The organism is Ruegeria sp. BHSA123, from assembly GCF_059613425.1.
The window spans coordinates 55590-112269 of record NZ_JBXWSL010000009.1 but is presented as its reverse complement, the minus strand read 5'-3'; the positions used below and the strand labels follow the sequence as shown (position 1 = coordinate 112269).

Annotated in this window: 55 protein-coding genes (1 of these 55 running past the window's edge); 22 read left to right on the top strand and 33 right to left on the bottom strand. The window is 58.1% G+C overall.

All coding sequences use genetic code 11. The annotated features are described in order from the left end of the window. Positions 1–946 carry the 5' portion of an ABC transporter substrate-binding protein gene (locus tag AC2FNC_RS07495; RefSeq protein ID WP_209504562.1) on the bottom strand. It extends 5 nt beyond the left edge of the window, so 946 of the gene's 951 nt are visible here — the first part of the coding sequence; it begins with the start codon at positions 944–946; its stop codon lies beyond the left edge, outside the window. Positions 947–1364: 418 nt separating this feature from the next. Here AC2FNC_RS07495 and AC2FNC_RS07490 point away from each other — a divergent pair, with 418 nt between their 5' ends. Both AC2FNC_RS07490 and AC2FNC_RS07485 read left to right on the top strand, forming a co-directional pair. Continuing rightward, complete coding sequence (locus AC2FNC_RS07490; protein WP_480622233.1) at positions 1365–2027, top strand: DNA-3-methyladenine glycosylase I; 663 nt, start codon at positions 1365–1367, stop codon at positions 2025–2027. A 42-nt stretch (positions 2028–2069) separates the two neighbouring features. Continuing rightward, positions 2070–2756 carry a hypothetical protein gene (locus tag AC2FNC_RS07485; RefSeq protein WP_480554060.1) on the top strand — a complete coding sequence of 229 codons (687 nt, stop codon included), beginning with the start codon at positions 2070–2072 and terminating at the stop codon, positions 2754–2756. On the opposite strand, the gene AC2FNC_RS07480 is transcribed toward AC2FNC_RS07485, so the two are convergent. Further along, the gene (locus tag AC2FNC_RS07480; protein WP_480475867.1) at positions 2753–3166 is read right to left on the bottom strand and encodes a c-type cytochrome; all 414 of its coding nucleotides are present in this window, start codon (positions 3164–3166) and stop codon (positions 2753–2755) included. The two genes, AC2FNC_RS07485 and AC2FNC_RS07480, sit on opposite strands and share 4 nt — an antisense overlap. Before the next feature lie 97 nt (positions 3167–3263). On the opposite strand from AC2FNC_RS07480, the gene AC2FNC_RS07475 reads away from it, so the two are divergent. Then, positions 3264–3701, top strand: a complete 438-nt coding sequence (locus tag AC2FNC_RS07475; protein ID WP_267366019.1) for a DMT family transporter — start codon at positions 3264–3266, stop codon at positions 3699–3701. Here the strand turns inward: AC2FNC_RS07475 and AC2FNC_RS07470 are convergent. After that, a complete protein-coding gene (locus tag AC2FNC_RS07470) occupies positions 3685–4371 on the bottom strand; it encodes an ABC transporter ATP-binding protein (RefSeq protein WP_480516242.1) in 687 nt (228 codons plus the stop codon). The two genes, AC2FNC_RS07475 and AC2FNC_RS07470, sit on opposite strands and share 17 nt — an antisense overlap. Then, positions 4364–5659, bottom strand: coding sequence for a lipoprotein-releasing ABC transporter permease subunit (locus AC2FNC_RS07465; RefSeq protein WP_480475863.1), 1296 nt, complete (start codon positions 5657–5659; stop codon positions 4364–4366). The genes AC2FNC_RS07470 and AC2FNC_RS07465 overlap by 8 nt, the downstream gene beginning before the upstream one ends. A gap of 355 nt (positions 5660–6014) precedes the next feature. Here AC2FNC_RS07465 and AC2FNC_RS07460 point away from each other — a divergent pair, with 355 nt between their 5' ends. Then, on the top strand, positions 6015–6374 hold the full coding sequence (locus AC2FNC_RS07460) for a hypothetical protein (RefSeq protein WP_480475861.1): 360 nt from the start codon (positions 6015–6017) through the stop codon (positions 6372–6374). A 128-nt stretch (positions 6375–6502) separates the two neighbouring features. Here the strand turns inward: AC2FNC_RS07460 and proS are convergent, their stop codons facing one another. Beyond that, positions 6503–7843: a proline--tRNA ligase gene (gene proS, locus AC2FNC_RS07455; RefSeq protein ID WP_496714901.1), complete on the bottom strand. Its 1341-nt coding sequence runs from the start codon at positions 7841–7843 to the stop codon at positions 6503–6505. A gap of 167 nt (positions 7844–8010) precedes the next feature. Here proS and AC2FNC_RS07450 point away from each other — a divergent pair, with 167 nt between their 5' ends. The 5 genes from AC2FNC_RS07450 to AC2FNC_RS07430 all read left to right on the top strand — a co-directional run bounded on the left by AC2FNC_RS07450 (position 8011) and on the right by AC2FNC_RS07430 (position 13796). Beyond that, positions 8011–9375, top strand: coding sequence for an FAD-dependent oxidoreductase (locus tag AC2FNC_RS07450; protein ID WP_480516236.1), 1365 nt, complete (start codon positions 8011–8013; stop codon positions 9373–9375). Then, positions 9375–10349, top strand: coding sequence for an isopenicillin N synthase family dioxygenase (locus AC2FNC_RS07445; RefSeq protein ID WP_496714900.1), 975 nt, complete (start codon positions 9375–9377; stop codon positions 10347–10349). The genes AC2FNC_RS07450 and AC2FNC_RS07445 overlap by 1 nt, the downstream gene beginning before the upstream one ends. A gap of 89 nt (positions 10350–10438) precedes the next feature. Beyond that, the gene (locus AC2FNC_RS07440) at positions 10439–11512 is read left to right on the top strand and encodes an AI-2E family transporter (protein WP_480554055.1); all 1074 of its coding nucleotides are present in this window, start codon (positions 10439–10441) and stop codon (positions 11510–11512) included. Then, on the top strand, positions 11513–12202 hold the full coding sequence (locus AC2FNC_RS07435; RefSeq protein ID WP_496714898.1) for an HdaA/DnaA family protein: 690 nt from the start codon (positions 11513–11515) through the stop codon (positions 12200–12202). Between the two features lie 49 nt (positions 12203–12251). After that, positions 12252–13796 (top strand): Ppx/GppA family phosphatase, encoded by a 1545-nt coding sequence (locus AC2FNC_RS07430; RefSeq protein ID WP_480475851.1) that lies wholly within the window; start codon positions 12252–12254, stop codon positions 13794–13796. Positions 13797–13808: 12 nt separating this feature from the next. On the opposite strand, the gene AC2FNC_RS07425 is transcribed toward AC2FNC_RS07430, so the two are convergent. From AC2FNC_RS07425 to scpA, 6 genes are all read right to left on the bottom strand, one after another. Further along, the gene (locus AC2FNC_RS07425) at positions 13809–14183 is read right to left on the bottom strand and encodes a hypothetical protein (RefSeq protein ID WP_480554053.1); all 375 of its coding nucleotides are present in this window, start codon (positions 14181–14183) and stop codon (positions 13809–13811) included. Between the two features lie 37 nt (positions 14184–14220). Beyond that, positions 14221–15222 (bottom strand): endonuclease/exonuclease/phosphatase family protein, encoded by a 1002-nt coding sequence (locus tag AC2FNC_RS07420; protein WP_496714897.1) that lies wholly within the window; start codon positions 15220–15222, stop codon positions 14221–14223. Between the two features lie 4 nt (positions 15223–15226). Continuing rightward, positions 15227–15907: a TerB family tellurite resistance protein gene (locus tag AC2FNC_RS07415; protein WP_496714896.1), complete on the bottom strand. Its 681-nt coding sequence runs from the start codon at positions 15905–15907 to the stop codon at positions 15227–15229. 45 nt (positions 15908–15952) lie between these two features. Next, complete coding sequence (locus AC2FNC_RS07410) at positions 15953–16441, bottom strand: GNAT family N-acetyltransferase (protein WP_480516224.1); 489 nt, start codon at positions 16439–16441, stop codon at positions 15953–15955. After that, complete coding sequence (locus tag AC2FNC_RS07405; protein ID WP_480493769.1) at positions 16438–17040, bottom strand: VOC family protein; 603 nt, start codon at positions 17038–17040, stop codon at positions 16438–16440. The genes AC2FNC_RS07410 and AC2FNC_RS07405 overlap by 4 nt, the downstream gene beginning before the upstream one ends. Positions 17041–17144: 104 nt before the next feature. Beyond that, entirely contained in the window at positions 17145–19271 is a 2127-nt protein-coding gene (scpA, locus tag AC2FNC_RS07400) for a methylmalonyl-CoA mutase (protein ID WP_496714895.1), read from the bottom strand. A gap of 168 nt (positions 19272–19439) precedes the next feature. Here scpA and AC2FNC_RS07395 point away from each other — a divergent pair, with 168 nt between their 5' ends. Continuing rightward, entirely contained in the window at positions 19440–19886 is a 447-nt protein-coding gene (locus AC2FNC_RS07395; protein ID WP_496714893.1) for a DUF4174 domain-containing protein, read from the top strand. Between the two features lie 76 nt (positions 19887–19962). On the opposite strand, the gene AC2FNC_RS07390 is transcribed toward AC2FNC_RS07395, so the two are convergent. Together AC2FNC_RS07390 and AC2FNC_RS07385 are read right to left on the bottom strand one after the other, a co-directional pair. Beyond that, a complete protein-coding gene (locus AC2FNC_RS07390) occupies positions 19963–22008 on the bottom strand; it encodes an ATP-binding protein (protein ID WP_480516220.1) in 2046 nt (681 codons plus the stop codon). Positions 22009–22124: 116 nt separating this feature from the next. Next, positions 22125–22328, bottom strand: coding sequence for a hypothetical protein (locus AC2FNC_RS07385; RefSeq protein ID WP_480475837.1), 204 nt, complete (start codon positions 22326–22328; stop codon positions 22125–22127). 650 nt (positions 22329–22978) lie between these two features. Here AC2FNC_RS07385 and AC2FNC_RS07380 point away from each other — a divergent pair. Continuing rightward, on the top strand, positions 22979–24130 hold the full coding sequence (locus tag AC2FNC_RS07380; RefSeq protein ID WP_480493766.1) for a DcaP family trimeric outer membrane transporter: 1152 nt from the start codon (positions 22979–22981) through the stop codon (positions 24128–24130). 86 nt (positions 24131–24216) lie between these two features. Here the strand turns inward: AC2FNC_RS07380 and AC2FNC_RS07375 are convergent, their stop codons facing one another. The 3 genes from AC2FNC_RS07375 to AC2FNC_RS07365 form a co-directional block, all read right to left on the bottom strand. Continuing rightward, positions 24217–24570: a hypothetical protein gene (locus AC2FNC_RS07375; protein WP_480475833.1), complete on the bottom strand. Its 354-nt coding sequence runs from the start codon at positions 24568–24570 to the stop codon at positions 24217–24219. A 133-nt stretch (positions 24571–24703) separates the two neighbouring features. Beyond that, positions 24704–25189 carry a DUF6497 family protein gene (locus AC2FNC_RS07370; protein ID WP_480554048.1) on the bottom strand — a complete coding sequence of 162 codons (486 nt, stop codon included), beginning with the start codon at positions 25187–25189 and terminating at the stop codon, positions 24704–24706. Positions 25190–25302: 113 nt separating this feature from the next. Continuing rightward, complete coding sequence (locus tag AC2FNC_RS07365) at positions 25303–26835, bottom strand: acyl-CoA carboxylase subunit beta (RefSeq protein WP_480554047.1); 1533 nt, start codon at positions 26833–26835, stop codon at positions 25303–25305. A 183-nt stretch (positions 26836–27018) separates the two neighbouring features. Here AC2FNC_RS07365 and AC2FNC_RS07360 point away from each other — a divergent pair, with 183 nt between their 5' ends. Together AC2FNC_RS07360 and AC2FNC_RS07355 are read left to right on the top strand one after the other, a co-directional pair. Next, entirely contained in the window at positions 27019–28224 is a 1206-nt protein-coding gene (locus tag AC2FNC_RS07360) for a multidrug effflux MFS transporter (protein WP_480516214.1), read from the top strand. A 63-nt stretch (positions 28225–28287) separates the two neighbouring features. After that, entirely contained in the window at positions 28288–29688 is a 1401-nt protein-coding gene (locus AC2FNC_RS07355) for a helix-turn-helix domain-containing protein (protein ID WP_480554045.1), read from the top strand. Between the two features lie 73 nt (positions 29689–29761). On the opposite strand, the gene AC2FNC_RS07350 is transcribed toward AC2FNC_RS07355, so the two are convergent. The 6 genes from AC2FNC_RS07350 to AC2FNC_RS07325 form a co-directional block, all read right to left on the bottom strand. Continuing rightward, positions 29762–30001: an HP1242/YdcH family protein gene (locus AC2FNC_RS07350; protein ID WP_480475823.1), complete on the bottom strand. Its 240-nt coding sequence runs from the start codon at positions 29999–30001 to the stop codon at positions 29762–29764. A 255-nt stretch (positions 30002–30256) separates the two neighbouring features. Beyond that, a complete protein-coding gene (gene betA, locus AC2FNC_RS07345; RefSeq protein WP_480554044.1) occupies positions 30257–31915 on the bottom strand; it encodes a choline dehydrogenase in 1659 nt (552 codons plus the stop codon). A gap of 66 nt (positions 31916–31981) precedes the next feature. Further along, on the bottom strand, positions 31982–33490 hold the full coding sequence (gene betC / locus AC2FNC_RS07340) for a choline-sulfatase (RefSeq protein ID WP_480516210.1): 1509 nt from the start codon (positions 33488–33490) through the stop codon (positions 31982–31984). Further along, on the bottom strand, positions 33487–34059 hold the full coding sequence (gene betI / locus AC2FNC_RS07335; RefSeq protein ID WP_480554043.1) for a choline-binding transcriptional repressor BetI: 573 nt from the start codon (positions 34057–34059) through the stop codon (positions 33487–33489). The genes betC and betI overlap by 4 nt, the downstream gene beginning before the upstream one ends. A gap of 83 nt (positions 34060–34142) precedes the next feature. Next, on the bottom strand, positions 34143–35051 hold the full coding sequence (locus tag AC2FNC_RS07330) for a DMT family transporter (RefSeq protein ID WP_480516206.1): 909 nt from the start codon (positions 35049–35051) through the stop codon (positions 34143–34145). A 40-nt stretch (positions 35052–35091) separates the two neighbouring features. Further along, positions 35092–35691, bottom strand: a complete 600-nt coding sequence (locus AC2FNC_RS07325) for a LysE/ArgO family amino acid transporter (protein WP_480554041.1) — start codon at positions 35689–35691, stop codon at positions 35092–35094. A gap of 87 nt (positions 35692–35778) precedes the next feature. On the opposite strand from AC2FNC_RS07325, the gene AC2FNC_RS07320 reads away from it, so the two are divergent. Both AC2FNC_RS07320 and AC2FNC_RS07315 read left to right on the top strand, forming a co-directional pair. Beyond that, positions 35779–36672, top strand: a complete 894-nt coding sequence (locus tag AC2FNC_RS07320) for a LysR family transcriptional regulator ArgP (protein ID WP_480624566.1) — start codon at positions 35779–35781, stop codon at positions 36670–36672. A 27-nt stretch (positions 36673–36699) separates the two neighbouring features. After that, positions 36700–37389, top strand: a complete 690-nt coding sequence (locus AC2FNC_RS07315; RefSeq protein ID WP_480475809.1) for a nitroreductase family protein — start codon at positions 36700–36702, stop codon at positions 37387–37389. A 25-nt stretch (positions 37390–37414) separates the two neighbouring features. Here the strand turns inward: AC2FNC_RS07315 and AC2FNC_RS07310 are convergent, their stop codons facing one another. Together AC2FNC_RS07310 and AC2FNC_RS07305 are read right to left on the bottom strand one after the other, a co-directional pair. Beyond that, positions 37415–38695, bottom strand: a complete 1281-nt coding sequence (locus AC2FNC_RS07310) for an MFS transporter (protein WP_496714890.1) — start codon at positions 38693–38695, stop codon at positions 37415–37417. A 146-nt stretch (positions 38696–38841) separates the two neighbouring features. Then, a complete protein-coding gene (locus tag AC2FNC_RS07305; protein ID WP_480475805.1) occupies positions 38842–39582 on the bottom strand; it encodes a YebC/PmpR family DNA-binding transcriptional regulator in 741 nt (246 codons plus the stop codon). A gap of 110 nt (positions 39583–39692) precedes the next feature. Here AC2FNC_RS07305 and AC2FNC_RS07300 point away from each other — a divergent pair, with 110 nt between their 5' ends. From AC2FNC_RS07300 to AC2FNC_RS07290, 3 genes are all read left to right on the top strand, one after another. Further along, positions 39693–41465, top strand: coding sequence for an SLC13 family permease (locus AC2FNC_RS07300; RefSeq protein ID WP_480516194.1), 1773 nt, complete (start codon positions 39693–39695; stop codon positions 41463–41465). 16 nt (positions 41466–41481) lie between these two features. After that, on the top strand, positions 41482–42216 hold the full coding sequence (locus AC2FNC_RS07295; RefSeq protein WP_480475801.1) for a glutamine amidotransferase: 735 nt from the start codon (positions 41482–41484) through the stop codon (positions 42214–42216). A 204-nt stretch (positions 42217–42420) separates the two neighbouring features. Then, complete coding sequence (locus tag AC2FNC_RS07290; RefSeq protein WP_480475799.1) at positions 42421–44082, top strand: FAD-binding dehydrogenase; 1662 nt, start codon at positions 42421–42423, stop codon at positions 44080–44082. A 13-nt stretch (positions 44083–44095) separates the two neighbouring features. On the opposite strand, the gene AC2FNC_RS07285 is transcribed toward AC2FNC_RS07290, so the two are convergent. The 3 genes from AC2FNC_RS07285 to AC2FNC_RS07275 form a co-directional block, all read right to left on the bottom strand. Continuing rightward, positions 44096–44833: an META domain-containing protein gene (locus AC2FNC_RS07285; protein WP_480554036.1), complete on the bottom strand. Its 738-nt coding sequence runs from the start codon at positions 44831–44833 to the stop codon at positions 44096–44098. Positions 44834–44929: 96 nt separating this feature from the next. Continuing rightward, positions 44930–46708 carry an SLC13 family permease gene (locus tag AC2FNC_RS07280; RefSeq protein WP_480493752.1) on the bottom strand — a complete coding sequence of 593 codons (1779 nt, stop codon included), beginning with the start codon at positions 46706–46708 and terminating at the stop codon, positions 44930–44932. Between the two features lie 87 nt (positions 46709–46795). Then, complete coding sequence (locus tag AC2FNC_RS07275; protein ID WP_480554035.1) at positions 46796–47611, bottom strand: TIGR00282 family metallophosphoesterase; 816 nt, start codon at positions 47609–47611, stop codon at positions 46796–46798. Between the two features lie 129 nt (positions 47612–47740). Here AC2FNC_RS07275 and AC2FNC_RS07270 point away from each other — a divergent pair, with 129 nt between their 5' ends. Then, positions 47741–47968: a putative hemolysin gene (locus tag AC2FNC_RS07270; RefSeq protein WP_480475791.1), complete on the top strand. Its 228-nt coding sequence runs from the start codon at positions 47741–47743 to the stop codon at positions 47966–47968. Positions 47969–47971: 3 nt separating this feature from the next. Here the strand turns inward: AC2FNC_RS07270 and AC2FNC_RS07265 are convergent, their stop codons facing one another. Beyond that, positions 47972–48529, bottom strand: coding sequence for a 5-formyltetrahydrofolate cyclo-ligase (locus tag AC2FNC_RS07265; protein ID WP_480604533.1), 558 nt, complete (start codon positions 48527–48529; stop codon positions 47972–47974). Then, a complete protein-coding gene (gene mgtE / locus AC2FNC_RS07260; RefSeq protein WP_496714889.1) occupies positions 48526–49920 on the bottom strand; it encodes a magnesium transporter in 1395 nt (464 codons plus the stop codon). Before mgtE ends, AC2FNC_RS07265 begins: the two co-directional genes overlap by 4 nt. 139 nt (positions 49921–50059) lie before the next feature. Here mgtE and guaD point away from each other — a divergent pair, with 139 nt between their 5' ends. After that, positions 50060–51346 (top strand): guanine deaminase, encoded by a 1287-nt coding sequence (guaD, locus tag AC2FNC_RS07255; RefSeq protein WP_496714888.1) that lies wholly within the window; start codon positions 50060–50062, stop codon positions 51344–51346. Here the strand turns inward: guaD and AC2FNC_RS07250 are convergent. The 3 genes from AC2FNC_RS07250 to AC2FNC_RS07240 all read right to left on the bottom strand — a co-directional run bounded on the left by AC2FNC_RS07250 (position 51343) and on the right by AC2FNC_RS07240 (position 54000). After that, positions 51343–52677, bottom strand: coding sequence for an 8-oxoguanine deaminase (locus tag AC2FNC_RS07250; RefSeq protein WP_496714886.1), 1335 nt, complete (start codon positions 52675–52677; stop codon positions 51343–51345). The genes guaD and AC2FNC_RS07250 overlap by 4 nt on opposite strands. A 114-nt stretch (positions 52678–52791) precedes the next feature. Further along, complete coding sequence (hisN, locus tag AC2FNC_RS07245) at positions 52792–53583, bottom strand: histidinol-phosphatase (RefSeq protein ID WP_480554032.1); 792 nt, start codon at positions 53581–53583, stop codon at positions 52792–52794. 45 nt (positions 53584–53628) lie between these two features. Further along, complete coding sequence (locus AC2FNC_RS07240) at positions 53629–54000, bottom strand: helix-turn-helix domain-containing protein (protein ID WP_480475779.1); 372 nt, start codon at positions 53998–54000, stop codon at positions 53629–53631. A 340-nt stretch (positions 54001–54340) separates the two neighbouring features. Here AC2FNC_RS07240 and AC2FNC_RS07235 point away from each other — a divergent pair, with 340 nt between their 5' ends. After that, entirely contained in the window at positions 54341–55297 is a 957-nt protein-coding gene (locus tag AC2FNC_RS07235) for an NADPH:quinone oxidoreductase family protein (protein WP_496714885.1), read from the top strand. Between the two features lie 6 nt (positions 55298–55303). Here the strand turns inward: AC2FNC_RS07235 and AC2FNC_RS07230 are convergent, their stop codons facing one another. Beyond that, the gene (locus tag AC2FNC_RS07230) at positions 55304–56185 is read right to left on the bottom strand and encodes a LysR family transcriptional regulator (RefSeq protein WP_496714884.1); all 882 of its coding nucleotides are present in this window, start codon (positions 56183–56185) and stop codon (positions 55304–55306) included. A 127-nt stretch (positions 56186–56312) separates the two neighbouring features. Here AC2FNC_RS07230 and AC2FNC_RS07225 point away from each other — a divergent pair, with 127 nt between their 5' ends. Then, positions 56313–56522: a YjiS-like domain-containing protein gene (locus AC2FNC_RS07225; protein WP_480493744.1), complete on the top strand. Its 210-nt coding sequence runs from the start codon at positions 56313–56315 to the stop codon at positions 56520–56522. The last annotated feature ends 158 nt before the right edge of the window (positions 56523–56680 follow it).

Below are 56680 nucleotides of genomic sequence, written 5' to 3'. Positions count from 1 at the left end.
GGGTTGCCGCGTCAACAACCGGACGCCACTTGCCTTCGTTTTCGGCCATCCATGCGGCGACAACTTCTTCGACCTTTCCACCGTCAACGTCGATCGCGCCCATCATCGGTTGCTGGTCTTCAACCGCCAGCTGATAGTTGGTCAGGATTTCAAAGGCTGCTGGCCATTTCTCCTCCATACCGCTCCAGCCGGCCTTGAAGATGCGCGAGGGCGAGAAGTCGCAGTCATTGACAGCATTCGGGTTCGGGCCCCAGGCCGGATCACTGAAGCACGCCTCTTCACCGGCGGGCAGTTCGACGAACTGAACGTCATAGGCCGACATCGCCCAATGCGGCTGCCAGAAAGTGATCAGCAGCGGCGATTTGCGTTCGGTCGAGGCGCGCAATTCCGCGATCAGCGCCCCTTCGGACCCTGCTGGTACGGCTTTGAACGGCAATTCCAGACCGGTCATGCGATCGGCGCCCGGAGTACCCCAATCGGCCGGGTAGTCGACCAGACGACCACCGGGCAGAGTTTCCGCCGTCGCAAAGACCTGAGCGCAATCTTTCAGCGCTTCCCATGCGGGCAGGCCCGGGCACAGATCGGCCACATGCGCCGGGTATGCGATGCCTTCCTTGGCATCCAGACCCAGATCACCGATTTCAACCACAGTGCCTTCACCGATTTTCTTGGCGTATTCATCGGAAACGTTGGAAGACCAGATTTCCAGTGTCGCGTCGATGTCGCCATCGGCCAGCGCCTGGAACTGGTTCATCATGCCCGCGGTCACATATTCGACGTTGTACCCGGCAGCCTTGAGCATCTCTCCCGCCACATGCGTGGTGACATGCTGGCCGGTCCATTCGTTGATCGCCAATTTGATCGGTTCATCCACGGCACCCATATCCGCCGCCTGCGCTGCGCCTGCAACGCTCAGAGCCATTAGGCTTACACTTAGTTTTTTCATGGACTTAACTCCCTGTCATATTTGTTTTGCCCATCCCGGCAAGGATTTTCCCGCCGGTCTTTCTGTCTGATGACAATGCCATGCCGCAGCATGCACAAATTTGGCTGGAAAAGAACAGTGATCCGTTTCCAAATTGTGGAAAAGATCTTTCTGCCAGATTGTTCCCCCCTCCCGGCTCCCTTTACGCATCCAACCCGGCTTACCCTTGTTCCATTTCGCTAAGACGGGACGTTGACTGACGAGTCAATCAGAAAACATTTTGCCACCTTTTGTCGAGAACTTCTTTCGAAAATCCGCATTTTTCTGCGAATCCGGTTATTCGTTGGGCTGCCTCAAATCTGGACACGGTCAGATTTTTCATTGCCAAACAAGAACAAAAGATAAACATTTATAGTCGGGCAACATCAAGGTTAGACAGATGCGAACGTTTGACGAAATCTTTGAAATCGCAGCCGCGCGCCACGGCGGTCCAGAAGCACTGGGCGCAAAACTGAGCAAACCGAAAACCCCTGCGGAACTGGCAGCGATGCCCGAGGATCGCTGGCTGTCGGTCATCACGAAATGCATCTTTCAGGCTGGCTTCAACTGGAAAGTCATCGAAAACAAATGGGACGGGTTCGAATCAGCCTTTAACGGGTTCGACGTGGGGCGATGCGCGTTCATGGATGATGAGAAGTTTGACACCCTTTTGCAGGATACGCGCATCGTAAGGAATGGAACCAAGATCGCGGCTGTACGGGATAACGCTGCATTCTTGCTTGAACTGCGTGAGGAAGGCGGCGCGGGTAAAGTGTTAGGCGGCTGGCCATCTGATGACTACGTCAACCTTCTGGCAATGCTGGCAAAACGCGGGGCCCGACTGGGCGGCGCTTCGGCGCAGTACGCAATGCGGTTTGCCGGGCGGGACAGTTTCATTCTGTCTCAGGATGTCACCGCCCGGCTGATTGCTGAAGGTGTGATCGACAAGCCTGCCACCTCGAAGAAAGCGATGGAGGCGGTTCAGAACGCCTTTAATACATGGATGGGTCAGTCCGGGCGATCACTTACGGAAATCAGCCGGGTTCTGGCCATGAGTCTGTGAAAACGGTTTGCGGAATACCCGCAGCGGAATAAGATTCAACTTATGGTTCTGCGTGTATTCATTGCTTCACTTTTGTTGCTGGCCGCCTGCGGTCGTGAGTTGACTGAGCAGGAGCGCGATTTTGCGGAAACCATTCAAGGGGAAACCCTGGAACTGGATCACATCCGTCTGGTCGAAGGTGCCCCGGTTACCAACGTGACGTATTTCCGCGAAGAACGCCCGCGACTGGCCTGCCGCGAGCGCATTCTGCCCCCGGTGGACCCCGGGCCGGTGACGGGCAAACCTGCCGCCGTGGCCCTGTTCAACAAAGTCTACTTTGCCCGCGACTGGTATCTGGAGGACTATATGTCGGAATTTCCGGATCAGATGAACCTGCTGGCCGCGATGCTTTTGGCCCATGAGCTGACGCATGTCTGGCAATGGCAGAATCGCCGGACCACGGGTTACCACCCCCTGCGCGCTGCGGCGGAACATGGAGGCCGGAGGGATCCGTATCTGTTCGACCTCGAAACCTCTCCGGATTTTCTGACCTACGGGTTCGAACAGCAGGGCGCGATCGTCGAGGAATACGTGTGCTGTCGCGCATTGGCCCCCCAGGCCAAGCGTACCAAAAGACTGCACGACATGCTGGGCACCCATTTTGATCTGTCGCCCCTGCCGGAACAAGGGCGCGAGCGCCCGGTCCTGATCCCATGGAGCGAAGCCAGGATCGAAGGGATTTGCAGTTAGTTCCGTGCGCGCTGCACGGTTTCCAGATATGCCACCAGATCAACGATCGGCTGGCTGGTCAGGATCGGCTGACCTTCCGGTGTTTTCATGGATGTGTCCTGCCCGTCGAAATAAGGGCCATAGACCGGCATCGGGCTGCCATGGCTGACCAGCGGGTCCCTACCGTCGATGCGGGCGACAACGCGGGCGGTCGGGAACACCCCGCTTTCGCCGGACAATGCGGTCAGATCGGACGGCTGAACAACCAGCACGCTGGCCATCGGCCCCTGCCCGGTTGCGTCAATCCCGTGACAGGTCGCGCAGTAATGCAAATAGAGTTCCTCTCCGGTCGCGGCATCCTGCGCCCAGGCAGCTTGTGCGGCAGCAGCCGAAACCCCGAGAACCAGCATACCGATCGTTGCCTTGAACATCGTATCCTCCTGTCACGATTGACATTTGCAGGGTTGCCCGACAGGCATATGGACGCAATGATCCAGATCAACGAAATAGGTGCAGAGGGTTCGGGCAATGACACAATACGCAGCCATCATGCTGGCCGCCGGATTTGGAATTCCGATACTGGCCGCTCTTAACGCGGCCCTTGGCAAGGTCATCGGATCACCGACAACGGCAGCTGTGGTGCTGTTTGCAATTGCCCTGGCCGCCTCGGTGCTGACCATGCTGTTGTTTCCCGGTTTTGCAGCCTTGTCCAAGGTTGCGCAGGCCCCGAAACACCTGTTGTTCGCTGGCATCCTGATTGCATTCTATGTGTTGTCGATCACCCATGTCGCCCCACATTTCGGCGTTGGAAACGCCGTGTTCTTTGTTCTGTTGGGGCAATTGATCAGTGCGGCGGCAATCGATCACTTCGGCCTGTTCGGCGCGCAGGTGGCACCCCTCACCCTGATGCGGGCGGGTGGTATCGCCGTCATGGCCATCGGTGTTGCGATCACTCAACTGGCCTGAGCACGCCGCCCTCAAGCCGGACCATGCGGTCCATGCGCGCCGCCAGTTCGAGGTTGTGGGTTGCGATCAACGCCGACAATCCCTCGTCCCGCACCAGTGTCATCAGGGCATCGAACACCTGATCCGAAGTATCAGGGTCCAGATTGCCTGTCGGTTCGTCCGCCAGCAAAACACGCGGCGCGTTGGCAAGCGCCCGGCAAAAGGCCACGCGTTGCTGTTCCCCGCCCGACAGCGCCGCAGGGCGGTGACTGGCGCGCGGGGCGACGCCCACACGGTCCAGCAAATCCAACGCCCGTGCCTGAGCAGCTTTTTCGGACGCGCCATTGGCCAGTTGCGGCAATGTGATGTTTTCCAGTGCCGTAAACTCGGGCAGCAGGTGATGGAATTGGTATACGAACCCGATATCCTGCCGACGCAACGCCGTTCTGGTTCGGTCGCCCTTGCCATTCACATTCTGCCCCCCAATTTCCACGGTTCCGTCGTCAGGCCGATCCAGCAGACCGGCGATGTGCAGAAGCGTTGATTTACCCGCACCGGACGGCGCAACCATGGCCACGGCCTCACCCGCGCGCAGCTCCAGATCGACCCCACGCAGAACCTGCACCTCGCCCGGTGTACCTTTGAGGTAGGTCTTGGTCAGACCGTTCAGACGCAAGGTGACTTCATTCATAGCGCAGCGCCTCGACCGGGTTTAGCCGCGCCGCGCGGCGGGCTGGGAAATAGGTGACGATGAAAGACAGGCCAAGCGACAGGCACGTCGCCTTGAGCACATCGCTCAGATGCAGTTCGGCCGGCAGAGCGTAGATGCCGCGGATCGACGGATCCCACACGCCACCGCCCATCACGTAGTTCACGAATGAGAAGATCGGATCAATGTAGATTGCAAAGAGGCATCCCAGGATGACCCCCATTGCAGTGCCGATCAGGCCGGTGAACGCACCGCAGATGAAAAAGACACGCAGAACCGATCCTTCGCTCAGGCCGATCGTGCGCAAGATACCGATATCGCGCCCCTTGTTCTTGACCAGCATGATCAGGCCCGAAACGATGTTCATCGCAGCAATCAGAACGAGGATCGACAGGATGATGAACATCACATTATCCTCAACCTCGAGCGCGCGCAGGAAGCCGCCGGATGCGTCCTGCCATGTCCAGATCTGACTGCGCTCGCCCGACGCCTCAAGAATGGGAATCAGGATCGGGCCAAGATCTTCGGGCTTGTCCACCATCACTTCGATCTCATCCGCCACCCCTTCACGGTTGAAAAAGCCCTGCGCCTGCGAAAACGGCATGTAGACGCGGGTGCGGTCAATGTCATAGCGACCGGCCGAAAACACATAGACAACGCGATAGGCATTCACGCGCGGCGACGTGCCAAAGGCGGTTTTGACCCCGTTGGGCGAGGTCAGTTTGACCACATCCCCGACAGTGACCCCAATACTGCGGGCCACACCCGATCCAATGGCGATGACATCCTCACCTGTCTGGAAGTCCGACAGGTCCCCCGCCGCCTGGTCCGCCTGCGCGATACCCGGCAGGTCGAACAGATCGTCTGGTCGGATGCCAAACACCTCGACCCCGCTGCTGCTGTCGCGGTTGGTGATCAGCACCTGCCCCTTCACCAGCGGTGCGGCACGTTCAACACCGGGCACCAGCGCAATGCGGTCAGTGCGTTCGTTGTAGTCGGCAATTGTCCGATCCACCCGGCCCTGCGCGTCAAATTCACCCGAGGAATAGACTGTCACATGCGCATTGGCGCCCAGAATGGTGCCGACGAATTCAGACCGAAAACCCGAACGGACGGCCAGCGTTGCAATCAGCGCGAACACGGCAAGCGTGATCCCGATCAGTGAGATCCATGTCATCACGCTGACGCCGCCTTCGGCCCTGCGCGCGCGCAGATATCGCCAGGCGATTTTCCATTCAAAAGGGGCAAAGGGCGGGGGTGTCTTGGCCATGCCTGCTCCGGGTTTTCTTGTTTGCGGCGACCCTTTCGGCATTTCGCCCAATGGTCAAGCCGGTTGTCACCCTGAACCGGTTCCTCAGCCTGAATGAGCCGAATCGTTTCGGGACATGACCAAAATACATGTGCAAAACAGGTGTCTTTCAATTCGGGCGCTACACCATGAGTTGTGAAGCGCATCACAGACAGAAGGTGATTGTTTCAGGTATGACGTTAATCATCGCGCATCGTGAGCCACTGAATCGTAAAGGCAACAATAAGTGCGAAATTTTATTACTCTTTTTGATTATTTTCAGAAACTTTGCCACCCTGACCATGGGGGAACACATTTAAAGAGCGGGGGTCGCTCAATGAATTTACAAATTTCAACCAATGGTGCGGGTGCAATTTCGACCCGTCAGGCTTCAACAGAATTAGATTGTGAAACCGCAGCCTTGCTGCGCGCGGCCATTCGGCCAATCTTTGTCACCGCGGCAAGCTGGGGCAATTTGGCAGACATCCTGAAAGACAAAGGATATCGTCTGGTTTTCCGGCAAGGCCGTTTGTGTATCACGGATCGGGCAACTGATGCGCGGATTTGCGGATTGCGCTTTCTGGATATCGAGTTTCGCGAACTGATCAGCCGCCTTGGCCGTCCGATTGTTGTGGCGACAGGTGACGGAGCCAACGGAGACGTCCTGGCCGAGCGCCCGACGTCGGATCAAAACTGAGAACCGACCGACTGACGCGGTCGGTATTCAGGTAACTTGGGAAGGGCCGCCAGGTCTGAGCCTCCGGCACCCCATCCAGATCACAGGGTGAGTTTCAACACCACCTCGCAGCAGCAACTGATGGTCGCTTATGCGATCCGCTGGTAAATCTCAGCAACTTTGGTAACGGCCGCCTCGGGGCTCAGTTCCTCGTTTTCGCCGGTACGGCGGCAGGTCAGTTCAACCACACCATTCTTCAGACCACGCGGGCCAACCGTGATGCGCCAGGGCAAACCGATCAGGTCCATCGTGGCGAATTTGCCGCCAGCACGTTCATTGCGGTCGTCATAGAGCGGTTCCAGACCCAAAGCCGTCAGCGCCGTGTAGATCTTGTCACAAGCTACATCGGCTTCGTCATCGCCCTGCTTGAGGTTGACGATACCGCAATGGAACGGGGTCACGCCCTCGGGCCAGATGATGCCTTTATCGTCATGGCTGGCCTCGATGATGGCTCCTACAAGGCGGCTGACACCGATACCATGGCTGCCCATGTGAACCGGAACCGGTTTGCCATCCGGGCCTTGGACAGTTGCGCCCAAGGGATCGGAGTATTTGGTGCCAAAGTAGAAGATTTGGCCCACCTCAATGCCGCGAGCCACGCGGCGGCGTTCTTCGGGGATCTGGTTGAACAGCGCCTCGTCATGGGTTTCATCAGTGCGGGCGTATTTCGAAGTGAACTCTTCCAGAATGGCCTGACACTGTTCGCGGTTGTCATAATCGATTTCACGATCGCCAAAGGTCAGGTCGGTGACGGCGCTGTCATAGAAAACCTCGGATTCACCGGTATCGGCCAGAACCAGAAACTCATGCGTGTCATCGCCACCGATGGGGCCTGAATCGGCACGCATCGGAATCGCCTGAAGTCCCATCCGTTCATAAGTGCGCAGATAGCTGACCAGATGGCGGTTATAGGCGTGCAGCGCATCTTCCTTGGTCAGGTCGAAGTTGTATCCGTCCTTCATATAGAACTCGCGCCCCCGCATCACGCCAAAACGCGGGCGGATTTCATCGCGGAACTTCCACTGGATCTGGTAGAGCGTCAGCGGCAGGTCTTTGTAGCTGTTCACGTGGCCGCGGAAGATATCTGTCACCAGTTCTTCGGCCGTAGGCGTGAACAGCATGTCGCGGTCATGACGGTCCTTCATCCGCAGCATCTCTTGACCGTAGTCATCATAGCGCCCGGATTCACGCCACAGATCCGCCGACTGGATTATAGGCATCTGAATCGCGATGTGACCGGCCCGCGCCTGTTCTTCGTGGACGATATTTTCCAGCTTGCGCAGCACTTTGAAGCCCAGCGGCAACCAGGAATATATCCCGGCAGAGGCCTGCTTGATCATCCCTGCACGCAGCATCAGCCGGTGGCTGACGATCTGAGCCTCGGACGGGGTTTCCTTGAGAACGGGCAGAAAGTAACGGCTCAGGCGCATGGACGGACCTTCAAAGGTAAGAATTCGACTGGACAGGTGATTATGCCAAAGCCCTGCCGGGGGCAATCGCGCATTGGTGTTTTCCGACCTTGCGGCAGTCGGTTTTTTGATTGACCCGCCAATCGGGACTGCCATGGTAGCGGAAACGCAAATTCCATGAGGCGCCGATGCAGACCATTCAGGAACCCGCACGCCAAATCCCCGTCATTCATCAAACCGATGTTCTGGTCGTCGGTTCCGGCCCCGCCGGGTTGGCCGCAGCGCTTGCAGCGGCACGTGCGGGGGCCGAGGTATCTTTGGTTGATCGTTTCGGCTGCATGGGCGGCAATATCACTGCCGTCGGCGTCGAAGGATTTGCCTGGTACCGGCACGAGCAAACCGTCGAGGCAGGCGGCATCGGGATGGAGTTTGAAACCCGCGCCAAGGAGATGGGAGCCGCCGTTCCGGAAAGCCAGTCCCTGAGCTATGAGCTGGACAGCGAAGGCTTCAAACTGGTGGCCGACAAGCTGGTCGAAGAAGCGGGCGTGCATCCGATGTTGCATCGGCAATTCGTGTCCCCGATCCTGGAAGGCGACCGGATCACCGGTGTCATCACAGAATCCAAGGCCGGGCGCGAAGCGATTTTGGCCAAGGTCGTCATCGATGCCACCGGCGACGCGGATGTGGCCCATCGCGCGGGTGCGCCGACCCACAAAACTCCGCGCGAGGACATGATGGCGGCTTCGGTCATGTTTCATCTGGCGGGCGTCGACAAGCGGGCCTTTATGGAAGGTGTAAAAGCTGACCCGCAGACCTACAAGGACTGGGGCGGTGGCGGAGAGTGGAACATTGAGACCTCGGGTAAAGAGGACGACATGTTCTCACCCTTCGTGCACAAACCGTTCCAGCAAGCAATCGATCAGGGGCTGATCCCGCCGCATCTGAACACCATCGCCGGCACCTGGGGCGCGATGCATGACACGGGCGAGCTGACATACATGAACCTCATCCATCTGGCCGAGGTTGACGGCACCGATCCCGACAGCCTGACGCGCGGCGAGATTGAAGGTCGCCGCCAGACCATGCTGGCCATCGAGGCGCTGCGACGGTTCATGCCCGGTTGCGAAAACGCACGTTTGCGGAATTTCGGGATGACCATCGGCATCCGCGACACCCGCAAGATCGACGCGGTCTACAACATGACCGAAAACGATGCCCGCCATCAGGGCCGGTTCGAGGATACGATCGGCATCTATCCCGAGTTCATCGACGGCTATGGCATCCTGATCCTGCCAACTACGGGGCGGTACATGCAAATCCCTTATCGCTCGATGCTGCCCAAGGGCATCAAAGGCCTGCTGGTTGCAGGACGGTCGCATGGCGCGGACCGGGTGGCACATGCCGCAACCCGAAACATGGCTTGTTGCGCGGTCTTAGGTCAGGGCGCGGGCATCGCCGCTGCGGTCTCACTGAAAAGCAATCAGGAGCTGGACCAGCTGAATCTGGCACCGGTTCGAGCTGAACTGCAACGCCAGGGGGTGAGGATTCACTGATGGACAGTATCCCAACGATTGATATTGCGCCTTTGACTGCCCCGGGAACCGCAGCCTATGACGCGACGGTCCGAGACATCCTTGCGGCCTGTCAGGGGATCGGCTTCTTGTCGATCACCGGGACAGGCGTATCGCGGCAGACCGTGGATCAGGTACGCCAGATCACCCGACAGATTTTTGCCGTCGATGACGCACAAAAATGGGATCAGGCCATCACCCGCGCCAACTATCGCGGCTATATACCCATGGGGTTTTTCACACCCAATGATGGCTCGGGCAAGGCCGACAAGTACGAGGGGTACAAACTGCATCACGAGGTCGCAGCAGACGACCCGGTGCGTGAGGATTGCGCGTTATACGGGCCAAACATCTGGCCCGACGGTGTACCCGGTGCGAAAGAGGTCATTCTGGGTTACTGGCGGCAACTGGATCGCGTCACCGATCTGTTGCTGGGCGCGTTAGAGGCGGGACTGGATCTGAAAGCCGACGCGCTGCGCAGTGCATTCCGGGCCCCGATGACCAACATGACCCTGCTGCATTACCCGCCACAGGCCGAGGATGAGGCAGGCTTTGGTATCCATCCGCACAAGGATACCGACGCCTTGACCATCATTGCCTCCGATCCGGTGGGCGGGCTTGAGGTGCAGACCCGCAACGGTGGCTGGATCACGCCCGATTGCCCGCCCGGTGGTTTCGTGGTGAATATCGGTGACATGCTGGAGCTGTGGTCGGGCGGGCGGTTGAAATCCACGCCGCATCGGGTTGTGAACCGATCGGGGCGGGAACGGTATTCTTTTCCCTATTTCGCGGTGCCCCGTCACGACGTCGTCGTCGCGCCTTTGCTGCCGCCCCTGCTTGGCTTTGACCGTCCGGCGGTTCATTGCGGTCACTGGTCGGCCGAGATTTGGCGCACGAACTGGCCCGATGAGACCGCCACCGAAGACACACCTGAATTGGGAACCTTGCGCGGCTGACCCCTGCAAACCCAAGCGCCATGAACCGCTTGCATCATGGGCTTTGATGCGCCAAGAACACCTGCAAGGGCCTGAACAAGGGGATCGCCATGGCTTTGCCGGTTAAGGATCAGCTGAGATACTGGAGCATCGCCGCTGCGGTTTTCGTGTTGATCCTGTGGGCCCTTGGGGATGTCTTGCTGCCTTTTGTCATCGGCGGGGCCATTGCCTATTTCCTGGATCCGGTCGCTGACCGGCTGGAGCGGTTGAGCCTGTCGCGTATGGCCGCCACGGCAGTCATCACGGTCGTCGGTGTTCTGGGGTTTGTACTGGCAATTCTGATGGTAGTCCCTGCGCTGATCACCCAGTTGCTGGATCTTGTCGATGTACTGCCCGATCTGTTCAAACAGTTGCGCAGTTTCATAGAAAAACAGTTCCCGTCATTGCTTGACCGGGACTCGAGCACGCACGCGATGCTGGTGTCCTTTGGCGAAACGCTGAAATCCAAGACCGGCGACGTTATGCAGACGCTGCTGACCTCGCTGGGCTCCGCGATCAACATCGTTGTTCTGTTGGTCATTGTCCCGGTCGTGGCCGTCTACTTGCTGTTGGACTGGGATCGCATGACCGCCCGCATCGGAGAGCTGCTGCCACGTGACCATGCACCCATCATTAGGCGGCTTGCCGGAGAGATCGACGCGGTTCTGGCCTCGTTCGTGCGCGGCATGGGAACGGTCTGCCTAATCCTTGGCAGCTATTACGCGGTCGCACTGATGCTTGCTGGACTGCAATTCGGTCTGATTGTGGGCTTTATCGCGGGCTTGGTCACGTTCATTCCCTATCTGGGCGCCCTTATCGGTGGCTCGCTGGCAATCGGGCTTGCGCTGTTTCAGTTCTGGGGCGACTGGGCTCATATCGGGCTGATCGCGGGTATCTTTGCCATTGGACAAGTCACCGAGGGGAACTTCCTGACACCCAAGCTGGTCGGCAGCTCTGTCGGGCTGCATCCAGTCTGGTTGCTGCTGGCCCTGTCGGTCTTTGGCGCGCTGTTCGGCTTCGTCGGCATGCTGATCGCTGTCCCGGTCGCCGCGGCATTGGGCGTGTTGGCCCGCTTTGCCACATCGCTATACCTCGACAGCAGATTGTACACTGGTCTTGAAGGTCTGGATCAGGAAACCGAGTAAATGGCCCGACAACTCAGCTTTGATCTGCCCGCCAAAACTGCGCTCGGGCGAGAGGACTTCTTTGTGTCACCGGCCAATGCGCTGGCGGTGGCAATGATCTCGGCCACGTCATGGCCCGGCGACAAGCTGGTACTGAGCGGGCCTGCTGGCGCGGGCAAAACCCATCTGGCCCATGTCTGGGCCGCTGAAACCGGTGGGCGTATCCTTCAGGCCAGAGACCTGCGATATGACGATGTGCCAGACCTGGCGCGTATGCCGATCGCGGTCGAAGACGTGCCTTTGATAGCCGGTGATCTCGAGCAGCAAAAAACGCTGTTCCACCTGCATAACCTTGTTCTGGCCGAGGGGCACCCCTTGCTGATGACCGGCCGTCTTGCACCGAAATTCTGGGAGTTGCCGCTGGCCGACCTGCAAAGCCGGGTCGAAGGTGCCCATCACGTCGCACTGGATCCGCCCGACGACGCATTGCTGGGCGCGGTTCTTGCCAAGCTGTTTGTCGACAGGCAGCTCAACCCCGGCCCCGATGTCATCGCCTATCTTGTCAAGCGTATGGACCGGCGGTTTGAAAGCGCAGCCGACGTTGTATCCCAACTGGACCAACTGGCCCTGGCGGAAAAACGCGACATTACACGCGCGCTGGCCATTCGCGTACTGAACACGGCCCCGGATGAGGTCGAGACCAATGATTGACCCGCTGACGTCAATTTCGCATCCTCAAACAGGACAATCTGGAAGGCACATGGATCAGACCGTCGAAACCGATATCCCGGACTGGGGAACAATCGGAAAGCCCCTGTTTGACAAACCGGATGCACGGGCACTATCCCGCGTCGGGGTTGTCGATGTCGGGTCGAACTCGGTCCGGATGGTCATTTTCGACGGGGCGGCGCGATCACCGGCCTATTTCTACAATGAAAAGGTCATGTGCGAACTGGGGGCGGGCCTGTCCGAAACCGGACGACTGAACCCGCGTGGCCGCGACCGCGCCCTGTCGGCCCTACGACGGTTCCAGCACCTGGCAATGGATCTGGATTTGCCCGGTTTGCATGTTGTGGCCACCGCTGCTGTGCGCGAAGCCTCGGATGGGCCCGAGTTCTGCGATCAGGTGCAGGCTGAAACCGGTTTGCAGGTGGCGATCATTGACGGTGACGAAGAAGCCCGCCTGTCGGCGCAGGGTGTCTTGTTGGGGTGGCCCGGAGCTTATGGACTGATCTGCGATATCGGCGGGTCGTCGATGGAATTGGCCGAAATCGGCGGTGGTCAGGTCGGCCGCCGCGTGACCTCGCCGCTTGGGCCGTTGAAACTGCGTGACATCAAAGGCGGGCGACGTGCGCGAAAAGCGCATATCAAGGAAACGATGGAGGATCTGCGCAATCAGATGGGCCAGCAGCGGGACCGTTTATTTCTGGTCGGCGGCAGCTGGCGGGCCTTTGCGCGGCTGGACATGCTGCGGCGGGGCTATCCGCTGAACGTGCTGCATGAATACCGCATGACCACCAAACAGGTGCGCGAGACGATCAAATACATCGAAAAACACGATAGCGAAAAGCTGCGTGCTCAGGCGGGCGTGTCCAGTTCGCGCATGGCGCTTATCCCATATGCGATGGATGTTCTGGCGCGGCTGATCCGCACGTTCAAACCCAAAGATATCGCCATCTCAAGCTATGGTATCCGCGAGGGCTTGTTGTATGAGCAGATGCCGCAGGAAGTGCGCGACCGCGACCCGCTGATCGAAGCCAGCCGGTTCTCGGAAGCAAAGGACGCCCGCCTGCCCGGATTTGGCAGCAATCTCTATGATTTTGTCATCCCGCTGTTCAGATCCGCACCGCCCAGCAGGGTGCGCCTGATCAAAGCGGCCTGCCTGCTGCATGATGTAAGCTGGCGCGCGCATCCCGATTATCGGGCCGAGGTGTGTTTCGACAACGTCACGCGCGCCAATCTTGGTGGCTTGAAGCACTCCGAGCGTGTCTTCATCGGATTGGCACTGCAACACCGCTATCGCAACAAGCGGGAAGGCAACCGGTTCTCTCGGCTTTACGAGTTGCTGGACGAAAATAGCCAGAAACAGGCCGAGATTCTGGGCAAGGCCATGCGCTTTGGCGCGATGCTGTGGATGCACAACGATGCCAATATGGGGCAACTCAAGTTTTTCCCCAAGAAGCGAGAGCTGGAACTGTATCTGCCCGAAACCGCTGCCCCCCTGTTCAGCGAAGTGGCTGAAGCCCGGCTGAACGCTTTGGCAGCGGCGCTGAAATCTCAGACTCGCGTGATTGTCAAAGGCTGACTCTTGAGCGGGTCAGATATCCGTGGGTCCTTCGGGCACCTCGATATCTTGCTTTTCGGGCTGAGAAGGCTCTTGGGGCGGTTTTCTGCGGATAATGATATCGCCATTGGGCAGGATCTCGGGTGGTTCATAAACACTCCAGTCCTTGACCTCAGCCGCCAGTTCGGCAAGTGCCGGGCCCATCTGCTGCAAGAATGACTGCATTGCCGGGCCAAGCTCTTCCGCCAGACCCAGCAAGTTTTCCAATGCCGGTTCCATTTCCTTGCGCAGACCTTCGAAAAACAGTTCGGCCCCCTGCTCCATCAGGGATTTTTCATTGTCTTCCTGCGCCATCGCAGGCGCGGCAAGGAACATTGAGATCGTACCGATCAGCAAAATGCGTGTCATACCTGACATATAAGGCCCGTGTGGCAGGCTGGAAAGGTCACAGTTCAATATCAAGCGTGACCGGAAAATGATCGGAAGCCGTCAAAAGCGCCTGCCGCAATTCCGGTTCAGCCCAACAGGCGGCATCCTGAAACGGGTGCCAGATACGCCAGGACGGGCGATATGCTTGCAGGTCCGCGGTAATCATTATGTAATCCAGCAAAGCGTCCAGAAATTTACCTTCCTCCGGACGGGCAAAGCGCGCAGTGGCAGGCACCGGCCCGGGCCGAAACCTGTAGGCTGTGACGGCGTTCGGATCGAACAATCCGGCTTGCAGCAATACCTCGACCGACGAGCGGCCAAAGAGGTGCTCAAACTCATCCAGCCCGGGGCCATCGTTCAGATCGCCCAGCAAAATGACGGGCTGATTTTGCGCAACATGCCATTCGACGCGCCGTGCAAGCCAGATCGCTTGCGCCAGCTGCTTGCGGCGATTGGCAATCGAGATCCGGATCGCCTCGTCCCGCGATTCGGCACCGTGCGGTGCCTTGGATTTCAGATGTGCCCCGATCAGGCGGATGTAGTGCCCGGCTTGCGTCGTCACCGCCAGTTCCATCGGCGGTTTGGAGAACCGCACGACGTCCTCGGTCGCATCAATATCGAGGTCGATTTTGAACACGCCATCGAACCGGGGGGCTGCCGTATCTGCAATATCTCCCTTGGGGTCATGGCGAACACTCAGCACCGTTCTGTCATAGAGCAATGCCAGTTCCTGATGTGTGTCGTTTGCATAGCCCATCACCGCATCAGACGTGCGCAAGTCGAACGCTTCGGCAAAGGTTTGCAGGGCCCGAACCGTGTTCTGGCGTCTGCCGGTGTTGGGCGCCTCGACGATTACAATCGCATCAGCGTCAATTGCGGTCAGCACCTTGGCAATCGCTTCGACCTGCTGCGCTTTGGTGACGTCGTGCCTGCCAGACCAGCTGTCATCGACGATCAGCCTGTCTTTCTGGTCAAACAGATTGGCGAACCATTCGATATTATAAGTCGCGAGCCGCATCTGATCAGGCCCGCGCGCCGTTGATTTCATCCCAGGCACGATTGATGTCGATCATCTTTTTTTCGGCCAGCCGGATCGCCTCTTCGGGGACACCCCGGGCCATCATGGCGTCGGGGTGCGTTTCCCGAACCAGCTGCCGCCAGACCTTGCGAATATCGGGCAGCGGCATGTCATGCGGAACGCCCAGTACCGTATAAGGATCGTTTGGCGCATCGGGGACAAAACGCGCCCGCAGTGCTTTGAACTGCGCGTCGGTTTGTCCGAAGATCTGGCTGACATCTTCGAGAAATGCGTTTTCGTTCGGATGATAGAAACCGTCCGCCATCGCAATGTGAAAAAGCCCCTCCATCAAGTCACACAGGGTTGTGCTGCCTTCCGAGAACATGCGTGCGATCTTGCGCGCGTAGTCCTGATATCCCGCCACGTCCGTACGGGCCATGTTGAAGACTCGGGCTGCACCTTCCTCATCTTCGCGCGCAATCTGAAACACGTCGCGAAAGGCGGTGACCTCATCACGGGTCACCTGACCGTCTGCCTTGGCCATTTTGGCACCCAGTGCGATGACCGCAATCGTAAAGGCCACGGACCGCTCCGGTGGCGAGCGTAGTTTTTCAAAAACTGCGGTCAGGCTTTCGCCTTGGGCAAGCGCGCTCAGCGCATCGGATATGCGGGTCCAGATCGACATGACCGCACCCTAGCGTCACAATTCGGGACTGTCAGGTGCAACAGGTCATTCAGCACCAAGAATTTTCTGCATCAGCACAAGGTCCAGCCGCTGGCCGAACTTAAAGCCGACTTCGGGCATCACCCCGACTTTCGAATAGCCAAGTGCGGCATGAAACGCCTCAGCCCCCGGATTGGCCGAGGATATGCCCGCGACCAGAACATGAACGCCTTGGGATTGCGCGATTTCCTCCAGCTCTGACATCAACGCACGTCCCACCCCTTTGCCCCACGCATCCGGTGACAGCTGGATCGTATGTTCGCATGTTTGCGCATAACCGGGCCCGGTTCGGAAAGGGCCATATGTGGCAAAGCCGATAACGTGGCTGTCGTGCTCGGCAACCAGATAACCAGGCACGCGTGCCTTGATATCTTCGGCAATCTGGGCGGCGCTGCGCTCGTCCGTCGTGAAAGTGACCAAAGTGTCCCGGATGATCGCATTGGTGATCCGGGCAATGGCTGGTGCATCTGACGCTGTGGCCGGGCGAATGTTCATTCCAGCACCCGAAGCCCATGAGCTGTCTCGATCTCTGCCTGCAAAGCCGCGGGGCCGGTGTCGAACACCACATGATCCAGTTCACCCAGTTGACGGGCCAGTGTCAGGGCGTCGGGGTGATAGACAACCAGGCGTCGCAACCGGCACGCGCTGTCCTGCAACATGTTTGCTGGGTGCAGGTCGCCTTTCCATTCGATAAGGGCGGGAAACAGATTGTCGAACGGCAAGCGCCCCGTTGGCGGAACCGCCATGCGCCATTGCAACGCGCCGCGGGTCAGGTCGATGGGCTGTCCGGTACCATCTGGGAAGATCGACAGCGTGGCCTCGATATCCTCGACCCGGCATATCCAGTTCGTCAAACGCGGGCCGCCCTGAAAATTGTCCAGATCGAACCATCGCGGCCTGCCCGGAGGTTGCGCCTGCGGATCGATGGCAATCGCTTCGAGATAGAGCCCATCCCTGAGACCCAGCAGCCTGTTATGTGTCCCGAATTTTTCGTGTTTCCCACCGGGTTGCAGCGCAACGCCAAGCGCCTGTTCGATATGCGCAGACGCTTCTTCAAGCGTTTCGCCCGCGACGGCCAGATGATCGAGTAACATGCGCACCCTCCTGCGAAAAACGACCGGCCCCGAAGGGATCCGCTCGCATGTTTTCGCCATTGGCGCGGGATCACAAGAGCTTTCGTTGAAAGTCTTGCCTTGTGTCAGGGCCGTGCTTGGCGGATCAGGCGCAGAATATCCTGAGCGGCCTCGGGAATGTTGGTGCCCGGACCAAAGATGGCCTTAACCCCGTGGTCATACAGGAACTGGTAATCCTGCTGCGGGATCACCCCGCCACAGATTACGATGATATCGCCGGCCCCTGCTTTCTTCAGTTCTTCCACCAGCTGTGGTGCCAGTGTTTTATGCCCCGCCGCCTGCGAGGAAATGCCGACCACATGCACGTCATTGTCCACCGCGTCCTGCGCGGCCTCGGCAGGTGTCTGGAACAGCGGGCCAACGTCCACATCAAAACCGATATCAGCAAAGGCCGTGGCGATAACCTTGGCACCGCGATCATGCCCGTCCTGCCCCATCTTGACCACCAGCAGACGCGGGCGGCGGCCCTCGGCCTCGGCAAAGTCCTCGATGGATTTCTGGATCGCGGCAAAGCCTTCGTCGCCCTCATAAGCAGCGCCATAGACACCGGCCAGGGTTTTCACCTCGGCGCGGTGGCGGCCGAATTCTTTCTCCATTGCCATGCTGATCTCTCCTACGGATGCACGGGCGCGGGCGGCTTCGACCGCAGCGGCCAGCAGGTTTCCGCCCTCTTGGGCGGTCTTGGTCAGGGCGTCCAGCGCGGCTTGGCACGCGGCTTCATCACGGGTCGCGCGAATGCGTTCCAGCCGCGCCACCTGCGCCTCGCGAACGGCGACGTTGTCGACATCCAGAATGTCGATCGGGTCTTCCTGTTCCTTGCGGTATTTGTTGACGCCGACAATCACTTCGTCGCCCCGGTCAATCATGGCCTGACGGCGGGCTGCGCTTTCCTCGATGCGCAGCTTGGGCATACCCGAGGCAACGGCCTTGGTCATGCCACCCATTTCCTCGACCTCTTGCATCAGGGCCCAGGCTTTTTCGACCAGTTCATTGGTCAGGCTTTCGACATAGTAAGAACCGGCCAGCGGATCGACCACATCAGTCACACCGGTTTCTTCCTGAAGTACAAGCTGCGTGTTTCGCGCGATGCGGGCCGAGAAATCGGTGGGCAGCGCAATTGCCTCGTCCAGAGCATTTGTATGAAGCGACTGGGTGCCACCCAGAACTGCGCTCATCGCTTCATAGGCGGTACGGATGACGTTGTTGTAAGGGTCTTGTTCCTGAAGCGAAACGCCGGAAGTTTGGCAATGGGTGCGTAGCATCTTTGAACGTTCGGACTTTGCCCCAAACTCGGTCATTACCCGGTGCCAGAGCGTGCGTGCGGCGCGCAGTTTGGCGATCTCCATGAAGAAATTCATGCCGATGGCGAAGAAGAACGATAAACGGCCCGCGAACTTGTCCACGTCCATTCCGGCCTCAGTCGCGGCACGGACGTATTCGCGCCCATCGGCCAGCGTATAGGCCAGTTCCTGAACAAGGTTCGCCCCGGCCTCTTGCATGTGATAGCCCGAGATCGAGATCGAGTTGAACTTGGGCATCTCATTCGACGTGTATTCGATGATGTCCGAGATGATCTTCATCGACGGTTCAGGCGGGTAGATATAAGTGTTGCGCACCATGAATTCTTTCAGAATGTCGTTCTGAATGGTGCCGGAAAGGACAGACTTGTCGTGACCCTGTTCTTCACCCGCAACAATGAAACTTGCCAGGATCGGAACAACCGCGCCATTCATGGTCATCGAGACCGAGACCTTGTCCAGCGGGATGCCGTCAAACAGGATTTTCATATCCTCGACACTGTCGATCGCAACGCCTGCCTTACCGACATCGCCAACAACGCGTGGGTGATCACTGTCATAGCCGCGATGTGTCGCCAGATCGAAGGCAACCGAAACGCCTTGCTGGCCTGCTGCCAAGTTGCGTCGGTAAAACGCGTTCGACTCCTCGGCGGTTGAGAAACCCGCATATTGGCGGATCGTCCACGGACGCCCGGCATACATCGTGGCCTTGACACCACGGGTAAACGGTCCAAATCCCGGCAAAGACCCCATATGAGGCAGATCGGCGGTGTCTTCCTGGGTGTAAAGCGGTTTGACCGCGATACCTTCCAGCGTTTCCTTGGTCAGGTCGTCCAACGGACGTCCGCGCAGCTCTTTCTCGGCAAGCGCTTTCCAGTCCTTCGTGTCGGTCATTTCGATTTCCTCTCGTCAATACGGATGGCGGTCGCTGAAAGCGTCCGCGCCAAAGTCCTGCACTTGGCCTGTTCATTCAGGCGCAAGCGCGAAAATGTGGTCACCCGGCGCAAATCGCCGGTCGCAATCGCGGGCACAGGGGCTATATTCGAAAGATCAGGAGGCCACATGACACGCACGCTTGCCTTTGTTTTCTCGGCACTAATCCCTCTAGCTACCCTGGCGGCAGACGGAACCGCGCCGTCTGATGACAGTTTTGTCCGCCCGGTGGGTGAAAGTGAACTCAGCGAGTTCTTGTGGGTCAAACGCCCCATCGTGGTTTTTGCTGACACGCCTGCCGATCCGCGATTCCAGCAGCAGATCGATATGCTTGTCGCAGAAGAAGCAACCATGCGCGACCGCGATGTCATCGTGCTAACAGACACGGACCCGTCTGCCCGGTCCCCGATCCGGACCAAGCTGCGGCCGCGTGGTTTCCAGATGGTGTTCGTCGACAAGGACGGTGTGGTCAAATTGCGCAAACCCAGCCCGTGGAGCGTGCGTGAGATTGGCAGGTCTATCGACAAGACCCCCCTGCGCGAACGCGAGATCCGCGACCGGCGCGAAGGGGGCTGAACGCTTTCGCCACACCCAATGGCCCCGGCGCGATGCGCCGAGAACGTTGGAATGTATATCGAAAGCGCCAACATGGTCACTCGAACTCGATGATTACGTCGTCCACAGCAAGGCTGTCACCGGGGCCTGCATTGACTTTGGCCACCACGCCCCTCTTTTCTGCACGCAGGATGTTTTCCATCTTCATCGCCTCAATCGTGCAAAGCGCCTGACCTTCCTGCACTTCCTGCCCCACTTCGACATCGACCTTCACGACTAGGCCCGGCATTGGGCAGAGCAGCAACTTCGAGGTATCAGGCGGCAGTTTTTCCGGCATCAGTTTGGCCAGTTCCGCCTGCCGTGGGCGGCGCACATGCACTTTCATGTCAGCGCCCCGGTTGCGAACACGGAACCCGCCCGAGACCTTGCCGATTTTCAGAACCAGCGGGCTGCCATCCACGTCCAGAACCGCCAGCTGATCGCCCGGCGTCCAGTCCGAGGCGACACGCAAGGACGGTCCGTCCTCAAACTTGACCGTTGACCCCTCTTTGTCGGCATTGACCTGCACGGCGAACTCCTGCCCCTGCAATGTCACAACCCAGCGCTTGCCTACTTTGCGTTCGTGATTGTCCATCCGCCCCGACACGCGAGTGCGCCGGATTTCGGCGACGCGGTGCATGGCCGCGCAGGAAGCAGCAATCCGGCGCAGATCAGCTTCGGGTAGCGTGACGCCCTCGAACCCGTCTGGGTATTCTTCAGCGATAAAGGCCGTTGTCATGTCACCGCTGACAAACTTTGGGTGATCCATCACTGCCGACAGGAACGGCAGGTTGTGACCGATGCCTTCCACTTCGAAACTGTCCAGCGCCACGCGCATCGCCTCGATAGCTTTTTCGCGGGACGGCGCCCAGGTGCAGAGTTTGGCGATCATCGGGTCGTAATACATGCTGATCTCGCCGCCTTCGTAGACGCCGGTATCGTTGCGCACGGCGGTTTCGCCTTCTGGTGCTTCACCCTGCCATTTGCCGTTGACCAGCAACGGACCAGCCGCGGTTTCCTGCGGCGGGCGATACCGGGTCAGACGACCGATCGACGGCAGGAAGTTGCGATACGGGTCTTCCGCATACAGACGGTTTTCAATCGCCCAGCCGGTCAGGGTCACGTCATCCTGCGTTATCGAAAGCTTTTCACCCGCTGCGACACGGATCATCTGCTCGACCAGATCGACGCCGGTGATCAGTTCCGTAACAGGGTGTTCCACCTGCAGGCGCGTGTTCATTTCGAGGAAGTAGAAGTTCTTGTCTCCGTCCACGATGAACTCGACCGTACCTGCACTTGCGTAGTTCACGGCCTTGGCCAGAGCGACAGCCTGTTCACCCATCGCCTTGCGGGTTTCGGGATCAAGGAAGGGTGACGGCGCCTCTTCCACCACTTTCTGATTCCGGCGCTGGATCGAGCATTCACGCTCACCCAGGTAAATGCCATTTCCGTGACTGTCGCACAGAACCTGAATTTCGATATGGCGCGGCTGAGTTACGAATTTTTCGATGAAGATCCGGTCATCTCCGAACGAGTTTGCGGCTTCGTTCTTGGACGACTGAAAGCCTTCGCGCGCCTCTTCATCGCTCCACGCGATGCGCATGCCCTTACCACCGCCACCGGCGCTGGCCTTGATCATGACCGGATAACCGATTTCGTTCGAGATCTTGACCGCCTCGTCCGCGTCCTCGATCAGCCCCATGTAACCCGGAACCGTCGAAACTCCGGCCTCCTGTGCGATCTTCTTCGAAGTGATCTTGTCGCCCATGCTTTCGATTGCACCAACAGGGGGACCGACAAAGGCGACACCTTCGGCCTCGAGCGCCTCGGCGAACTTCGAATTTTCCGACAGGAAGCCATAGCCGGGATGAACCGCCTGCGCGCCGCTTTTGCGGATGGCATCCATGACCTTGTCGATCACAATGTAGGACTGGTTCGCCGGGGGCGGACCGATATGCACGGCTTGGTCGGCCATCGACACATGCAACGCGTTCTTGTCCGCGTCCGAATAAATGGCAACGGTGCCGATACCCATCTTGCGGGCGGTCTTGATGACCCGGCAGGCGATCTCGCCCCGATTGGCGATCAGGATCTTATTGAACATGAAACGTCCTTTGGCTTGGTGTTCCGGAAACGCAAAACGCCGCCGCAGGGAACGATCCCCACGACGGCGTGATGCGCGATGATGGCTGAGGCGCCAGGCGCCCCGAAAGATTTGCGTTAGTTACAGGTGTTCTGCGTCTTGCAGTACAGCACGTTGCCCGCTGCGCCGACAGCCGCGCCAAACAGCGGGTCGGCATTGAGGACCGCGGCCCCCACAGCCCCGGCACCGCCGCCGAGGATTGCCTGTTCGCCCGTGGTGTCACCGCACGCGGCCAGACCAGCACAGGTCGCCGCAACAAGGATGAGTTTCGAGAATCGCATTGTGTCTGCCCTTTTAGGTTTCTTGGTTCGTTTAGGGCCAGATGCGCGAAATGCGGCTTGTTATTCAATATCAATGGGGTTGCAGGCAGGTTTTGTGCGGGATTTCGCCACTTTTTGGCTGCGCGGCCCACAAAGAAAAACGCGGACAGGTCTATGTGGGGAACACAAGCCTGCCCGCGCAAGGAAGGGGTACGGAATAGTAGGTGCATGTGCGGCGCAGGCAAAGTAGAGCCGCACGGCCCATTCAGATTGCACGGCACAATCCGTTGGGCAAACACAGTATTGTTTCCCAAGGGCAACTCGGCTGGTTTCTGCCCAAGCCGCAACATGGCGCGCAACTTCGTGCCGACAGCATTCATGGGAATTACCAGCGCGATAGACCCGTTCACCGTCACAGTTTCGTGACGAAAGGGGCCGCTTCCGATGTTTTCTGCGACTGCAACATCACGAATCGCCGCTACTGCACAGGCGAAGGAATTCCCTCGCAGCAGTGCGTTAGATGACAGGTTCAAGACGCCGTGATTCAAGAAGCCGAAAAAGGCACATTTTCTTGAGAAATCAGACGGTTCTATTCTCTTTCTCGTGATTTCCAAAGATTTCTGCTGCGTGAAACGGTCCTTGGGCACACTCGCACTCAAAGGAACACCCACATGACTATGACTAGAAAAAAGGCACTCCTGCTCGCTGCCTCTGCGCTCAGTGTGACTGGCACGTTTGCTTTCGCTCAGGACGCCCAGACCCAGGCTGAACTCGACGCTTTGCGCGCACGGATCGAGGCGCTGGAAGCCGGCAAAAGCAGCCCCGCCAACGGAGATTTCCGCATCGGCAACACCGTTCTGGACATTTACGGATACGTGAAGGCCGATTTCTTTTATGACTTCGACTACGATCAGGGGGATACAGCGTTCGTGAATGTTATCGGCGAACCCTCGGCCGCGACCGACGGCACCTTCGGGGCAACCGTTCGCCAATCTCGGATCGGACTGCGTACCACCACCCCAAGCGGGATCGGTGACATTGGCGGACAGCTTGAGCTTGACCTGTTCGGTTCCGGTGGCACGGCTGAATTGCGCATACGCCATGCCAACATCACCATTGGCGACCAGTTCCTGATCGGTCAGTATTGGACAAACTTCCAACCATTGGACACCTACCCGACCACCGTCGAATTCAACGGCCCGGTGGGTATCGCATTCGCCCGTGTCCCGCAGTTGAGATACACTGGGCAGCTTGGCAGCAATGCACAGTTTGCGGTCTCGATCGAAGAGAACGTGAGCGGGTCGAATTCCGATGATCCCGTCCTGACGGCCTCGGCGGAGTATAACGACGGCACATATATTGCCCGTGGAGCCGTTTTGTACGGCAAAGCCAATTCCGGCAATGTCGAAGTGGATCAGACGGGCTTTACGTTGTCGGGCGGCATTCGCCCCTGGCAAGGTGGATTGTTCCAGGTCAACTACGTCACTGGTGAGGCGCTTGGGCCATACCTGATCGGTCTCGGCGATGCCATTGTCGGAGGACAGGCCAACGATGTGGATGGCTATACCGTGGAATTCAGGCAGGACCTCAGCCCGAAGTTGAACGTTGGCATTTCCTATGGTCGCGAGAGCTATGATCTGCCGACCTCGACCGGCACCCTGTCCTTCACCGAGCTGGAAACGATCCATGTCAACGCGTTCTACAAGGCGACAGACAGTCTGACGCTCAGCGCCGAGTACATCTATGGCGAGCGGAACGACGCGCCCACCGGCAGAACCTTTGATGGCAGCCGTGTTCAGCTTGCGGCGCAGTTGAACTTCTGAGACCACACACAAATCCTGCCCGGTTTCGGGCAGGATCTTCCCGAAACCGGCAGTGATTGGCTTATGTACGGCTGCGAATATCACAATCAGTCCATCCCGTCGATGATGTCCGGGAAGGATGCGCGCGCAGCGTCTACGTCGATGACAAGCAAGGCATCATAGCTGGCCGGATCAAAGGGGTCTTCTGCCGGAATGACTTCGCGCCCGAACAGCCAGCTCAAACGCCCGGCATCCAGATTGCCCCGTTCGAACGGCTGGTCACCGAAATGGGTCCAAAGGGCTTCCATGAACGCAATATCAGCGCGCTTGTCCGCAGGTTTACGATCCCGAAACCGCTCCCGCCGCGTTAACGGTGTAACGCCCTTTGGGTTGGCGCGACGAATGGTGAACTGAAAGTCTGTGCCTGAAAGGCGACCGGGAAAACCACGATGCTTCAGCATGAAAGGCCCCCTTGTGTCATACTTGCAGACAAAAGCAATTCGAGCCCGAAAAGGGATGGGGTCATGATGCGCACCTCCAAAGCCGCACAGTTGGTCTGAGATGCTTTGTACTCATGGATTCCTGCGTTCATGGTCAAAGCCCCTCCCAGATACACTGGGACTGCTCCAGCCGGTAGGCCTCAAAAAACTGGGTCGCATCAGGGGCGGCATCACCAAACTCAACCGGGCGATCGGACAAAGAGATCACGACCCGCGCCGGCTGCAATTCATGCTGCGCGACATATGGAACGGCCAGAATCTGGCACAGGTGCTCCATATCCTTCGACGCCACATCATACCCGATCCGCCCCACTGACGCGCCTATTCTGGGCGCGATGAAGCGAAAGCGCAGCCAAAGCTCGCCAGGATTGTTGTCCAGCAGGACATCGCTCAGTTGCACTGGCTGGCCCGACGGCACCGGCAGCAACGTATCGGTGTCCGCAAAAGCTGGATGGCTGAAGGTGAGAGCAATCAGACAAATGGCGCGGCCCCGGACCCACCAGCGGCGAGCTCCTCCTTCCGGGGTCGCGCGCGCAGTACGATTGGTCTGCGCGGTTCTATGTCTGACGGGTCGGATCATTCTACTATTTGCCGGTTTTTGTCAATTCCGCCTCAATTTGAGGGAGTATTAGCCTCGGAGCCGCTGTGACGGTCAAAGATTGAGCGGGGCAGATCACCCCGCCCCCAGAAGGATCACAGCGGGATATTGTCGTGCTTTTTCCACGGGTTTTTCAGTTGTTTGCCGCGCAAGCTGGCAAATGCCCGGGACACACGTCGGCGGGTCGAATGCGGCATGATCACCTCATCGATGAAGCCGCGCTCGGCTGCCACGAAGGGATTTGCAAATCGGTCTTCGTAATCCTTAGTGCGAGACGCAATCTTGTCCGCATTGTCCAGATCGGCGCGATGAATGATCTCGGTCGCCCCTTTGGCCCCCATGACCGCGATTTCGGCGGTGGGCCAGGCATAGTTGAAATCACCGCGCAAATGCTTGGAGGCCATAACGTCATAAGCACCGCCATAAGCCTTTCGGGTAATCACCGTAACCTTCGGAACGGTCGCCTCACCATAAGCAAAGAGCAACTTGGCCCCATGCTTAATGACACCGCCATATTCCTGGCTTGTTCCCGGAAGGAAGCCAGGAACGTCGACCAGTGTCAGGATCGGGATTTCGAAACAGTCACAGAAGCGTACAAAGCGCGCAGCCTTACGTGACGAGTCGATATCCAGACACCCGGCCAGCACCATCGGCTGATTTGCGACGACGCCAACGGTCTGACCTTCCAACCGGATGAACCCGGTAATGATGTTCTTGGCAAAATCTTCCTGAATTTCATAGAAATCGCCTTCATCCGCTACTTTGGCGATGAGTTCCTTCATGTCGTAGGGGGTGTTCGGATTCTCTGGGATAAGAGTGTCCAGCGAAGCCTCGATCCGGCCGGGTTCGTCAAAGAACGGGCGCACGGGCGGCTTTTCGCGGTTGTTGAGGGGCAGGAAGTCCACCAGGCGCCGCACCTCGGCCAAAGCTTCGACGTCGTTTTCGAACGCGCCATCAGCGACCGAGGATTTCTTGGTATGGGTCGAAGCCCCGCCCAGTTCCTCGGCAGTCACCACTTCGTTAGTTACGGTCTTCACCACATCCGGGCCAGTCACGAACATGTAAGAGGTGTCTTTGACCATGAAGATAAAGTCGGTCATCGCCGGGCTATACACTGCACCACCGGCACAGGGGCCCATGATTACACTGATCTGCGGCACCACGCCCGAAGCCATAATGTTGCGCTGGAACACTTCGGCATAACCTGCCAGCGAAGCCACACCTTCCTGAATGCGCGCGCCGCCCGAATCGTTGATGCCAATCACTGGCGCACCGTTCTGCACCGCCATGTCCATAATCTTGCAGATCTTCTGAGCATGGGTTTCTGACAGCGATCCGCCAAAGACGGTAAAATCCTGGCTGAATACATAAACCATGCGCCCGTTGATCGTGCCCCAGCCGGTGACGACACCGTCACCCGCAGGCTTTTGTTTTTCCATCCCGAAATCGGTGCAGCGGTGGCTGACGAACATGTCAAACTCTTCAAAGCTGCCCTCGTCCAGCAGCAGTTCGATCCGTTCACGCGCGGTCAGCTTGCCGCGTGCGTGCTGGGCATCGATCCGTTTCTGCCCACCCCCCAGACGTGCGTTATCACGACGGGCTTCCAATTCGGAAAGAATGTCTTTCATGACGACTATCCCCTTATTAATTTGCCGGGACCCTACCTGCTTGGGCCGCTCATCCAAAGCTATTTTCGGCAAATTTGCAAAATTTCAGCAACAGTAATTTGGATAACTGCAAAACTGCGAATTTTCACGAGTAATTCTGCGAATGACTGGCAATCCGAAAATCCACGGCTATACATGTGAACCATGCAGTTCAGCTCTGACGCGGTCCACCGGACACCACCCACATTGGCGACGCTTGTTTTACTCTCGGGCCTGTCCGCCCTGAGCATGAACCTGTTTCTGCCCAGCCTGCCAAACATGGCCGAGTATTTCGAAACCGATTACAAGGTCATGCAGCTGTCGATTGCGCTTTATCTGCTGATCAATGCCATTCTGCAAATTCTCATAGGTCCAATAGCGGATCAGGCAGGTAGACGACCGGTTTTGCTTTGGGGCCTAGGCCTGTTCCTGATGGCAACCCTGGGATGCATCTTTGCCCCCAATGCTACGGTTTTTCTGGCGTTCAGGATGTGTCAGGCGGTTGTGGTCGTCGGTATGGTTCTCAGCCGCGCTGCGGTGCGGGATATGTACGATCAGGATCAAGCTGCTTCGATGATCGGTTATGTGACGATGGGCATGGCCGTGGTTCCAATGATTGGCCCTGCCATCGGCGGCTTGCTGGAAGTGAGTTTTGGTTGGAAAGCGAATTTCTGGCTGCCCTTTGCCGTAGGTCTGCTGACTTTGGCACTGACCTATTCGGACTTTGGGGAAACATCAGCAAAAAGCGGTAAAACGCTTGTCCAGCAATTCAAGGAATACCCCGAACTTCTAACCTCGCCACGGTTCTGGGGGTACTCACTGGCTTGCGCCTTCTCTTCGGGTTCGTTTTTCGCCTACCTCGGCGGCGCACCGTTCATTGGCACAGAACTGTTCGGCTTGAGCGCGGCACAGGTTGGCATTTATTTTGGCGCACCTGCGGTTGGGTATTTTGTAGGTAACTTTATGAGTGGGCGGTTTTCAGTACGGTTCGGCGTGAACCGCATGGTGCTGTGGGGAAGCCTGTTCAATGCGTTTGGCGTCGCTGTATCGGCATTGCTGTTTTTAGCGGACCGCGGAACCGCACTTAGTTTCTTTGGGTTCATGACATTTGTGGGCGTCGGCAATGGCATGGTCATCCCCAACGCAACCTCGGGCGCGCTATCAGTGCGCCCTCACCTGGCTGCAACCGCCTCGGGCCTGAGTGGCGCCATCATGTTAGGCGGCGGCGCCGGGCTGAGCGCGCTGGCAGGTGCCTTGCTGACGCGTGAAACCGGCGCGATGCCGCTGCTTTGGCTGATGCTGGCAACAGCCGTTCTGGCGATCGTCGCAATTTCAACTGTCGTACGAAGAGAACGGCAATTGGGGCTGTAACCGCTTGCTCCAATTATTTTGCAAAGTTATCCTCGGCAATTGGAAAACTTGCAAAGGCACCCTATGGCCACCCAAAAGCTCTATGCGGGCGCGAAACTGCGCGAAATGCGTACGCGCCTGACTCTGACGCAGCGCGAATTTGCCGCCAAACTGGGCGTTTCACTGCCCTACCTGAACCAGATGGAGAACAACAACCGGCCGATCTCGACCACGGTTGTGCTGGCTCTGGCGCAGGAATTCGGAATGGATGTTACCGAACTCAGCACCGGCGACAGCGAACGTCTTGTTTCAGACATGCGCGAGGCGCTGGCCGATCCTGTTTTTTCGGACATTCAGCCCCCACTGGCCGATCTGCGCCTGACAGCTTCCAACGCCCCGGCTCTGGCGCGGGCGTTTATCGAATTGCATAAAACCTATCGGCAGACACATGAACGCCTAGCCTCGCTGGACGAGGCTTTGGGACGCGAAGATGCGCGCATTCAGGCCAGCCCGTGGGAAGAAGTGCGCGATTTCTTCCACTACTGCGACAACTACATCGACGCCGTGGACAGGGCTGCGGAACTGTTTGCCAACCGCGCCGACGGCCCCGGCGGTATCCGGCAAGCCGCCCTGAGCAGCCTTTCAGAGCGTGGAATTCAGGTGGTTTTTTCAGATACGGGCCCCTTGCGCGTTTATGATGTCGACAGCAAAATTTTGCGCCTGTCCTCCCGTGCTGCGCCGCAGACGCAAGTGTTCCAACTTCTGTTGCAGGTTGCGCTGATCAGTCAGGACCAGTTGCTGGAGGCGACGCTGGATTTCGCCAAATTCCAAAGCGACGAAGCCCGCGCCATCGCCAAGATCGGACTTGCCAACTATTTCGCTGGTGCCTCTCTGATGCCTTATACCGCGTTTTTGACCGCCGCTCAGGAAGAGCGTCACGATCTGGAGCTGCTCAGCAACCGTTTCGGGGCGTCGGTCGAGCAGGTTGCACATCGGCTGTCGACACTACAGCGTCCCGGCGCCAAGGGTATCCCGTTCTTCTTCGTCCGGGTTGATCAGGCCGGTACGATCACCAAGCGGCACTCGGCCACACGCCTGCAATTTGCGCGCTTTGGTGGGGCCTGCCCGCTTTGGAACGTGCATCGGGCCTTTGAAACGCCCGGGCATTTCCTGCGGCAACTGGCGGAAACGCCTGATGGTGTTCGCTATATTTCGCTGGCGCGGGATGTCTCAAAATCTGGGGGCTCGTTTGGCGCACCGGTCAGACGATACGCCATAGCGCTGGGATGCGAGGTCCGTCATGCCCCGGCTCTTGTTTATGCTGATAACCTCGACATCAACAATGCCAGCGCCTACGAGCCTATCGGTATTTCCTGCCGCATCTGCGAGCGGCAAACCTGCCACCAGCGTTCGGTCCCGCCGCTGGAACGCCGTCTGAGCATCGACACCCATATTCGCGGCACCCTGCCCTATGAAGTGACTTGATCTTAGTCTGATTTATTATCCCACCGGTGTAGCGTCTCTGGTCACGACGGGGGCAGAGCCCCCGTCACTATGTTTAAGCCTTGGACAGGATCGCCCAAATCTCATCCTTCAGCGCCGCGCGCTTTTTGCGCAGGTCAACCTCAGCCAGTTCTTCCATGGGCTCGACATTGGTTTCGGCGCGGTGAACTTCGCGGTTGACCTCATGATATTCATCGGCCAGCCGCGCAAAATGCGCATCCGTTTGCTTGAGCTGGCTCATCAGTTCAACTTTGTCCGGAAACTCTTCGGCCAGTTCATGCGGGGTGTGAGACATTTCTGTTCGCTCCTTCATATGTCGTTGCAAATCAGTGATAGAAGCGTGACCGGGCTTTCGCTTTGACCGGGATCAACTACCCGCAATAATCCCGCGAGTTTCAATACAACACCACGCGCCATCCTGCCGTGCAGAGGGCAAGTTGTTCTGAAACGTGGCTCAGGCTTATCTGGACAAGAACACTGAACTTTTTGCTAATATACCCCCGGCAAGCGCCGAAAATTTACGCATTCAACCGGGGGCAGTTCAGAAGGATTAACGCTGCGCGGTTGCCCAGCCCGGGTGAATCCACGGGCGGTCATTGGCCTTGGGCAACGGGTCTTTGCCCAGCAGGGAATCCGATACTTTCTCGCCCACCATGATCGAGGGCGCGTTGAGATTGCCGTTGGTGATCTGCGGGAAAATCGAACTGTCCGCGACGCGCAGCCCGTCCACACCGATGACGCGACCCTCGGGATCGACCACCGCACCTTTGTCATCCGCACGCCCCATCCGGCAGGTGCCGCAGGGGTGATAGGCGCTTTCGGCATGTTCCGCGATAAAGGCGTTCAGCTCTTCATCCGTTTGCACAGAGGCACCTGGTTGAATTTCCTTACCGGCGTAAGGTTTGAACGCATCCTGCCCAAAGATTTCACGGGTCAGTCGGATACAGGTGCGGAAATCCTCCCAATCCTCTTCGTGGCTCATGTAGTTGAACTTTATCACCGGTGCGTCTTCAGCCCTGTCCGACCGCAGCGTGACTGCACCCCGCGAGGGCGAGCGCATCGGGCCGACATGCGCCTGGAATCCGTGCCCTTCAGCCGCAGCCTGCCCATCATAGCGGACCGCAATTGGCAGGAAGTGATACTGGATGTCAGGGTATTCCACCCCCGGTTTCGACCGGATAAAGGCTGCGCTCTCGAATTGGTTCGACGCCCCCAGCCCCTTTTTTGTAAACAGCCACTGCGCCCCGATCAGGCCCTTGCTGAACAGGTTCCAGTGTTTGTAAAGCGTAATGGGTTGCAGCGAGGCCTGCTGAATATACAGCTCCAGATGGTCCTGAAGGTTCGCACCCACCCCCGGACGATCTGCAACAACGTCGATCCCATGTTCTGCCAGATGCGCGCCCGGTCCGATACCGGACAGCATCAGCAGCTTGGGCGAGTTGATCGAGGACGCAGCCAGAATGACCTCGCGCCGGGCCTTGATGATCTCTTTCTTGCCGCCACGGATCAATTCCACGCCAGTGGCGCGACCGTTTTCCATGACAACCCGAGACGCAAGTCCCCGCACGATATCGCAATTGTCGCGTTTTAGCGCTGGCTTCAGATATGCATTCGCCGCTGACCAGCGCCGCCCTTTCCAGACGGTCTGCTCCATCGGGCCAAAGCCTTCCTGCTTTTCGCCGTTATAGTCGCCGGTGACCTCGTATCCCGCCTGCTGACCCGCATCGACAAAGGCCTGAAACAGTGGGTTCGCACGTGGGCCGCGCGATACGTGCAACGGGCCGTTGGTTCCGCGCCAGGCCGGATCGCCGCCATGACCACCGTCATGCCATGTCTCCATGCGTTTGTAATAGGGCAGCACATCCGCATAGGACCAGCCGTCGGCCCCCATCTCGGCCCAAGTGTCGAAATCGCGTGCGTGACCGCGTACATAAACCATGCCGTTGATCGACGATGACCCGCCGATCACCTTGCCGCGCGGGCAGGCCAGACGGCGGTTGTTCAGATGCGGTTCGGGCTCGGACTGATATCCCCAGTCATAGCGCGACATGTTCATCGGATAGCTGAGCGCGGCGGGCATCTGGATAAACGGCCCCAAGTCGGTACCACCGTGCTCGATCACCAGAACCGAGGCCCCACCTTCGCTCAGACGATATGCCATTGCGCAGCCTGCGGACCCTGCGCCAACGATGACAAAATCTGCTTCCATATTCACAACTCCCCGCCCGCCGGGAAAAACGCCTCCGGCGGGAGTATTTTCAAAAAGACGAAGAGATTACTCGCCGCGTGGGAACCGGGCGTTTTCCTCGACGATGTTCAGATCCATATGATTGCGCATGTAGCGTTCGGACGCTTTTTGCAACGGCTGATAATCCCATGGGTAATATCCGCCCTGCCGCAGTGCCTCGTACACGACCCAGCGTCGCGCCTGACTGGCGCGGACATCCGCGTCGAAGCGCTCCAAATCCCAGCGGGCCTCGGACTTTGCCCGCAGGGTTTGCAGCGTGCCCGCATGTTCGGGACTGTCTGCCAGATTGGTCAGCTCATGCGGGTCTGCCTCAAGATCAAACAGTTGATCCGGGTCCAGCGCGCATCGATTGTATTTCCACTTGCCATAGCGCAGCGACACCAGCGGCGCGTAAGATGCCTCAGCCGCGTATTCCATGGCCACAGGCGCGGTTCGCGTGCCACCTTGCGCCAATGGCACCAGGTTTTCGCCGTCCGTCCATGGTGCGATTTCGTCCATGTCAACGCCTGCCAGAGCCCCGAGCGTGGGTGTCACGTCGATGGTGGAAACCGGCGTATCGATCCGCCCCGCAGGCAAATCCGGGGACGATATCATCAAAGGTACGCGCGCCGAGCCTTCGTAGAAGTTCATTTTGAACCAGAGGCCACGTTCACCCAGCATGTCACCGTGATCCGAGACGAACAGGATGATCGCCTCTTGCCGTGTCGTTTCCAGCACTTCGAGGATTTCACCGATCTTGTCATCGAGATATGTGATGTTGGCGAAATAGGCACGGCGGGACTTGCGAATGTCTTCCTCGGTGATGTCGAAGCTGCGCCAGTCATTGGCATCGAAGATCCGCTTGGCGTGAGAATCCTGGTTTTCATAGCCGATATCAGCGATTTCGGGCAGCAGGTGCGCGCAATCTTCATAGAGGTCCCAGTATTTGCGACGGGCGACATAGGGATCATGCGGATGGGTGAAGCTGACCGTCACGCACCATGGGCGGTCATCCTTGCCGCGCGCAAGGTCATAGAGTTTGGCCTTTGCGTTATAGGCGACCTCGTCATCATACTCCATCTGGTTGGAAATCTCGGCAACACCCGCGCCGGTCACCGATCCCATGTTGTGATACCACCAGTCGATCCGCTCGCCCGGTTTGCGGTAATCCGGTGTCCAGCCAAAATCGGCCGGGTAGATATCAGTTGTCAGGCGATCCTCAAACCCGTGCATCTGGTCCGGGCCGACAAAGTGCATTTTGCCTGACAGACAGGTGTAATACCCGGCCCTGCGCAAATGGTGTGCGTAAGTTGGGATATCGCTGCGGAACTCAGCCGCGTTGTCGTAGACGCCGGTGCGTGAGGGCAATTGACCGGACATGAAGCTGGCCCGCCCCGGCGCACAAAGCGGCGACGCAGTATAAGCGTTGGCAAAACGGGTCGACCGTTCCGCCAGTTTCTTCAGGTTCGGAGCGTGAAGCCAGTCAGCGGGACCGTCGGGAAAGAGGGTTCCGTTCAGCTGATCCACCATCAGGATCAGAATGTTTGGTTTTGTCATTTTTCAGCCTCGAGCAGAGTATCGAGCACGCGCATTGCGTGGTTCACGGCCAGTTGCGGTTCTTCCGGGGCGCTGAGCGCTGCGCGAATATAGAGCCCATCAATCAAAGCAATCATGTTTTCAGCAGCTTCGACCGGATCCTGCATCCTGGGGCGCAGGGCATGGATCAAATTCGACCTGATGCGCGCCTGATAGATCTGCCACAAACGCAGCGCGTCATTGTTGGTCTGCGCCAACACATAAAAGGTCATCCAGGCGGCAGTCACGTCAGGTGTGAAACACGAAGGGGCAAAACAGGCGTGGATAATCGCCTCTGCCCGGTTGCCCGGTTTGGCCGCTTTCAACTGGGCCCTGGCTTCGTCGCTGAAGTCGGCGAGGATCTGACGCATTGCGGCCAGAAATATCTGATCCTTTCCGCCAAAATAATGGTGTGCCAATGCGCTGGACATGCCTGCGCGTTTGGCAATCTGGCTTACGGTTACATCCAGGGATTTCTTGACACCCAGTTCAGCAATCGTCGCTCGAACAATCGCGTCCTTGCGGATCGGCTCCATTCCAACTTTTGGCATCGCTTTCCCCATACAGGTGTCATGCGACCAAGCTAGGATGTTTTTATTGACTCGTCAATCAATGTAAGCGCAGAGATGTCACTTCATAGCTTCGGCGCAATACTGGGAGGCGTCAAGTCCCGACGGTTCAACATGAACTCGCGCCATGAGATGAAGCTTACAGCGCCCAGTATCAGGGTTCCGCCAGCCACAACCCAAAGGTCAACGCTTTCGTGGAAGATCGCAGCACCCACAAGCGTGGCCCAGATCAACTGCAGGAATGTGACGGGTTGTGTGACGGCCACAGGCGCGGCCTGCAACGCCAATGTCATGAAATAATGCCCTGCGGTCGCAAAGCTGGCCACCAGAAACAGAACCCCGAGTTCTTGCATACTGGGCCGGGTCCAGACGGCAACCGCAAAGGGGATCAAGGCGATGGTTACCCAGATGGACAGGTGCGCCACGACAACCGAAGGCGGCACGTCGCGGACAAGAAGCTTGGCCAGTAAATAGGACCCGCTTAGCATCAGGGCCGTTCCGAGCATGGCAAGGTGACCTTGTGAGACCTCGCGAAACCCGGGGCGCAGGATGACCAGCACGCCCACCAAGGCGACCAGAATGGCGGCGACCCTGCGAAAAGCCAGCTTCTCGCCCAGAAACAGGGCTGCGCCCAAGGTGACATAAACCGGCGTCATGTAGTTCATGGCAGTGACTTCGGCCAAGGGAATTTGTGTCATGGCGAAGAACCAGAGCATGACAGCAATCGCGTGTACGACACCGCGTAAACCGAACAATGTCAGCAGGCGGGGTGTCAGCCGGGTCGCCATGATCGACCGCAAGGCCGGTAACAGAAACACCAATCCCAGCGCATAACGCAGAAATGCGGCCTGGATCGGGTTCATCGTCGTGCCCAGAGATTTGACCAAAGCGGTCATCACAACAAAGGACAGCCCGGCGGTAAACATCCAGAACATACCGGCAAGCGGGCGCGACGAAACGGCTAACGATGTCATGGCTTAGGTTGAACACCGAAACCCTGTCGGGAACAACCCTTCACATGACAACAAGTTTCAGTGCGATACCCAGCATTACGACCCCGATCACTGCGTCCAGCACCTGCCAAGCGCGCTGGCGCGCAAACACCGGAGACAAAACACCAGCGCCGTATCCAAGTGAAAAGAAGAAGACAAAGCTGGAAGTGACTGCCCCAATGGCAAATCCGACCCGGTTATCATACTGTGCCGAGATAGAGCCGATCAGAACCACTGTGTCCAGATAGACATGCGGGTTCAGCCAGGTGAAGGCGAGAGCGGTAAGCATCGCGGTTTTGAGGCTGGTTCGCGGACCGTTGCCCGCTTCCATCACCGCGCCACCCCGCAGGGCAGACCCGAAGCTGCGCAGCCCATACCACGTCAGAAAAGCGGCCCCGCCATATCGCATTACAAGTTCAAACCAGGGAGCTGAATGGGTCAGGGTCCCTAACCCCGTGACACCTGCAACGATCAAAACCGCGTCGGACATTGAGCAGGTCAGGCACAGAAGGAACACATGTTCACGCCGCAGCCCCTGTCGCAGAATAAAGGCGTTCTGTGCCCCGATGGCGAGAATCAGACTGAAACCCAGCGCGAAACCGGCGATTATGGACGTGGGCATGGGATCTCCTACTACTGCAAGACGTTGACTAAGGCCGTCGGTGCGATCTATCAAATTAAAGATGTTATCCCAAGTTAAGCCTGGCTAATGCTGCTTGATCCTCTTCACCTGTCCGCTTTGTCTGCCATTCTGCGCCATGGCAGCTTTGATGCGGCTGCGGCAGAGCTGGCGGTGACACCCTCGGCGATATCCCAGCGGATCAGGGCGCTTGAGGATCGGATTGGAGCCACCCTGATACATCGGGGCACTCCTTGCACCGGAACGCCCGCCGGGCTGCGCATTGCCCGTTACGCGGAAGATGTCGGACTGCTTGAGGCACAGCTGGTTCGAGAACTGACGCTGGAGCAGGAACCAAGGTCCGCCCACGTCCGCATTGCCGTACCGGCAGACAGTCTGGCCACCTGGTTTGTTGATGCGATGGCGCAGGTGCCTGACATGCTTTTCGATCTGGTGATCGACGATCAGGATCATTCCGCAGACTGGCTGCGGCGGGGCGAGGTGAGCGCCGCCGTCACCGTTGGTGGTCAGACAGTGACCGGGTGCGACGCGATCCCATTGGGCGTGTTGCAGTATCTGCCAACAGCCAGCCCGGATTTCATTAACACCTGGTTTCGGGACGAAGTGACCGAGGCAGAGCTGGGCAAGGCACCCTGCCTGGTTTTCAACCAAAAGGACGGGCTGCAAAGGGCCTGGATTGTTCAACACACTGGCAAACGTCTGTCACCCCCGTCTCATTTCCTGCCTTCTTCACAAGGATTTGTGGACGCGGCGATTGCCGGGCTTGGGTGGGGTATGAACCCTGCGGCTCTGGTGCAGGAGGCTTTGAAACAAGGGCTGTTGCGCCCCATCGTACCTGATGCGCCGTTGGATGTCGCGCTGAGCTGGCAGGTTGGGCGTGTTCTCGCGCCCGCACTCAAACCACTGACCCAGGCTGTCAAAAAAGCTTCAGAACGGATTTTGCTTCCGCCTCAAAGCGACTAAACAAACACGACATTTTCGGAGGAACCGATGTTCTCACGTGACGCTCTTAGCTATGACCCCATTCCCCTGCCGGACCGATGCGACATCAGCGATACAGACATGCTGGGCGCGGCGCAGGCATTTTACGAAAAGATGCGTCAGCGTCATACTGTACGGGATTTCAGCCCCCGCCCCGTTGCCCGTGAGGTAATCGAAACCAGCCTGAGCACCGCGGGTACCGCGCCGTCTGGCGCCAATCACCAACCCTGGCATTTTGCAGCCATCTCGGACCCTGCCCTGAAACACCGCATCCGGGAAGAAGCCGAAGAAGAAGAACGCCGGTTCTACGCAGGTGGCGCCGGGGATGAATGGATCAAGGCACTGGAGCCCATCGGCACCAACGCGGTCAAAGAACATCTGACAATCGCCCCCTGGCTGATCGTGGTTTTTGCCCAGCGCTGGGGGCAATTCGAGGATGGAACGCGGTACAAGAACTACTACGTCCCGGAAAGTGTGAACATTGCCACCGGCTTTCTGATTGCCGCGCTGCATCACGCGGGCCTCAGCACCCTGACCCACACCCCAAACCCGATGCGGTTTCTGAACGACGCGCTGGACCGGCCCGCGTCGGAAAAACCAACCATGATTATCGCGGTGGGACACCCGTCAGAAGGAGCGACTGTGCCTGCTGTGGCAAAACTCAAGAAACCCCTGGAAGAGATTTCATCCTTCTTCTGAGGCTTTCGCGACGCTCGCCAAAAACTCAATTCGAGGGCTGTTCCGCCTTTTTCCGTTCTGGTTGCATCATGCGGTAGCAGTTTATACAGGACACCAGACTGGCGACGACGATGAAAGCGACGGCCATCGCGACCTCGTGCATGTGGGCGACAGCGGCAAGGCCCGCAGACAACAACACCGCGGTTAAACGCGCGAACGCCTTGACCGCTGCCGATCCTCGCACCCGCTGCTCTTTGGGTGCCACATCCAGAAAATAGAGCTTACGCGCACTGCTGGTCCCGGTCACAGCAACGGTGACAACGAACAGTGCAATTGCATGCAAGTGAACCTGATGGTCGATGCCCAAATAGTGGAAAACCAATAGAACACTGCCTGTTGCGGCGACCATCAATGTCCCGACCACCATGACCGCACGATGGGATTTCATGTTGATGATTTGCCACAGAGGGCCCGATACTAGATATCCCGAGGCAGAAGAAACGATCATCGCGGTCAAACCCTGTGTCGAGCTGTGATGCGCTTCGGCTGCGATGAGCGCGAAGAACGGAACGGACAGCGACACAGCAACCAAGGGCAGACGCATGATCATATAGCTCCGGAACCACTGGTATTCGAACATACCCAGAATACCCTTGATATTCGCCTTAATCGAAATGCCCCTTTCGGACTTCTGCGGTGTCGTCGGCGCACCCTCACGCACGGTTTCTGTCATCGCCAGCATGAACAGACCCGACAGAAGGAAGAACAAAACCGAAACGCCGATCATGACTGAATGGCGCGAAAAGGGTGGATTATCCTTGGTGATCTGATGCACCAGCAACGCAAGGCCAATGGCACATAGCCCCCCTGCACCAAGCTGTAGATATTGCATGACCATGCGCGAACGCGCCTGAACATGGTCCCCTAGCAGATCCGTAAGCATCAAGGTCTGCACTTCGCTGACAAGCCCGATCACAAGAAATACAGACAGGAAAACCACTGCGATCAATGGGACAGCCCCGGTCGCGGCCGCAGCTATTGCCAGAACCAGACAGGCGCCAATGACCGCTTCGGTCAACGCAATTGCATGTTTCTTCCGGCTTCTTGCTGCAACGGGTTGCGCCAGAAAGAAGTCGGCAATCAAGCAACCGACCATCCGCACCGACACCAGTGCCCCTGCTACAAACATCGGCAACTCGAAGGAAACGGCTAAAAACGGCAAAACAACCGACGGGCTGCCGAGCGTCCACGCGACCTGAGACAGGATACTTTGCCCGGCCAGGACGGGCACGTTGCGCTTGGTCTGATCGGAAGTTTCGGATGTCATTCGTACTGTGTCTTCGTGTTTTCTGTATTTCCCGCACTTTCAGCCTAAGCGCATCGATTGTTTCAGCCAATAATTCAATAAGACCATCAAAAAACAAAAAACCCGGCCGTTGCGACCGGGTTTCAATGAGTTGGTATTGGGTCAGCTTAAAGCTGCGCCATGACCTCGTCGGTGGCTTCGAAATTGGTCGTGACACGCTGCACGTCGTCATCGTCTTCCAAAGCATCTACCAGCTTCATCAGCTTTTGCATGTCTTCCAGGCCCAGTTCCGTCGTTGTGGTCGGTTTCCAGACCAGCTTGGTGGATTCTGATTCTCCAAGCGCGGTTTCCAATGCAGAGGAGACATCGTTCAGATCGGTATCGGCGCACCATATGATGTGACCGTCATCCGAGCTTTCGACGTCTTCCGCGCCCGCTTCGATGGCCGCCTCGAAAATGGAATCTGCATCCCCTGCGGTCACCGGGTAAACAACCTCGCCTTTGCGTTCGAACATGAAACCGACCGAACCGGTCTCGCCCAGGTTGCCGCCATTCTTCGAAAAGGTCGAACGCACGGTCGATGCGGTCCGGTTGCGATTGTCGGTCATGGTTTCGACAATGACCGCAACACCATTGGGCCCATAGCCCTCGTAGCGGATTTCTTCGTAATCGTCACCTTCACCCGCTTGCGATTTCTTGATCGCGCGGTCGATCACGTCCTTGGGGACCGAGTTCGACTTGGCTTCTTTCACCGCCAGACGCAGGCGCGGGTTCTTGTCGGGATCGGGGTCGCCCATCTTGGCGGCGACAGTGATCTCTTTCGACAGTTTGGAAAACAGTTTGGACCGCGCGGCGTCCTGACGCCCCTTGCGGTGCTGGATGTTGGCCCATTTGGAGTGGCCTGCCATAGTGCGTCCTCGTCATCATGTTTGCGTGTTCGGCGCTCATATAGACGTTTGCGGGGGGCAGGATCAAGAGAGCGGCTTGCGACGACCTCACCGCCTTGTATGGTGACGGCATGACGACAGATCAGATCATTCTTTTCGCGCTTTTCATCACTGTCTTCGGAATGCTGCTTTGGGGTCGGTTTCGATACGACCTTGTGGCTTTTGCCGCGCTTATGATCGGTGTCGTGCTGGGTGTTGTGCCGGTCGATGATGCCTTTGCGGGCTTTGGCCACCCAGCGACCATTATCGTCGCGCTGGTGCTTGTAGTCTCTGCCGGTTTGGTCAGGTCAGGTGCGGTATTTCTGATCACCCGAACTCTGGTTGATGCGTCACGGGGGCTGGGCGCGCATATCGCCCTGATGGGCGGGATCAGTGCGATTCTGTCGGCCTTCATGAACAATGTCGCGGCGCTTGCCCTGCTGATGCCCGTGGATATTCAGACCGCGCGAAAAGCAAGTCGGCCCCCGGGCCTTTCCCTAATGCCGCTAAGCTTTGCCACCATTCTGGGGGGCATGGTCACCCTGATCGGCACCCCGCCGAATATCATCATCGCCTCGATCCGGCAGGAAACGCTGGGCGAGCCGTTTCATATGTTCGACTTCGCCCCTGTTGGTGGAATAGCAGCGATCGCCGGTCTGGCGTTTGTCGCGCTGATCGGATGGCGATTGATACCCAATCGCGGCGTGCAACAAGAAACATCCGAGGTTCTGGCCGAATACATTGCCGAACTGACGATCCCGCCGGGCTCTGCCCATATCGGCAAACGGGTCAGCGAACTTTATGAAACGGCCGAAAAATCCGACGTGGCTATCATCGGCCTGATCCGGGATGGGAAACGGCGATATGGCCGGTCAACCCATGCCACACTGAACGATGGCGACGCGCTGGTACTGGAAGCGCGCCCCGAAGCGCTGGACGAATTCCGTTCTGCGCTGAAACTGGATTTCTCGGACACGCGACGGCAGGAGCTGCTGACGGCTGAAGGCGACGGGTTGGAAGTGATCGAAGTGGTTGTTCCGGAAAGTGCGCGCATAGCCGGCCGTACAGCGCAGGGTATCGGGTTGGCTTGGCGCCAGAGCACCGTCCTGATGGGCATCTCACGTCAGGGTCGTCAGATCACCGAACAGGTTCGCAAGACCGAGGTTGAACCGGGCGATATCTTGCTGCTGCTTTGCCCCCGTGATCGCAGCGCCGATGTGACCGACTGGCTGGGGTGTCTGCCTTTGGCCGAACGCGGGTTGAACGTGACGGCAAATGACAAGGCCTTGTTGGCCATCGGTCTATTTGCAGTTGCCGTCTTCGCGGCCAGTGTTGGGTTGATTTACCTTCCCGTCGCATTGGGTCTTGTCGTCATAGCCTTTGTGCTGACCAAGGTCATGCCAATCACAGAAATTTATAACCATATCGAATGGCCCGTGGTTGTGCTGCTGGGCTCGATGATCCCACTGGGCAGCGCTTTGGAAACATCCGGCGGCACCGAGTTGATTGCCAATGCGCTGATTCAGCTGACCAATGGTCTGCCCGCATGGGCGATCCTGACCGTACTGATGGTCGTGACGATGACCTTGTCGGATGTTCTGAACAACACCGCCACCGCCATCGTCGCGGCCCCGGTGGGCATCCAGATGGCCCAAACGCTCGGGGTGTCGCCCGACCCGTTCCTGATGACCGTGGCCGTTGCGGCCTCGGCTGCGTTCCTGACGCCTATCGGTCACAAGAACAACACGCTGGTTCTGGGCCCCGGCGGCTATCATTTTGGCGATTACTGGCGCATGGGCCTGCCGCTGGAGGCTCTGATCATCGTGGTTTCCGTCCCCGCCATCCTTGTCTTCTGGCCGTTGTGACGGGTAAAGGCTTTTCATGAAACGCTTTTTGATCCTGCAATTGCGCCCGGAAACGGATGCCTCCGACGCAGAATATGCCTCGATCCTGAACCGCAGCGGGTTGTTACCCGAACGCACGCATCGCATCCGTCTGGATTGCGAAGACCTGCCAGAAGGGCTGAAAGTCACCGATTATGCGGGGATTATCGTAGGCGGCGGGCCGGGATGCGTCAGTGATGACCCCGCGACCAAATCCGCGACGGATGCGCGGATCGAAGGAGCGATCCTGGGTTTGATGCCGCAGATTACCGCGCAGGATCATCCCTTCATGGGGTGTTGCTATGGCCTTGGTATTCTGGCCGTGCATTTGGATGGCAACGTGAGCAAAGCCCGGTATGGCGAGCCTGTGGGACCATCCAGGTGCCGCCTGACCCCCGAAGGACAACAAGACCCGTTGACCGCAGAGTTGGACGCCACCTTTGATGCGTTTGTTGGCCACAAAGAAGCGGTTCAAGCCCTGCCCGAGGGCTGCGTTCACCTTGTTGCGTCCGACCCCTGCCCGTTCCAGATGATCCGCTGGGGCCGGAACGTCTATGCCACTCAGTTCCATCCGGAAGCCGATGCCAAAGACTTTGAACAGCGTATCAACATCTACAGGAACCACGGCTATTTCCCGCCCGAAGACGCGCAGAAACTGATCGACCACTGCCATTCGGCGAAGGTCACGCAGCCCGGCGAAATCCTGCGCCGTTTCGTCCAGCGATACGAGTGACCCAACGGCGTGGTTGCCTGCGCCTTTCCGCCTCGCTTAGGCTGATCTGACGCAACTTTGCGAGGGGTTGATTGCGGATCATTAGGTTGCCATTGCCGGCCGCCCTGTTTCGCTGACCCTGCTTTCGGCCGTCTGTGGCATCATGTTGCCTGCCCTGGATCTGCCGTTCACCGCTTTGTTCCGCCGCCGCTGAAAGGAGTGTTCATGACAAACAATACTGCAGATGCGATTATCGTCGGTTCCGGGTTGGCCGGGCTGGCAGCTGCGGCGGAACTGGGCGACCGGGGCAAGAAGGTGATCATTGTCGATCAGGAACCCGAAACCTTTTTGGGCGGTCAGGCGTTCTGGAGCCTTGGAGGCCTGTTCATGGTCGACACACCCGAACAGCGCCGCATGGGTATACGCGACAGCCACGAATTGGCGCTGCGCGACTGGATGGGCAGCGCGCAATTTGACCGTGGCGAAGACGCATGGCCCCGCAAATGGGCCGAAGCCTATATTGAGTTTGCCGCTGGCGAAATGCGGCCATGGCTGCACGAAATGGGCCTGCGCTGGTTTCCGGTCGTTGGCTGGGCCGAACGTGGCGGGTCTTATGCGACGGGGCATGGCAACTCGGTCCCGCGCTTTCATATCACATGGGGCACCGGCCCCGGCGTTCTGGAACAATTTATCCGACGCGTCCGCGACCATGTCAGCGCCGGATTGATCCAGATGAAGTTCCGCCACCAAGTCAGCCATATCATCATGCAGAACGGAACCGCCAAAGGTGTTTCCGGAGAAATTCTGGCCGATGACACCGCCCAGCGCGGTAACAAAACCAACCGCGATGAGGTTGGCGAGTTCGAAGTTTATGCCCCATCAATCATTGTCACGTCCGGCGGTATTGGTGGCAATTTTGACATGGTGCGTCAAAACTGGCCCCGGGACCGTTTGGGTGAGCCGCCCAAAGATATGGTTGCAGGGGTACCCTTTCACGTCGATGGCCGCATGATCGCAATCAGCGAAAAGGCGGGCGGCCATGTCATCAATGGTGATCGGATGTGGCACTACACCGAAGGCGTGCGCAACTGGGACCCGATCTGGCCCGCCCATGGCATTCGTATCCTGCCCGGCCCAAGTTCAATGTGGTTTGATGCCAGGGGCAACCGCCTGGCACCGCCCTGTCTGCCGGGGTTCGACACTCTGGGAACTCTGCGTGAGATCCTGAAAACCGGATATGAATACAGCTGGTTCGTTCTGACCCAGAAGGTGATCAAAAAGGAATTTGCGCTGTCCGGGTCGGAACAAAACCCCGACTTCACTTCAGGTAGCTGGAAAGAGGTAATCCGCCAACGCATTCTGTCAGGTTCCAGCGCAACCGCCCCGGTTGAGGCGTTCAAGGAAAAGGGTGAGGATTTTGTTGTTGCCAACACGCTGACTGAACTGGTCAACGGCATGAACCATCTGGGCGACACTCCGATAGACGAGGCTCATCTGCGTGCCCAGATCGAAGCCCGGGATTTGCAGGTCGACAACCCCTTTTCGAAAGACGCGCAGATGATGGCGATCCTTGCCGCGCGCAACTATCGCGGAGATAAACTGATCCGCACAGCCAAACCGCATAAGTTTCTGGATCCGGCCAACGGCCCGCTGATTGCCGTCAAGCTGCATATCCTGACACGCAAATCCCTGGGTGGATTGCAGACCAATCTGGACAGTCAGATGATTGGATCAGACGGCAATGTCGTGCCGGGCCTGTTCGCTGCTGGTGAAGTCGCCGGATTCGGCGGCGGCGGTTATCACGGCTACAACGCGCTGGAGGGTACATTCCTGGGCGGCTGCATCTTTTCCGGTCGCAATGCCGGGCGTTCAAGGGCTGTCGCCTGACGCACTTTCCCGGTTACTTGCGCATCAGTTTGATCACCGGCTGGCCCTGCGCATCCAGCAGAGCCAGAGCGTTGCCCTGCATCGCGAAGGTCGTGACGTTTTGCAAGGCTTGCAGGAATTGCCGCTCGACCGCGTCCAACGGAGGTGGGCAAGCCATGAGTGTTGCCGCCATGTTGTCAGGAAACGCAATACGATTACCGGAGATCTCGGCCCGACCACTGAACCGGTTGCAGCCGCTGCTGCCTGAAAAGACGCCATCCTGATCAAAGACAAGCTCAGGGCGTTTTTCGGTCTCGATAGGCGCACCATTCAGGCCCGAGGCGGTCCATTGGGTGTTATCCAGCGTTGCCGCCCCCTGCCCCTGGACCTGAACCAACAGCAGATCGGCGGCATTCTCTGCCCCATTCGTCAGAACCGGGTACACAGTATCTGTGGTGAACAGCAAGTTTTGCCCCTGCATCACTGAAGCCCGCACGCCATAGCGATGAGCATCGATGATCAGCGCGTCGTCATAGGTCAATTTGAACTGCGCGGGCACCCCGCTCAGCGCATACCGTTGCGCGGCAAGAGTGACAGCGGGGGCATCGGCCAGCGAGATATCCTGAAGCTCAACATAAAGGGTTGCGTCCGGTGGCAGTGCAATGCGCTCTCGGTACGTTGCGGTCCCTTCAACAATACCGGCAATAGCGACACTGCTTAAAGCTGCCCAAGTTGCTGCACCCGCCCATATTGCGCGACCCAAATGCTGCATCGGTCAAATCCTTTTGCAAACCCTCTTCGCAAAAGATCGTGTGCCCTTGGGTCTTTGCAAGATGTGCTTCGCCAAAGTGGCGATTCTGCGCCGAAATCACAAAGGCCAGATCAATGGAATAAGAAGGGATGCCAACAATCCGACCGTCAGGTTAAGCGGAACACCCACCTTCATGAAATCGGTGAACCTGTAGCCGCCAGGGCCGTAGACCATCATGTTGGTTTGGTACCCGATCGGTGTTGCAAAGGATGCCGAAGCCGCCACCATAACCGCAACTACCAACGGGCGCGGGTCCATTCCGACGGCCTGGGCCAGCCCGATGGCTATAGGCGTGACCACAACTGCGACCGCATTGTTGGAAACCAGTTCGGTCAGCACCGAAGTCAGCAGATAGATCGCCCAGATGATCAGGAAGGGCGGCAAAGCGCTTAGTCCCGGTGCCACGGCCTCGACAATCAGTGAAACCGCGCCAGAGCTGTCCAGTGACGCACCGATGGCGAGCATCGCGAAGATCAGCGCCAACAGGCGACCTTCGACAAACGAAAACGCCTCGTCCGCATCGATGCAACGGGTCAGAAGAACCACGGCTACGGCCACAATCGACAACAGCAGGATCGGCGCGACACCCAATGCCGCCAAGACGACGATCCCGACCAGCGCGCCAATTGCAATCGGTGCATGACTGCGACGGAAGGCGCGTGCAGAGGGCTGGCTGACATCCACCATGTCCATGTCCGCGGCAAGGCGCTGGATATCTGCCGGGGCGCCCTCCAGCAGTAATGTATCCCCTACCCGAACCACCAGATCATCCAACTGGCGACCGATATTCTGATTGCGTCGGTGAACGGCCAGCACATAGACACCATACCGGCGCCGAAGTCGCATCATTCCAAGGGTCCGACCCACCAAACGGCATCCGGGTGTGATCAGCACCTCGACGGTCTTGGTCTCGACAGCGGAAACCTGATCCACACGCTTCAGCTCTTTGTTGCTCTGTAGGCTCAGAAGTTCGGTCATCTCGGTGCGCAGAACCACGCGGTCACCGACCTGCAATTCAACGCCCTTCAGATTGCGCCGCAGCGATTCATCGCCCCGGACCACGTCGATCAGACGCACGCCGGGGCGTTTGAACAACTGAACGCCGGTCACTTCACGCCCGATCAGGTTGCTGTCGGGCGGAATGACCGCTTCGGTGAAAAACTTCATTCTGGACCGATCGCTGAGCAGCGAGGCCATGCTATCCCGCTCGGGCAACAATCTGGGGGCGATGAAACGCAGATAGATCATGCCGTAGATCACCAGTGCAATCCCCAGCGGCGTGACCTCGAATATCGAAAAAGCTTTCATCCCCTGCGCGCGGGCCACACCATCCACAAGCAGGTTGGTGGACGTTCCGATCAGTGTCAGTGTCCCGCCAAGAATGGCGGCATAACTGAGTGGAATTAGCAGCTTTGACGCGGGTACGTTCAGCGTGCGGGCGATTTGAACAAAAACCGGGATCATGACCACAACAACGGGCGTGTTCGACACAAAAGCCGAGGCCAGCACGACAAATCCCATCAGCAATCCGATGGCAATACGCGGGTTGACCTGCGCCTGCCTTTGCGCGGTCGACGTAAAGGCGTCCAAGGCCCCGGTCCGCACCAAGGCCCCCATGATGATGAACATTGCCCCAATCGTCCAGGGCGCGGGATTGGACAGGACCGCCAGCGCGCTTTGATAGGGCAGGATCCCTGTGACCAGCATCAGTGAAACACCACCGATGGCCACGACCTCGGCCGGATAAACCTCGCGCAGGAACATGACGAACATGCTCGCAACAATCAGCAGCGCCAGAATTGCGCTGCCCGTCTCTGTCAGTGAAAGGAAATTCATTCGTGGTATTCTGTCCGAACCCTGGCCCAAGCGCCTGATGACATGCAGTTTCACGCATTGCGCGTGGCAGGGCAAGCCTGACGTTCGTCAATCGGGCCCGGCTTGTTCCAAACGTCCACCAACGCGCACCATGCGAACAGATTTGGCCTGGCCGTCGCGATCATCCGTTTCGACGAAAACTCCGCTCAGCGTGGCCTCGCCAATGGCAGGGGTAAACCGGGTCTTGGGCATCCCGGTTATGAACCGGCGCATCGGTTCCTGCTTGTCCATACCAATGACCGAGTCATAGTCGCCGCACATGCCCGCATCCGTCAGATAGGCTGTGCCACCTGGCAGAATCTGCGAATCCGCTGTCGGTACATGGGTATGTGTTCCCACCACAAGGCTGGCGCGCTTGTCGCAATAATGACCCATGGCCATCTTCTCAGACGTCGCCTCGCAATGCATATCGACGATGATGGCCTGTGCCTGTCCACCCCGTGGGTGCGACTTCAGGATAGGTTCAATGGCCGAGAACGGGTCGTCGAATGGCCGTTTCATAAAGACCTGCCCCAACACCTGCACCACCAGAACTTTGCGCCCGCCGGGTGCGTTAAACAGCCGGTGCCCCCGCCCCGGCGCACCCTTTGCATAGTTCACCGGGCGCACGATACGCTGTTCTTTCTCGATATATTGCAGCATGTCTTTCTGGTCGAACGCATGGTCGCCCAATGTCAGGCAATCTGCCCCGGCATCCAGCAGCAGCTTGGCGTGATCGCCGCTCAACCCCATGCCGTTCGACGCGTTTTCGCCATTGACCACAACGAAATCCAGCCGCCATTCGTCGCGCAGGCGCGGCAAATGTTGCTGAACGGCCGCGCGCCCCGCGCGCCCCATCACATCACCAAGAAACAAAATCCTCATGATCCGGGTCGTAGGTGCTGTGCTGGGCAATAACAAGGCGGAACCGTGAAATTTAAGTTGAGCCGAACTTGAAATTGCATGCAGGCGTGGCAAAGTCTTAGCCATGCGCTTAAATCAAAAGGACATGTTGTGAAGCTATTGGCAATACTGACATTCGGCCTTGTGGTCGCTTCGGGTGTTATGGCGCAAGGCACAAAGACATCCATGCCCAATCCCGCGGCAACCTTTTGCGTCGAGAATGATGGAGTTTACCAACTTCGGAAGAACGAAGACGGAAGCGTCTTTGGTATCTGCATCCTGAAAGACGGTACCGAGGTGGATGCCTGGGACTATTTACGCAGCCACTTTCAGCAATGAGGCTTAGAACGTCAGCACCCGGCTTTCGGTGATAACCATGTTCAGCGGCTGATCGGTCGGCTCCAGCGGCAGTTTCTGCGCCTCTTGCGCGTCAAAAGCGAAACCGATTGCCAGTGTCGCGCGCTTGCCTCGCAATCCTTCCAGCGTGCGGTCATAAAATCCACCACCATATCCCAAACGCCCGCCGTGGGCATCAAAAGCCACCAGCGGCACAATCAGGATTTCGGGGTCGAAATAATCATCGACCTCGGGCACTCTGGCACCGAATGGGCCGTCTTTCAGCGGTCCTTCTGGCGTCCAGCGCGAAAATTTCAGAGGTTTTCCAGCGGCTTGTATCACGGGAACACCGACAGGTCCATAAGCCGCAGCTTCAGCCATGGCAGACACCGGGTCGATCTCGGTTCGGATTGGCATGTAGCCTGACAAGGGCACGCCGCGATAACCCGCCAGAACCTCGGACAAACGTCCGGCCGCACCGGGAACACGCGTGTCGAACGCGACCTTGCGGCGCGCAAATGCCGCTTTGCGTGCAGCTGCTTTGATTTCAGTCAGATCGGTCACAATAGCACCACACTGGCAAGCCCAAGAAAGATGAAGAACCCCATGACATCGGTTGTGGTTGTCACAAAGGTTCCTGACGCCAGCGCCGGGTCAATTCCCAGACGATCCAGCACTACCGGTACTACCGTACCTGCAAAGCCCGCGATGATCATGTTCACGACCAAGGCTGACCCAATCACGACACCCAGCCAAGGTGAACCGAACCACAGCATTCCCACGGTCCCCAGTACAATGGCAAAACACAGTCCGTTCAACATGCCCACCAGCAGTTCCCGCCTGATAACGCGCATCACGTTTGAGTTGGTCAGGTCGCGCGTCGCCAGTGCGCGCACTGCAACGGTCAGCGACTGCGTTCCCGCATTGCCCCCCATGGATGCAACAATCGGCATCAGGATGGCCAGCGCGACAAGCTGGTCAATTGCCGCCGCAAATTGTGAGATCACCAACGAAGCACAGATTGCCGTGCACAGGTTTACCGCCAGCCAGGGCAACCGTCGCCGACTGGTGGCCGCCACACTGTCGGACAGCGAGCTTTCGTCGCTCACACCGGCAAGGCGCAGGATGTCTTCTTCGTGCTCTTCATCCAGAACAACCATCGCGTCGTCGATGGTGATCACACCAACCAGACGCCCGTCGGCATCGACCACGGGGGCCGAGATCAGGTGATACTGGTTGAAGGCATAAGCCACATCCTCCTCGTCCTGATCAACGGGGATGATGTGAAACTCCTCTTCCGCCAGATCGCGCAAAGGCACTTCACGACGGGACGCCATCAGCTTGCCCAATGTCACCTGCGCTGTTGGTTTCAGGCGCGGGTCGACCAGAACAACATGATAGAACTGCTCGGGCAGATCGTCATTGGCACGCATGAAGTCGATGGCCTGACCGACGGTCCAATGCTCGGGGGCCATGACGACCTCACGCTGCATCAAACGACCAGCAGAACTCTCGGGGTAAGCAAGCGCCTGTTGCGCTGCTAGCCGCTCGGAATCTTCGAGCGCACCCAGAATGGCTTCCTGCTGCGGTTCCTCAAGATCTTCCAGAAGGTCAACGACGTCGTCGCTTTCCATCTCGCGCACGGCTTCCGCCAGAACCTCGGGGGTCAGAACGGCGATGATTTCCTCGCGAACCGATTCATCCAGTTCAGACAGGATGTCGCCGTCAAATTCCTTGTCATAGAGCCGGATCAGCCGGGCCCGGTCATTAGGATTGATCTGCTCCAAAAGGTCAGCGATATCGGCCGCGTGCAGCGGCTCCATCAGCTCAATCAGCTTGTCACGATCATCCACATCAACCGCATAAAGGATCGCCGCCACGGTCCGGCGATCCAGCGCATACGCGTCTTCTTCCTGGGGCAGATCGTGTTCGGCTTGGTTATTGCCTGTCGTCATGCGCTGCCCCCTTCTTTCGGCGATTGGCCCCTAAATAGAAGAAGCAGCTACCAGAAAACAATGACAATGCGCCGATTTACCCACTTCTTTCGTCTGCCTATGCTACAGCGCGGTCCCAAACAGGTGGAGAACAGGGCAAATGGCGCAAAAGACGCTTTTGAAAGGGCGCGTTCTGAGTTTCACAGGCTCACCCTTTGACGGAGAGCCAACAGAAGCGACCCAGCTGGACGAAGCCGTCGTGATTGACAAAGGACGCGTTGCCGATGTCGGCGCGTCCGATGCGCTGATGCGGCGTCACCCTGATGCCGTCATCAAGGACTATGGCAATCACCTGATCATTGCGGGTTTCGTTGACCCGCATGTGCACTACCCGCAGACCGCCATGATCGCCAGTTGGGGGAAGCGGTTGATCGACTGGCTGAACACCTACACCTTCCCCGAAGAGATGAAGTTTGGTGATCCTGAATACGCCTCTGAAATCGCCAACCGTTATCTGGATCTGACTGCCGCCCATGGCACCACGACGATGTGCAGTTTTTGCACCATCCACCCCGAAAGCGTGGATGCCTTTTTCACTGCCGCGCAGCAACGGGGACAGCGCGTGGTCGCGGGCAAGACCTGTATGGACCGCAATGCGCCTGAAGGCCTTCGGGACACGGCCCAGACAGCCTATGACCAATCTGCCGCGCTGCTCGAGAAATGGCACCGTGTCGACCGCCTGTCCTATGCCATCACGCCCCGGTTTTCGCCCACGTCCACCCCAGAACAGCTTGAGGCCATGGGCGCGCTTTGGGCGGAACATCCCCATTGCCTGATGCAAACACACCTGAGCGAGCAGACAGACGAAATCGAGTGGGTCCGCTCCCTGTTCCCCGATGCCCGGGACTATCTGGACACTTACGAAAAGTTCGGGCTGCTGGGGCAGAACGGACTTTATGGGCATGTCATCCATCTGGAAGACCGGGAACGCGATCGTCTGCGCGAGGTTGATGCGTCACTGATCCACTGCCCCACCTCGAACACCTTCATAGGGTCGGGTCTGTTCGACATGAACCGCTTGATCCACGATGGCCACCGGATCGGTCTGGCCACCGACACCGGTGGCGGATCAAGTTTTTCAATGCTGCGCACCATGGCTGCCGCTTATGAAATCGGTCAGTTGCGCGGGCGCCCCCTGCATCCGGCGCAATTGCTGTGGCTGGGTACAGTCGGGTCGGCGCGCAGCCTGCGGATGGATGATTGCATCGGCAACATTGCTCCGGGAATGGAGGCGGATCTGGTCGTGATTGATCTCGCCTCGACCCCGGCCATCGCCCAGCGCGAGGCTTGTGCAAACGATGTTTGGGAGGCAATCTTCCCGACCATCATGATGGGAGATGATCGGGCTGTGGCCGAGGTCTGGATCGGTGGGCGGCAGGCCGCCTAGGCCTGCAACTCCTTGGCAAGACTGTTTTGACGCTCAATCACGCGGGGCAGGTCAATCGTCGTGATATGCCCGTCCCGCACGATCTGGCGGCCTTCGACAAACAGGTGCTTTACCTGCATCGGACCTGCCAGAAGCAGAGCTGCCGGGTCCCAACTGCCTGCGCTTTCGACACAGCGCATATCCCAAACAGCGACATCGGCACGTTTTCCCGGCATAAGCCGCCCGCAATCGGGACGCCCCAGCACATCGGCCCCGCCACGTGTCGCAATCTCCAACGCTTCACGGGCCGACATCGCATCTGCCCCATTGACCACCCGCTGCAACAGCAGCGCCTGCCTAGCCTCAAGCATCAGATTGCCGTTGTCATTACTGGCCGAACCATCAGCGCCGAGACCCACCTTTACCCCCGCATCGCGCATCGCCCGCACCGGCGCGATGCCTGATCCCAGACGGCAGTTCGAACATGGGCAATGAGCGACACCAGTTTTCGTACGTGAAAACAGATCAATCTCGGCCCCGTCCAACTTGACACAATGGGCGTGCCACACATCCGGGCCAGTCCAACCCAGATCTTCGGCGTATTGACCGGGCCGACAACCGAACTGAGCCTGTGAATAGGCGATATCTTCATCGTTTTCAGCCAGATGTGTATGCAACATCACGCCTTTGTCCCGTGCCAGAAGGGCTGCATCTCGCATCAGGTCCCGGCTGACGGAAAACGGTGAACACGGGGCCAGACCTACGCGGCACATCGATCCTTCTGAAGGATCGTGAAACGCATCCACGACACGGATCATGTCGTCCAGTATGGCTGCTTCTTCTTCAACCAGACTGTCCGGTGGCAGGCCGCCATCACTTTCACCGATGCTCATCGCGCCGCGTGTCGGGTGAAACCGCATCCCCAACTCGGATGCGGCAGCAATCGTATCCTCCAGCCGCGAACCATTGGGATAGAGGTACAGGTGATCAGAACTGAGCGTACAGCCTGACAGCGCCAGCTCTGCCAAACCGATCTGGGCCGAGGTGAACATCTCGTCTGGTCCGAACTTCGCCCAAATCGGATAGAGTGTCTGAAGCCACCCGAACAGCAATGCATCCTGCCCGCCCGGCACCGCGCGGGTCAATGTTTGGTAAAGATGGTGATGGGTGTTCACCAGCCCGGGTGTCACCATACAGCCCGAAACATCGTGAACCTCGCCTTGCGCCTGCAATCCGTGCCCGATCCCCGCGATCTGGCCGTCGCGGATCAAAATGTCAGCCCCGGGGAGTTCCTGCCGGGACTCGTCCATCGTCAGGATCAGATCAGCGTTTTTTAGTAGGATTTCTGTCATGTCGCGCTCCTGCATCTGCCCGTCTCTTGCAAGGAGTGCGAAGGTCGGCGGAAAACGGGCTTAAGAACCGACCGTGTATTATGTACCCGCCATCGGGATCTGCGACAACAGGTTTCAGAACCGACGCAGGATCTGAAGGGCCTCTGCATGAATCTCTGCGTTGGCTGCGGCCAATGCACGACCGCCCTCATGCGCCGGGCCGCCTTGCCAGTCGGTCACAATTCCGCCTGCCGCCTGAATAACCGCAATAGGGGCCTGAATGTCATACGAGTTCAGCCCTGCTTCGATCACCAGATCTGCCTGCCCAGCGGCCAACAAGGCATAAGCGTAGCAGTCCATTCCATATCGGGTCAGTTGCACCTGTTCCGATACGGCCTGAAACCCGGCCCGGTCATCCGGGGTGCCGACTTCAGGAAAAGTGGTGAACAGCGTCGCCTGCGCCAGAGATTTCGTCCCCCGGGTTTGCAGCTTACTGGTCCCCAGTGGCCCTGTAAGGTGCGCACCAGCTGTCGATCCGACAAAGCGTTCGCCAATATAGGGCTGATCAATCACTCCCATGATCGGCCCGTCTGCTGTGCTGAGCGCGATCAGAACGCCCCAAGTTGGTGTGCCACTGATAAACCCGCGCGTGCCGTCGATGGGGTCCAAAACCCAGGTTCGGCCACTGCTGCCCTTGTGCGCACCGTATTCTTCGCCCAACACGCCATCTTCGGGGCGCAACCGGGACAGCACCTCTCGCATGGCTTTTTCGGCGGCCCGATCCGCCGCGGTGACGGGGTCAAACCCTTCGGTCAGCTTGTTCGCTGTTTCCAAATTGGTCTGACGAAAAAAAGGAAGAATGGCCGCGCGTGCCGCTTCGGCCATTTCTTCTGCAATTTCAATGTCGCTTAAACTCGCCGGATGCATGGCACTCTGGTGCGGGCATTACCTGACAAAGTCAAGCCGGTCTGATCAGGCGACGTCGCTGAGGACACGTGCAAGTTCAAACAGGCGGCGGCGCTGGTTTTCCGGAATTGCGTAGTAAGAGCGTACAAGATCCAGGGCTTCTTTATCGCCCATCAGGTCAGCTGGAACAGATTTCTTGTCCGAGCTGCTTTTCTCGGCTTCTTCCAGACCTTCGAAGAAGAAGCTTACCGGTACGTCCAAAGCCTCGGCAATGTCCCACAGGCGGGACGCGCTGATTCGGTTGGCTCCGGTCTCATATTTCTGGATTTGCTGAAACTTGATACCAACTTGCTGCGCCAATTGTTGCTGGGTCATCCCAATCAGCCAGCGGCGATGCCGAACGCGTTTGCCCACATGGACATCGACGTGATGAGTCATTGGTATTCTCCTCTACTACACACACATTTGTACGGGATCGAGCGACGTCCGAGATCGCAATACCAACAGGGGCTTCCTTAACCGCCCCCTAATCCGGACTGTGCCGTCCCCCGTTACCAGCACTGATAGTCTATATTGCCCGTTTTGAATTTTTTTTCAAGCTGGTTGAGTCGATCCCCCCTCACAAGGGCTGTGGTTGTATGTGTCAAAAGCCCTGTGCGCTTTTCGCTTGCCCCGGTTGGACATGCGACAGATTTTCAGTCGTTTCAGGACGCAGCGCATAAGGAATTGACATCTTGTACAGCCGACGTGCCAATGCCCGAAACACGTGAGGAGCCACATGAAGGCCTTTTGTATTCAATCCGAGGGGGCAGTTGCCCAGCTGTGCGATGTACCAAAACCCGAGCCGGGTGAGGGCCAGGTGCGGGTCGCGATCAAAGCCTGCGGTTTGAATTTCGCTGATCTGTTAATGCAGAAAGGAACGTATCAGGATACACCGACTGCGCCGTTTACTTTGGGAATGGAAATAGCCGGTGTCGTGGATGCCATCGGTCCAGGTGTGCCCACCCTGAAACCGGGTGATCGGATCGCCGTCTATTCTGGTCAGGGCGGGCTGGCAGAGTATGGCGTTTTCGACGCCTATCGCGCGATCCCGTTGCCTGACACGACCCGTTTCGAAGATGCCGCCGCGATCCAGATTGCTTATGGTACCAGTCACATGGCCCTTGACCACCGCGCCAGGCTGCAACCCGGCGAGACACTTCTGGTAACCGGCGCAGCAGGCGGCGTTGGGCTGACCGCGGTTGAGATCGGCAAGCTCATGGGCGCCACCGTCATCGCACAGGCCCGCGGCCCTGAAAAGCTGGCCGTTGCCCGTGCGGCGGGGGCCGACCACCTGATTGATACCTCAGAGGATCTAAGGGATCGGGTCAGATCGCTTGGCGGCGCGGATGTCGTCTATGATGCAATCGGCGGCGATGTGTTCAAGGCGGCCTTCCGCGCCACCAATCCCGAAGGCCGCCTGCTGCCCATCGGATTTGCCGGCGGCGATGTTCCGCAAATCCCTGCCAATCATCTGCTGGTCAAGAATCTGACTGTGATCGGTTTTTACATTGGCGGGTATCTGAAATTCCGGCCAGAAGCCGTGCGCGAAAGTTTTGACACTCTTTTCCGCTGGCACGCCGAGGGCCGTATCAATCCACACATTAGCCACGTCTTGCCTCTTGATGAGGTCGCGCAGGGCATGCGGTTGCTGAAAGAACGGAAATCGACAGGCAAAATCGTGATCACCGCCTGACCACAATCAGCCCACTACGGCACGGAGCTGCGTCCCCCCAAGAAGGCGGAAGTTCTGACGCACCAATTGTGCCAGCGCTTCGACAACCGCGTCTCGACCCGGTTCGCCACCATACAGGTTGATCATATGCGCAGGTAGGTCCGGTAACGCACCCCCGCTTTCGATCTGTTCAAGATGTGCGGCTTCGGTACCTTCCAGTGCCGCATACACTGCCAGATCAGCACTGACTGTGGCCTCGATTGTGCGGTCGTTTTCAGTTTCCACCGACAGTTCCCAGGGAATACCGGCTGCATCCAGCGCAGAGATCACCTGTGGTCGAAACAAGCAGCGACGTCCAAGTGCCAAAGGCAGCGGACGCTTGCGCCAGGCCGATCCACCCGGCGCACCTATCCAGCGCAAGGGCAGCTCTGCAATGGTTTCCGCACCGTCCACCGACGTCGGTTCCGTGGTCAGGATCACGTCACATTCGCCGCGTTTGTACATGTCTTTCAACTGCAAGGAATAAGACGAGACCAACTGAACTCGGACCCGTGGGAAATCCGCGTTGAACCGTTGCAGGACCCGTGGGATGGCCGGGTAAACTATGTCGTGAGGAACCCCCAATACCACCTCACCTTCAAAGGCCTGATCGGTCAGTTTCGAGATGACCTCATCATTCAATGCGATCATACGGCGCGCATAGGCCAGCAGTTGCTCGCCAGACGCGGTCAGGGCAATCGTTCTGCCACTGCGGTCCAACAACTGAAGGCCAAGCAACTCTTCCAGCCGTTTCAACTGCATCGAGACCGCAGATTGCGTCAGATGCAGAAATCCGGCAGCGCGAGTCACCCCACCCTGATCCGCCACCGCAACAAATGACCGAAGGGTTGTGATGTCCAGATTCCGCATCTTCACGATTCCTTATGTGTTTCATCAAAAATATTCGTTTTAAAAATATGTCATACTCCCCCATATCAATCAAGGAAATTGATGAAGACGAGATAAACCATCGAGAATGCACGAAAGGACAATAAATATGACCCAAATTGCCATTCATCACCATTGCAATCCCAAGAAGCAATCGCTCGGCACTATCATCAGGCGTGCTGTTTCCCTGAAGCGTCAACGCCGTCGGCTGGCGCGACTTGATGATCGCGCCCTTCAGGACATCGGAGTCTGTAGATCAGAGGCTGATGCCGAAGCCAGACGTTTCGTCTGGGACGCGCCGGAATTCTGGCAGAAATGATGCAAATACATATCTTTAGTTCATGAGTGGCGGTCACGTGTTGCGGATCGCCACTTTTGTTGCGTAAATTAGTAGGTTTTCCGCGGTAAATACTTGAAACACAGCCCTGAGTTGCCGATATTTGCCTAGAACGCTTCCCTCATAGCAGGGGGGCTGAA

Bases quoted from the DNA above. Each gene is read 5' to 3' on its own strand.
- AC2FNC_RS07410 (WP_480516224.1), bottom strand. From the start codon at position 16,441: ATGAACATTCGCCCGGCCACAGCGTCAGATGCACCAGCCATTGCCCGG.
- AC2FNC_RS07275 (WP_480554035.1), bottom strand. From the start codon at position 47,611: ATGAGGATTTTGTTTCTTGGTGATGTGATGGGGCGCGCGGGGCGCGCG.
- mgtE (WP_496714889.1), bottom strand. From the start codon at position 49,920: ATGACGACAGGCAATAACCAAGCCGAACACGATCTGCCCCAGGAAGAA.
- AC2FNC_RS07290 (WP_480475799.1), top strand. From the start codon at position 42,421: ATGACAAACAATACTGCAGATGCGATTATCGTCGGTTCCGGGTTGGCC.
- AC2FNC_RS07470 (WP_480516242.1), bottom strand. From the start codon at position 4,371: ATGAATGAAGTCACCTTGCGTCTGAACGGTCTGACCAAGACCTACCTC.
- AC2FNC_RS07380 (WP_480493766.1), top strand. From the start codon at position 22,979: ATGACTATGACTAGAAAAAAGGCACTCCTGCTCGCTGCCTCTGCGCTC.
- AC2FNC_RS07235 (WP_496714885.1), top strand. From the start codon at position 54,341: ATGAAGGCCTTTTGTATTCAATCCGAGGGGGCAGTTGCCCAGCTGTGC.
- betC (WP_480516210.1), bottom strand. From the start codon at position 33,490: ATGACAAAACCAAACATTCTGATCCTGATGGTGGATCAGCTGAACGGA.
- AC2FNC_RS07460 (WP_480475861.1), top strand. From the start codon at position 6,015: ATGAATTTACAAATTTCAACCAATGGTGCGGGTGCAATTTCGACCCGT.
- AC2FNC_RS07440 (WP_480554055.1), top strand. From the start codon at position 10,439: ATGGCTTTGCCGGTTAAGGATCAGCTGAGATACTGGAGCATCGCCGCT.
- AC2FNC_RS07485 (WP_480554060.1), top strand. From the start codon at position 2,070: ATGGTTCTGCGTGTATTCATTGCTTCACTTTTGTTGCTGGCCGCCTGC.
- AC2FNC_RS07355 (WP_480554045.1), top strand. From the start codon at position 28,288: ATGGCCACCCAAAAGCTCTATGCGGGCGCGAAACTGCGCGAAATGCGT.
- AC2FNC_RS07450 (WP_480516236.1), top strand. From the start codon at position 8,011: ATGCAGACCATTCAGGAACCCGCACGCCAAATCCCCGTCATTCATCAA.
- AC2FNC_RS07490 (WP_480622233.1), top strand. From the start codon at position 1,365: ATGCGAACGTTTGACGAAATCTTTGAAATCGCAGCCGCGCGCCACGGC.
- AC2FNC_RS07415 (WP_496714896.1), bottom strand. From the start codon at position 15,907: ATGTCGATCTGGACCCGCATATCCGATGCGCTGAGCGCGCTTGCCCAA.
- AC2FNC_RS07225 (WP_480493744.1), top strand. From the start codon at position 56,313: ATGACCCAAATTGCCATTCATCACCATTGCAATCCCAAGAAGCAATCG.
- AC2FNC_RS07480 (WP_480475867.1), bottom strand. From the start codon at position 3,166: ATGTTCAAGGCAACGATCGGTATGCTGGTTCTCGGGGTTTCGGCTGCT.
- AC2FNC_RS07230 (WP_496714884.1), bottom strand. From the start codon at position 56,185: ATGCGGAATCTGGACATCACAACCCTTCGGTCATTTGTTGCGGTGGCG.
- hisN (WP_480554032.1), bottom strand. From the start codon at position 53,583: ATGCATCCGGCGAGTTTAAGCGACATTGAAATTGCAGAAGAAATGGCC.
- AC2FNC_RS07330 (WP_480516206.1), bottom strand. From the start codon at position 35,051: ATGACATCGTTAGCCGTTTCGTCGCGCCCGCTTGCCGGTATGTTCTGG.
- AC2FNC_RS07295 (WP_480475801.1), top strand. From the start codon at position 41,482: ATGAAACGCTTTTTGATCCTGCAATTGCGCCCGGAAACGGATGCCTCC.
- guaD (WP_496714888.1), top strand. From the start codon at position 50,060: ATGGCGCAAAAGACGCTTTTGAAAGGGCGCGTTCTGAGTTTCACAGGC.
- AC2FNC_RS07370 (WP_480554048.1), bottom strand. From the start codon at position 25,189: ATGATCCGACCCGTCAGACATAGAACCGCGCAGACCAATCGTACTGCG.
- AC2FNC_RS07420 (WP_496714897.1), bottom strand. From the start codon at position 15,222: ATGCGGCTCGCGACTTATAATATCGAATGGTTCGCCAATCTGTTTGAC.
- AC2FNC_RS07360 (WP_480516214.1), top strand. From the start codon at position 27,019: ATGCAGTTCAGCTCTGACGCGGTCCACCGGACACCACCCACATTGGCG.
- AC2FNC_RS07390 (WP_480516220.1), bottom strand. From the start codon at position 22,008: ATGTTCAATAAGATCCTGATCGCCAATCGGGGCGAGATCGCCTGCCGG.
- AC2FNC_RS07240 (WP_480475779.1), bottom strand. From the start codon at position 54,000: ATGACTCATCACGTCGATGTCCATGTGGGCAAACGCGTTCGGCATCGC.
- proS (WP_496714901.1), bottom strand. From the start codon at position 7,843: ATGCGCCTGAGCCGTTACTTTCTGCCCGTTCTCAAGGAAACCCCGTCC.
- AC2FNC_RS07310 (WP_496714890.1), bottom strand. From the start codon at position 38,695: ATGACATCCGAAACTTCCGATCAGACCAAGCGCAACGTGCCCGTCCTG.
- AC2FNC_RS07465 (WP_480475863.1), bottom strand. From the start codon at position 5,659: ATGGCCAAGACACCCCCGCCCTTTGCCCCTTTTGAATGGAAAATCGCC.
- AC2FNC_RS07280 (WP_480493752.1), bottom strand. From the start codon at position 46,708: ATGAATTTCCTTTCACTGACAGAGACGGGCAGCGCAATTCTGGCGCTG.
- betA (WP_480554044.1), bottom strand. From the start codon at position 31,915: ATGGAAGCAGATTTTGTCATCGTTGGCGCAGGGTCCGCAGGCTGCGCA.
- AC2FNC_RS07385 (WP_480475837.1), bottom strand. From the start codon at position 22,328: ATGCGATTCTCGAAACTCATCCTTGTTGCGGCGACCTGTGCTGGTCTG.
- AC2FNC_RS07375 (WP_480475833.1), bottom strand. From the start codon at position 24,570: ATGCTGAAGCATCGTGGTTTTCCCGGTCGCCTTTCAGGCACAGACTTT.
- AC2FNC_RS07445 (WP_496714900.1), top strand. From the start codon at position 9,375: ATGGACAGTATCCCAACGATTGATATTGCGCCTTTGACTGCCCCGGGA.
- AC2FNC_RS07285 (WP_480554036.1), bottom strand. From the start codon at position 44,833: ATGCAGCATTTGGGTCGCGCAATATGGGCGGGTGCAGCAACTTGGGCA.
- scpA (WP_496714895.1), bottom strand. From the start codon at position 19,271: ATGACCGACACGAAGGACTGGAAAGCGCTTGCCGAGAAAGAGCTGCGC.
- AC2FNC_RS07425 (WP_480554053.1), bottom strand. From the start codon at position 14,183: ATGACACGCATTTTGCTGATCGGTACGATCTCAATGTTCCTTGCCGCG.
- AC2FNC_RS07325 (WP_480554041.1), bottom strand. From the start codon at position 35,691: ATGCCCACGTCCATAATCGCCGGTTTCGCGCTGGGTTTCAGTCTGATT.
- betI (WP_480554043.1), bottom strand. From the start codon at position 34,059: ATGCCAAAAGTTGGAATGGAGCCGATCCGCAAGGACGCGATTGTTCGA.
- AC2FNC_RS07320 (WP_480624566.1), top strand. From the start codon at position 35,779: ATGCTGCTTGATCCTCTTCACCTGTCCGCTTTGTCTGCCATTCTGCGC.
- AC2FNC_RS07395 (WP_496714893.1), top strand. From the start codon at position 19,440: ATGACACGCACGCTTGCCTTTGTTTTCTCGGCACTAATCCCTCTAGCT.
- AC2FNC_RS07300 (WP_480516194.1), top strand. From the start codon at position 39,693: ATGACGACAGATCAGATCATTCTTTTCGCGCTTTTCATCACTGTCTTC.
- AC2FNC_RS07435 (WP_496714898.1), top strand. From the start codon at position 11,513: ATGGCCCGACAACTCAGCTTTGATCTGCCCGCCAAAACTGCGCTCGGG.
- AC2FNC_RS07305 (WP_480475805.1), bottom strand. From the start codon at position 39,582: ATGGCAGGCCACTCCAAATGGGCCAACATCCAGCACCGCAAGGGGCGT.
- AC2FNC_RS07430 (WP_480475851.1), top strand. From the start codon at position 12,252: ATGGATCAGACCGTCGAAACCGATATCCCGGACTGGGGAACAATCGGA.
- AC2FNC_RS07350 (WP_480475823.1), bottom strand. From the start codon at position 30,001: ATGTCTCACACCCCGCATGAACTGGCCGAAGAGTTTCCGGACAAAGTT.
- AC2FNC_RS07405 (WP_480493769.1), bottom strand. From the start codon at position 17,040: ATGTTACTCGATCATCTGGCCGTCGCGGGCGAAACGCTTGAAGAAGCG.
- AC2FNC_RS07315 (WP_480475809.1), top strand. From the start codon at position 36,700: ATGTTCTCACGTGACGCTCTTAGCTATGACCCCATTCCCCTGCCGGAC.
- AC2FNC_RS07250 (WP_496714886.1), bottom strand. From the start codon at position 52,677: ATGACAGAAATCCTACTAAAAAACGCTGATCTGATCCTGACGATGGAC.
- AC2FNC_RS07365 (WP_480554047.1), bottom strand. From the start codon at position 26,835: ATGAAAGACATTCTTTCCGAATTGGAAGCCCGTCGTGATAACGCACGT.
- AC2FNC_RS07475 (WP_267366019.1), top strand. From the start codon at position 3,264: ATGACACAATACGCAGCCATCATGCTGGCCGCCGGATTTGGAATTCCG.